Below are 41,230 nucleotides of genomic sequence, written 5' to 3'. Positions count from 1 at the left end.
TGCGCCTTCCGGGCGCAAGCAGGGAATAGTCCCTTATAGGGACAGAGCAAGCCACCCGCTAAGCGGGTGGTCTTGACTATTCACCTAAAAACCCAAGATCAATTTCCCCATCAAACACCGTAGTTGCCGGACCGGTCATGTAGACGAGGTTTTCGTCTCTTTCCCAGGAGATGTTTAAGTTTCCTCCCAGGAGCTGTACAGTAACCGGTTTGCTGCCGTCAACTTTGTCGTTGAGGATGGAAGCTACCGTAACCGCGCAGGCGCCGGTGCCGCAGGCGAGAGTCTCTCCGGAGCCGCGCTCCCAGACACGCATCTTAACGGTGTGGCGGTCGATCACCTGAACAAACTCGGTGTTGACCCTGTCAGGGAAGCATACGTGATTCTCAAAGGACGGGCCGATTTTTTCCAGGTCAAGGCTGTCCACATCATCTACGTAGATGATGGCATGAGGATTGCCCATGGAAACTGCAGTCATATGATACTCTTTTCCGTCAACGGTAATGGGAGCGTTGATCACCTGCTCGGTTTCGGCAACCACCGGGATCTCTTTTGCAGTGAGGATCGGGGAGCCCATGTTGACTTTTACCATGGAAGCTTTGCCGTCGCGGATGGTGAGGTCTACATATTTAATACCGCTTCTTGTGGCAATGCTTAAAGATGTTTTGTCCACAATGCCGTGGTCGTAGACATATTTGGCAACGCAGCGGATACCATTTCCGCACATGGCGCCCTGGGAACCATCCAGGTTGTACATATCCATCTCGCAGTCCGCGATCTCAGACGGGCGGATCAGGATCAGGCCGTCGGAACCGATGCCAAAGTGGCGGTCGCTGACAAATTTCGCCACTGCGGCAGGATCTTTGACAGTCTCCTCAAAACAGTTTACATATACATAATCGTTTCCAATGCCGTGCATTTTCGTGAATTTCATAATAATAACCTCCTTATTCCTGAATATTATACTTGCTTTTTCCGGAGGAACACAAGCCCCTGCCGGAAAAATATACCAGTTTCTTCCTCAGGTATTATAGTATACTGGATAATTGTTATCGAAAAGTGAATTTTCCCGCAGATTGACAGAAAAAATACCGGGATTTATAATATTTTTATAAAGCTTATGAGAAGGAGGAAAGTACATGAGAAGAAAAAATATCTGGCTGAAAAAGGTTCTGGCAGTTTCCGTATGCGCGGCAATGGCGTTTCAGCCTGCTGTAACATTTGCGGAAGATTTTCCGGAAGAAAGTGTTCAGGAAGCCACCGGGGAAGTGGATGAAGAAACCGAGATCGGAGATGCAGCGGTAAAAGAACCGGAAGTTACGGAGGAACCGGCAGAGGAAATGCCGGAGGAACCAGCAGAAAATACCGAAATTCCGGACGCTGTGGAGGAACTTCCGGAAAACGAAGATTCACAGGTGGAGGATCTGGAGCCTGATGCAGCTGCAGAAAGTGATATGGACGATGAGGATGATCTTTTTTCCGACGGAGAAACTCCGGATGGAGAAGAAAAACAGGGTACCTGTGGAAAAGGTGTAAACTGGACATTGAAAGATGGAATCCTCACGATTTCCGGAAATGGGGAGATGGATGATTTTTATGTTGTTGCGGATTTTTTTACCGGTGAAATAACAGAAGAAAATTTGCCTGGCTGGAATGATTATAAAGATGAGATAACAGAAGTTTATGTAGAAGATGGTGTTACCTATATTGGAACGGAAGCGTTTATGAATTGTCCCAATCTGAAAAAAGCAGTGGTGGGAAATACGGTAAAAACAATTGAGAGAGATGCTTTTTCCGATGATCCATTGTTAACGGATCTTGCTCTTGGAAATTCACTGGAAAAAATTGGAGAAGAAGTATTCTGGGGAGCCGGACTGACAAAACTGGTATTGCCTGCAAGTATAAAAGAGCTGGATGGTTCAAGCCTGTCAGGGCTGAGGAGTTTGCAGTCTTTCGAAATGGAAGAAAATAGTATTTATAGCGTCAGAGATGGAATTCTTTATAAGGACAATGGAAAAACGTTACTTTCTTTTCCGGGAGGCCGTGTGGGAGAATACAGAATTCCGGAAGATGTGACCAGTATTGCAGAGAAAGCGTTTGCTTATACAAGCCTTACAAAAGTAACCATTCCAGGTACAGTGAAGAAAATGGGAGCATATCTGTTTCTCTGTGCAGAAAAGATAACGACTCTGATTTTTGAAAAGGGAATAAAAGAAATTCCGGATGGATGCTGTTACAGAGACTCTGTGCTGGAAAAAGTTGTAATTCCGGAAGGAGTTACGAGTATTGGAAATGGTGCTTTTGTGAGATGTCCGGCTTTGAAAGAGATTATGCTTCCATCTACTGTTGCGAAAATAGATGACAGTTTTGACAGCACTACAAAAATTAAATCCGCAGGTGGTGGTTTTTATACAATTGAGGATGGAACTTACATCAGCAGTGTAAAAGTAAACGTGCGTGCAAAGGAATGTTATGCAAAAGCTTTCGAAGTATTGAACCTGGTAAATAAGGAAAGAAAAAAATGTGGTCTGAAGGCACTGACCATGGATAAAAGTCTTCTTGAAACCGCAATGATGCGGGGATTTGAGAATGTACTATACTATTCGCATACAAGACCCTGTGGAAAAGACTGTTATACTGCCAATTCAAAAATGTACGGAGAAAACATCGCAGCCGGTACGACTACTGCATCTGCTGTAATGAATATGTGGATGAATTCCGAAGGCCATAAGGCAAACATTCTGGGAGAAGATTACCAGAGTATCGGAATCGGATGTGTATGCTACAATGGTTACTATTACTGGGTACAGTGCTTCAGCTATGACGGAGCAGATAAGGCAACATCATCTTCCTATAAAGATAAAACAAACGACCGCAAAATCGTCGTAAGCAAAGACAAAGAATACTACAGAGCTTCTCTGAACGTTTCCGCAACTTCCCTTAAAAAAGGCCAGACAGCAACCGCAACTGTTCTGTGGGATGGTATGCCGATGAAAAATACGGGAGTTGTGATGAAATCTTCCAATACATCCGTATGCACCGTGAAGGGGGGAAAGATCACAGCTGTAGGTGCAGGAACTGCAACCATCAAGATGTATTTTGCAGGATATGAAAACGGAGCTTCCACCAGAAAAATCACAGTAACTGATCCATCGGTTGCCAGATTGACGTTTAATCCAAACGGTGGCACAGTAACCACAAAAACCAAGAATGTCAAAGTAAAGGCAAAAGCAGGAACACTGCCGTCTCCGTCAAGAAAAGGCTATACCTTCACAGGCTGGTACACAGCAAAAAGCGGAGGCACAAAAGTAACAGCCGAAACAAAAATATCCAAAAGCCAGACCCTGTATGCACACTGGACAAAGACAACGGTTTCAAAGGCCGTGATCAGCAAGCTGACAAACACAGCCGGACAGAAACTGAATGTATCCGTAAATACAATCAAAGGCGTTCGTGGTTATCAGTTCATATATGCAGAAAAGAGTGATTTCAGCGGATATAAAAAAGTAAATTCCGCGAAAACGTCCGTAACACTTTCCAATCTGAAGAAAAATAAAACCTATTATGTAAAAGTCCGTGGATTCAAAAAAGATTCCGCAGGAAATTACGTATATGGAACATACAGTACTGTGAAAAAAATCACGGTAAGAAAATAGGAAAATCATGGTTATGAAGTTTCTGTGCTTGCATTTTATGAAAAACATGGTATCATAAAACAAGGCAATATGCATAATTATGTATAATTATTCCTGTACATTACGAATAGGGCTGACGGAAACCGGAGAGACATAACGTAAAGTACACAGAAACAGGAGGAAAAAAGAAATGAAAAGAAAACTTATGGCACTTGCACTGGCGGCAGCTATGACAGTATCCATGACATCCGCTGTTTTTGCAGCAGATGAGATCAAGAGCGCAGATGATCTGGAAGGAAAGAAGATCGGTGTTCAGCTTGGAACCACCGGTGATACCATTGCTACAGATATCAAGGACGCAACTGTAGAGAGATATAATAAAGGTAACGATGCAGTAATGGCTCTGAAGCAGGGCAAGATTGACTGTGTGGTGATTGACAGTGAGCCGGCCAAGAAATTTGTTGAGAAAAATGACGATCTTCAGCTTATCGACAATGTATTTGATAAAGAGGAGTATGCGATCTGTATTTCCAAGGACAACACAGATCTTACCAAAGAATTCAATGATGCGCTGAAAGAGCTTGAGGATGAGGGAACTCTGGATTCCATCAGAGATAACTACATCGGTGATGATGCAGGTAAAACTCCGTATGAGACTCCGAAGGATGCAGATCATTCCAAGGGAACTCTGACAATGGCTACCAATGCAACATTCCAGCCATATGAATATTATGACGGAGATAATATTGTAGGTATCGATGTTGATATCGCAAAGGCAATCTGCGACAAGCTTGGATACGACCTGAAAGTTGAGGATATGGAGTTTGATGCCATCGTAAATGCGGTAAAATCCGGAAAAGCTGACTTTGGTGCTGCAGGAATGACTGTAACAGAGGATCGTAAGAAGAGTATTGATTTCACAGATCCATATACAACTGCAGAGCAGGTTATCATTGTACAGAAATAAGTCTTTCTGATGAAAAATTATAAGAACTGAATTCAGGTTCCGGATATCCGGGAGTATACTTCCGGAATTCGGAACCTGTAGTTTGGGAAAGGGTGGAAATTTTGAGTCTTATTGAACAGTTTCAGTTTAATTTTCTGGACGACAGCCGCTGGCAGTTCATTGTATCCGGTCTGAAAAATACCATCATTATTACATTCTTTGCGGTATTGCTTGGTATTTTTCTTGGCTTTGTTATTGCCATTGTTCGTTCCACACATGATAAGACAGGCAAACTTAAGATCCTCAATGTGATCTGCAGAGTTTACCTGACTGTGATCCGTGGGACACCAACCATGGTACAGCTGCTGATCGTATACTATGTTATTTTTGCAACCGTAGATCCGGGAAAGATCGTAGTTGCGATCATTGCTTTTGGTATGAACTCTGCCGCATACGTGGCTGAGATTGTCCGTTCCGGTATCATGTCTATTGACCAGGGACAGTTTGAGGCTGGCCGAAGCCTGGGCCTTAATTACACACAGACCATGACGAAGATCATTCTTCCTCAGGCTGTCAAAAACATTCTTCCGGCTCTTGGAAACGAGTTGATTGTACTTTTGAAAGAGACATCTATCAGTGGTTATATTGGACTTATGGATCTGACCCGTGGCGGTGATATTATCCGAAGCCAGACCTACAGTGCGCTGTTCCCACTGCTTGCAGTAGCTGCAATCTATCTTATAATTGTTTGTTTCCTCACCTATCTGGTAGGAAGACTTGAGAGGAGGCTGAGAACCAATGAGCGTAAGTAATGAAGTACTTCTGGATGTGCAGGGCCTTCAGAAAGCCTATGGCAGCAATCAGGTCCTCAACGGAATTACCACACAGATCCGCCGTGGCGAAGTGGTGGCCATTATCGGACCATCCGGCTGTGGCAAATCTACATTCCTCCGTTCCCTGAACCTTCTTGAGGAACCAACCGGAGGAAAAATTCTCTTTGAGGGAACCGACATTACAGATCCGAAGGTGGATATCAACCGTCACCGTCAGAAGATCGGAATGGTATTCCAGCAGTTTAACCTGTTTCCGCATAAGACTGTAAAAGAGAACATCATGCTTGCACCGGTAACCCTGAAGCTGATGAGTAAAGAAGAAGCAGAGAAAACCGCTCTGGAGCTTCTCAAACGTGTCGGTCTTCCGGACAAAGCGGATTCCTATCCGGATATGCTTTCCGGTGGCCAGAAGCAGCGTATTGCCATTGCGAGATCTCTTGCCATGAATCCGGATGTGATGCTGTTTGATGAGCCCACATCCGCACTTGACCCGGAGATGGTCGGAGAGGTTCTGGAACTGATGCAGGAGCTTGCAAAATCCGGCATGACTATGGTTGTGGTAACCCATGAGATGGGATTTGCCCGCGAGGTGGCAACCAGAGTTCTTTTCATTGATGAGGGAAAGATACAGGAGGAGAATTCCCCGAAAGAATTTTTTGCAAATCCGAAGAATAAACGACTTCAGGAATTCCTTTCAAAAACATTATAAATCTGAATTATACTGAACTGATATTTTCCATATTCTGTACAAAAATGCAGGAGGAAAATATCAGTTTTTTTGTGGTATGACAGCTTCTGAAATGGAAAGTGTGTTATAATAATCAGAGAAAAAAGGGTTTTACAGCAAAAAACTAAGGGGGAAAAAACTATGACTATTTACACAGGAAAAGATTATCAGGATGTAAGCAGAAAAGCAGCCAATATCATGTCTGCACAGATTATTATGAAACCGGATGCGGTTCTCGGACTTGCTACCGGTTCCACACCGGTGGGCATGTATGCACAGCTGGTGGAGTGGTACAAAAAAGGAGATCTGGATTTTTCAAAAGTGACAAGTGTGAATCTGGATGAATATAAGGGACTTTCCGGTGACAATGACCAGAGTTACCGTTATTTTATGAATCAGAATCTCTTTGACCATGTAAATATTGACAAGGAGAGAACCTTTGTGCCTGACGGGCTGGAAGAGGACAGTGATAAGGCGTGTGCACAGTATAATGAAATCATCCGGAAAACCGGCGGTGTGGACATGCAGCTTCTTGGTATTGGCGGAAACGGTCACATCGGATTTAATGAACCGGGAGCGGCTTTTGAGAAAGAAACCCATTGTGTGGATCTGACGGAAAGTACAATCAAAGCCAACGCAAGATTTTTTGAAAGCATGGATGAGGTTCCGAAACAGGCCTACACTATGGGAATCAAGAACATTATGGCAGCAAAAAAAATCCTCCTTATGGCAACGGGAACTTCCAAGGCAGAAGCCCTGTACAATTCCCTGTACGGACCGATCACACCGAATGTTCCGGCATCTATTCTGCAGCTTCATCCGGATCTCACGGTTGTGGCAGATGAGGATGCACTGAGCCTGATCCGTGAAAAAGGACTTTTATAGAGGAAGCGCAGAGAGGGGCAAAAAAGTTATGATTATCCGAAATGGAAATGTTTTTCAGGAAGATGGCAGCTTCCGGAAAATGGATCTTTATGTGAAAGACGGGAAACTTGTATCCGGTGAGGCGGAAGTTTCTGATAAAGAAGAAATTGACGCTTCCGGACTGAAAATCTTGCCGGGACTTGTGGACATTCACAGCCATGGTGCGGTCGGACATGATTTTTCAGACGCAGATGCGGCCGGCCTGAAAAAAATTCTCCAGTATGAAAAAGTTCACGGAGTTACTTCCTACTGTCCTACATCTATGACACTTCCCATGGATGCGCTGATCCGGATTTTTGCGTCCGCAACAGAAGTGGAGCAGGATGAGAGTTGTGCCAGAATTGTGGGTCTGAATATGGAGGGACCGTTCCTAGATCCTGCAAAAAAGGGCGCACATGTGGAGGAATACATCCGCAAACCGGACATTGAATTTTTCCGGGAATGCCAGAACGCTTCCGGTGGAAGGATAAAGGTTGTGACTGTGGCTCCGAATATGGAAGGAGCAGAGGAGTTTATTGAAACGTTTAAAGATGATGTGGTGATTTCCATAGGCCATACAGGTGCGGATTATGATTGCGCCGCAAAAGCCATGGAAAAGGGTGCTCATCATGTAACCCATCTGTACAATGCCATGAATCCGCTGGGACACCGTGCGCCTGGAGTGATCGCAGCAGCGGCAGATGATCCGCTGTGTATGGTGGAGATGATCGGAGATGGAATTCATATTCATCCGGCAGTAGTAAGAAATACATTCCGGATGTTCGGGGAAGAACGGATTGTACTGATCAGCGATTCCATGATGGCGGCAGGAATGGAAAACGGTGTTTATGAGCTGGGCGGCCAGAAGGTGATTATGAATAACCGGAAGGCGGTTCTTGAGGATGGCACCATTGCCGGTTCCGCAACCAATCTCTATGAATGTATGCAGTGCGTGATCGCAATGGGTGTGCCGGAGCGTACGGCGATTTTTGCGGCCACCAGAAATCCTGCAAAGAGCATTGGCATCTATGGAGAGGTGGGCTCTCTTGTGCCTGGAAAACGGGCGGATATGGTACTTGCAGATGAGAAGCTGAATATTGTGAGGGTGATCTGATCGAATCAGATAAAGAAGGACAGAGAATAAGGCTCCGGTTCCCGGGAAAGCAGAATGAGAATATTCGCTTTATCCCGGGAACCGGAGCCTTGTTTTTGTTTTTTGGGGCTGGTAGCTGAGTTTATTCTTCAGCAGCGCCCTGTGCGGCTTTCATTTCGTTGTAACAGTATTTGATGATGGATTTTCTGGTTATGATTCCGATAAAGGCTCCCTGGTCATCCACAACTGGCACGAAGTTCTGATTGATGGCGCGGTCCAGGAGATCTTCCATATTGGAATCTGCGTGGACCGGTTTATAGGTGGCACGGCGTGGAATTGCCATGATGGGAACGCCCTCTGTTTCCTTGATATCGTGAATGTCTGCCCGGCGCATGCCCCAGAGAAGGTCGCCCTCTGAGATGGTGCCGAGATATTTGCCGTCCATGGTGAGAATGGGAATACAGGAGTACTTGCGGTGCTCCATTTTTTCAAGGGTCTGGCGAAGGGTCTCATCTTCGAAGATGTAGGCGACTTCGCTTTTGGGAATCAGAAAAAACAGAATGTTCACGTTATTACCTCATTTCCGCAAAAATTATAAATAAATCTGCAAGATGTTTTAGAGAAGCTGAAGTCCGTGTGCCTCTGCAGCATCTGTGATTTCTTTTGGCCAGAGAGATACATGTACTTCTCCGATGTGTGCTTTACGCAGGAAGAACATACAGATTCTGGACTGTCCGATACCGCCACCGATGGTGTACGGAAGTTCTTTGTTCAGGATGGCTTTCTGGAAAGGAAGCTCTCTTCTGTCATCGCAGCCTGCCTCGGTAAGCTGGCGGTCAAGTGCGTCCTCGTCAACACGGATTCCCATGGAGGAAAGTTCAAGTGCAATGTCAAGTACCGGATAGTACACAAGGATATCGCCGTTCAGTTCCCAGTCATCGTAGTCCGGGGCACGTCCGTCGTGGCGCTCTCCGTTTGTGAGGGTTTTTCCGACTTTCATAAGGAATACGGCACCTTTTTCACGGACGATCTTGTATTCACGTTCCTTCGGTGTGCAGTCCGGATACATGTCAAGAAGCTCCTGTGTTGTGATGAAGAAGATGTCTTTCGGAAGGATTTCTTCGATGTAGTCGTACTGTACAGCCATGTATTTCTCAGTTTTACGAAGGACACTGTAGATGGTGCGTACGGTCTCCTTGAGAGTCTCCATGGAGCGCTCTTCCTTGGAGATGATTTTTTCCCAGTCCCACTGGTCTACGTAAACAGAGTGGATATTGTCCAGATCTTCATCGCGGCGGATCGCTACCATATCTGTGTAGAGGCCTTCACCGTGAGAAAAACCGTATTTTTTCAGAGCGTAGCGTTTCCATTTCGCAAGGGAGTGTACGATCTCGGCGTTGCTGCCTTCGATAGCCTTGATATCAAAGCTTACCGGGCGCTCTACACCATTAAGGTTATCGTTAAGGCCGGATTCCGGTGCTACAAATGTTGGAGCGGATACTCGGAGAAGGTTGAGCTTCTGGGAGAGTGTCTGCTGGAAGAAATCTTTTACTGTTTTGATCGCAATCTGTGTGTCATGGAGGTTCAGGTCTGCATGATAGGTTGCGGGGATTGTGATTGTGTTCATTATCGCTTCCTCCTGATGATTTTTTGGCTTGTTGCTCTGTGGGGTATTATAGCAGAAAATGGCCAGGGTGGCAATATAAGGAGGTGTGAAGTCCGGGCCCTGGAGCGGGAAAAATACTGGGTATTGAGAGCATGATATGATATACTGAATGTAAATTGTGGAATGATCGCATTCAGGGACATGCAGCAGGACGAAATGGGAATGTCCGATTGATAAAAATAAATGTAAATGTCCGTTTTAACGGACAGAATGGAGGGAGTTTATGGCAGGTGAGAAGTGTCAGGTTTGTGGCGGCAGGGTTGTAAATGGCAGGTGTTCACTGTGCGGGATGCCTTACAGAAATGATGAAGTACTTTACCATCTTAATGAGCCCCGTGAGGTACATTACAGACATGCTTCCGCCAAAGTGCGGGATATGATGCGACAATATGGACAGACCGTTGATAAAACAGCACAGCGCAGCGGCCGGGTGAAGCAGAGTACGAATATGGGGCGGAATACGAATGCAGGCCGCAATATGAATACGGGACGGAATGCAGGAGTGAACCGGAATCCAGGCGGAAACCGAAATATAGGAAATACAGGAAATGCAGCTGCAACTGTGAAAAAGACCGCACCGGCAGGTAGTACCGTGTATAAAACAACGGCGAACAGAAATCGTACAGAAGTTTTAAATCAGGGGAAAAAGCAGCAGAACGAAGGCCGGAAAAGAAACAGTATAAGCTGGATCATATGGCTTATAGTGGCATTGGTCGCCCTGCTTCCCGAGATATGGGATTTCATCGCAGAATGGTTCCAAATGAATTTGTAAGAATATTTCCGCAGTGAGATCATGCAGTGCTAAAAGTCTGTATTTTTTTGTATACAGAAATATCCCTTTTCTTTTCCTCCCAGCTGTGGTATACTCATGCCTAGCACAATATATAGAGAAAAATCAAGATATAGGTAGAGATAGTACTATATATAGTATTTGGGAGAGATGAGCCATGTTATATGTAATTAAGAAAGACGGAACAAGAGAGGAGTTTAATCCTCAGAAAATCGTGGCTGCCGTGAACAAATCAGCAGAGCGTATTCTTTATACTTTTTCCGATGAGGAGAAGGATTTTATCTGCCGTTTTGCCCAGGAGCATGCGGATTCCCTTGGGAAAAATGAGATCGAGATCCAGGAGATGCACAACATCGTAGAGGGAGCGCTGGAGCGTGTAAATCCTGCAGTTGCCAAGAGCTACCGCGATTACCGGAATTACAAGCTGGATTTCATTCACATGATGGATGATGTTTACACCAAGAGCCAGGCTATCCGTTACATCGGTGATAAGAGCAATGCCAATACGGACAGTGCGCTTGTTGCAACCAAGAGAAGCTTGATCTTCAATGAGCTGAACAAAGAGCTTTACCGGAAGTTCTTTATGAACCGTAATGAACTTCAAGCATGTAAGGACGGTTACATTTACATTCATGATCAGTCTGCACGTCTGGATACTATGAACTGTTGTCTGTTTGATGTGGCAGCTGTTTTAAGCGGCGGTTTTGAGATGGGGAATGTCTGGTATAATGAGCCGAAGACCCTGGATACAGCCTTTGATGTGATGGGCGATATCATCCTCAGCACAGCAGCGCAGCAGTACGGTGGTTTTACCGTTCCTGAAGTTGATAAGATCCTGGCACCGTATGCGAAGAAGAGTTACGATAAATATATTTCCGAATTTCTGAAATACTCTGATGAGAGCTGGAGCGGCCGCGAGGAACGTGCGATCGAGTATGCCCTTGACAAAGTCCGCAGGGATTATGACCAGGGATGGCAGGGAATTGAATACAAGTTGAATACGGTTGGTTCTTCCAGAGGTGATTATCCGTTTGTTACAGTAACACTTGGTCTTGGAACCGAGCAGTTTGAGAAGATGTGTACGGTTTCTCTTCTTGAAGTGCATCAGGGAGGCCAGGGAAAAGCCGGACATAAAAAACCGGTACTGTTCCCGAAGATCGTATTCCTTTATGACAAAGAGATCCACGGCCCTGGAAAGTGCTGTGAGGATATTTTTGAGGCTGGTGTGGAGTGCTCCTCCAAGACCATGTATCCGGACTGGCTGTCCATGTCCGGCGCAGGCTATATCTCCAGCATGTACAAGAAATACAAAAAAGTCATCAGCCCGATGGGATGCCGTGCTTTCTTAAGCCCGTGGTATGAGCGTGGTGGCATGGAACCGGCAGATGAGAATGATACGCCTGTTTTTGTGGGCCGTTTTAACATCGGTGCGGTAAGCCTTCATCTTCCGATGATCCTTGCCAAGGCCAGAGCGGAGAGCAGAGATTTCTATGAAGTTCTGGATTTCTATCTGGAAATGATCCGTAATCTGCATATCCGTACGTATGAGTATCTGGGACAGATGCGTGCGTCTACCAACCCTCTTGCGTACTGTGAGGGTGGTTTCTACGGCGGACATCTGAAACCAAATGAAAAGATCGGCAAGATCCTGAAGCCGATGACTGCTTCCTTTGGTATCACAGCACTCAACGAGCTGCAGGAGCTTTACAATGGAAAATCCATTGCAGAGGATGGTGCTTTTGCCCTGGAAGTTCTGAAATATATCAATGACAAGGTAAATCAGTATAAGAAGGAAGACGGTTACCTTTACGCAATCTACGGAACGCCGGCAGAGAGTCTCTGTGGCCTGCAGGTAGAGCAGTTCCGTAAGATGTACGGAATTATTGAAGGGGTTTCTGACAGACCATATGTAAGCAACAGTTTCCACTGTCATGTAACAGAGGACGTAACCCCAATCGAGAAACAGGATCTGGAGGGACGTTTCTGGGAGCTTTGCAATGGTGGTAAGATCCAGTATGTACGTTATCCCATCGGCTACAATAAAGAAGCCATCCGTACACTGATCCGCAGAGCCATGGATCTGGGATATTATGAGGGCGTGAACCTTTCTCTTGCATACTGTGACGACTGTGGTCATGAGGAGCTGGAAATGGATGTGTGCCCGGTCTGCGGTTCCAGAAACCTGACGAAGATCGACCGTATGAACGGATATCTTTCCTACAGCCGTGTTCATGGGGACACCCGTCTGAATGAGGCGAAGATGGCGGAGATCGCTGAGCGAAAATCCATGTAAAATATAGGCCGGACAGATTGGCTGAGGTAGAGCTATTTACACAGATATGGCATTATGCTGTATCTGTGTTTTTTTGCGCCGATTTCCGGCATAAAAAATATCCCGCAGAACTGCCGGTAGATTCAGCAGTTTTCTGCGGGATATTGTTATGGGAAAGTGTATTATTTAATGATGGTTCCTGTCTTCTCACAGTATCCGTCTTTGGCGTGAGCCATATCGGTGATGATGGTACGGCGTCCGGTGCCTTTTTCAACGAAGGAAACACCTGCTTCAATCTTCGGAAGCATGGAGCCTGCCGCAAACTGATTGTCTGCGATGTATTTCTTCGCATCTTCTGTGGAGATGGTATCCAGATAAGATTCCTGATCGGTGTTGTGGTTAAGGCTTACCTTCTCAACACTTGTAAGAATCATCAGGGTATCTGCATTCAGTTCCTCTGCAAGAAGTCCTGCTGCACGGTCCTTTTCGATGATGGCGCTGGCACCGTTCAGCTGGGTACCCTGCTCAAGAACCGGGATTCCGCCACCGCCTGCTGCGATAACGATCTGCTCTGCCTGGGAAAGAACCTTCACGGTCTCGATCTCCACGATCTTCTGTGGCTTCGGTGCTGCAAGGATTCTTCTGTACTGTCCTTCCCCTACTTTTGTGACGAAGTTTCCTTTTTCTTCCTCGGCTTCTGCTTCTTCTGCATTCAGGACACGACCGATGATCTTCTCCGGTTCGGAAAATGCTTCATCATATGGATCAATGACAACCTGTGTGAGAATGGTGCTGACAGGTTTATAGATTCCTCTGGAAATAAGTTCCGCACGAATGGCGTTCTGAAGGTCATAGCCGATATAACCCTGGCTCATGGCAGAACATACGGACATTGGTGCAAATGTATAATCAGGATGTGCCTTGCCGAATTCATTCATTGCGGTGTGGATCATCCCTACCTGCGGACCGTTGCTGTGGGAGATTACCACGCGGGTTCCCTCTTCAACCAGGTCTGCGATTGCCTTGGCTGCAAGTCGGGCGGCTGTTTTCTGCTCAGGAAGTGTGGTACCAAGTGCTCGGTGGCCTAATGCAACTACTACGGTTTTTTCGCTCATAGGAAATACCTCATTTCTCTTTAAAATTGGTTACTGTTCAATAGTAACGAGTATTATATTTTATTATAAAAGACCTATGTTGGAAATGCAATAGAATTTTAGATGAATATGGTTTACAGATAGTTGTCAGGCCGTGAATTTTCAGACAAGGAAAAACCGCCTGATTCGGTCAGGCGGTTCATTTCCTACTATTTTTTGAGGGGGGAGATAGAGAGTGGTTTTTCATCTATCCAAGACCTATTATATAGAGGAAATATGTTTAAATTATGTCGGCAATCTAAAAGAAATCGAAAATTTATAAAGAAAGTTTAAACAAACTTTATAATTTTTATATCTGGTTGCGCCCATTTGAGGAATGTGCTACATTGAAAGAGTCTAATTTCCGCGCTCTGCGGAATGTATTCACGCATCAGTTCGATGCAGAAATCCTTTTTTTATTGATAAATATTGTTTTTCTGACGGTTATGCACCGTTTTGCCGGGGAGGGATGCCTTTGTCTGTGGAAAAGTAAGCTTCTGTTAAATGTGAATGTGTAAAAGATAATGCCATAGCAGGCAGAAATGGAGAATTGTGATGAAAAACAGAATATGGAAACAGATAAGGAGAACTTCAATTGCAGCTGCAGCTGCGGGAACTGTACTGGTGGGAAATATTCAGCCGGGAACCGTTTTGGCATCTGCATTTCAGTCAGGGCCGAACCCGAAAGTGGAGCAGAGTTGTTTCTGGACAGACAGAGAGAAGGGAATGGCAGAGCTGGATATCCGGATCACGGGATTAAAGGACTGGATAATGGAAAGAAGGATTTCGGACGGCAATGAGAACCTGCCGGAAATAACAGAATCGGAAAATAAGCAGGAAATGGAGGAAGAAGATGAGTACATGGAGGAGCTGGCATCCGGGAAAACAGTATACGAAGAGAATGAAACGCAGGAGGAAGAGAGTGAGGGCTCACAGGAGGGAACGACGTCCGGAGGAGAAGATGTAGAGAATGAAAGCTCTGCCATGATACTGGAAAACGAAGAAGTCACGGAAGAGGATCAAAATCCGGAAGAAACGGAGGAAATGCCAGAAGAAGAATCGGAAGAGGAATCCGGGGAAAACAAAAATCCTGACGTGGAACCGGAACCAGTGACCTGCGTGGTGTATGTCTCGGAATATTTTTCCCCGGAAACAACATCACTTCCGGAAAATGTACAGACACAGCAGATACCGGTGAAAAATCAGAAAGGCGAAGATACGGAAATCACAAAACTGGTATATAAGATAGAAACGGAAAATTTCCATGAGGAATCTATTTTGCTGCAGATTCCGCTGTCTCTGCGGGAAGAATACAGATATCCGGTGGAAGAAACCAGTTATCTGCTGGTGCAGGATGAACCGCTGCAGAAAGACTGTGATGGTGCGGGAACAGCTCTTCTGGTGAAAGAAAACGGAAGTACTCAGATTCTTGCGGAAGGAATTTCTCCAATTCTTACTGTGGAAGCTGCAAAAGCAGATATGACACTTTCTGTAACTTCCGAGACAGAAGAAATGAAAGCCGGAAAAACCATCCGTTATCGGGTAGATCTTGCGAATACAGGGGCTCTGGATCTTGAGAATATCCGGATGACCAGCAGTTTTTCCTGCCCGAAGATTACGCAGCAGTGGGAAGAAGCACAGGGACTTACCGGAAAAGGCTCCAGGGCGGAAGTGACAGAGTTGAAAGCCGGTGAACAGAGGAGTTTTTATATTCTGGCACCGCTTTTAAATGAACAGGAAAAGGATCTGGAGCATAAAGTGGAAGCAGGGGCAAAAGTGAAAGGCCGTCCGGAGGAAACTATCTTTCGGAAGGCGGAGGTGGTCAGTCCGCTGCAGTCTTTGAAGGCGGATTTTTCCGTAAAGAAAACAGCAGACCGGGAAAGCGCAGCTCCAGGAGAAACCGTGACGTATCAGATCTGTATCATAAATACAGGGGAAAAAACACTGCATTCGGTTGTTGGAACAGAACGTTTTCAGGCAGAGGGAATTGAAGCACAGTTTGTGGAAAAGGAAGGCATTAGGTTAAACAGCACCAGAACCAAGGCACTGATCCCACAGATAGCGCCAGGAGAAGCCGTGTCACTTCAGGCAACGGTAAAGATTCCGGAAAAAACCGTAAACCAGAAACTTTTTAACCAGATCTCTGTGACAAGTAAGGAAACCGGTGAAAAACAGGTGACTGCATCCGCAGAGATTACTGTGGAAGGAAAAGCCACCCAAGCGCTGGAAACAGAGATGATCTCAGAAAATGGAGAGCCGGATTCCACATCTGTACAGGAAGGAATGGCAAGAGAGGCATCCACACATCCGAAAACAGGAGATGATACAGATACAGAACTGTTTGTTCTGCTTGCACTGACAGCTGCAATCACAGCTCTGGGGGCTTTCTGGCTGTACCGAAAATATGCCGGAATGCGAGAGAAAAAGTGATGTTTCAGGCGTTGGGCGCACCGTAAAGAAACGTTGAAAACAGGGGGCAGGTGTGCTATTCTATATGGTATGTACATAAAACAAGAATAGTATGCCTTCCCGTATTCTGGCCGCGAAGCGACAGCAGAGATACGGGGAAATGGAGGAGAAAAAATGAAACTTTTATCCTTATTGGAACATCTTGAATACAAATGTCTTCAGGGAAGTACAGACCAGGAAGTTTCTTCTGTTGTTTATGATTCCCGTAAAGTGGAAGAGGGAAGCCTTTTTATCTGCATCCGGGGCGCTGTAGTAGACGGACATAAATTTGTGCCGGATGTTGTGGCAAAGGGAGCCAGAACTCTTATTGTGGAGGAACCTGTAGAAGCTCCTTCTGATGTAACGGTAATTCAGGTGAAGGATACCCGTTATGCCATGGCGTTTATTTCCGTTGCATGGTTCGGACATCCGGCAGAGAAACTGAAAACCATCGGAATCACAGGAACAAAAGGAAAAACCACAACCACCTATATGGTAAAATCCATCCTTGAGAATGCTGGATACAAGGTAGGTCTTATCGGAACTATCGAGGCGATTATCGGAGAAAAACATATCCCGGCTGCCAATACCACACCGGAGTCCTACATGGTACAGAAATATTTTCATGATATGGTAGAGGCAGGATGTGACGCGGTAGTTATGGAGGTTTCCTCACAGGGACTGATGCTTCACAGAACCCAGGGCTTCATCTTTGATTTTGGTATCTTTACCAATATTGAACCGGATCATATCGGACCGAACGAGCATAAGGATTTTGACGATTATCTTCACTGCAAATCCATGCTTCTCAAACAGTGTAAAGTCGGTATCGTAAACCGTGACGATGAGCATTTTGACCGGATTGTGGAGGGACACACCTGTGCTCTTGAAACTTACGGATTTTCTGAAAAAGCGGATCTTCGTGCAGAAGATGCAAAACTTGTGGGAAGAAAAGGATATCTTGGAATTTCCTACCATGTGAAGGGACTTCTGGACTTCCCGGTTGAGATTGATATTCCGGGTAAATTCAGCATCTACAATTCCCTGACAGCCATTGCCATCTGCCGTCATTTCAAAGTATCAGAAGAGAACATCATCAAGGCTCTGAAAGTAGCCAAAGTCAAAGGACGTATTGAGATGATCAAGGTATCGGATGAATTTACACTGATGATCGATTACGCACATAACGCCATGGCACTGGAGAGCCTTCTTGGAACACTGAAGGAATACAACCCGCACAGACTGGTATGCCTGTTTGGATGTGGTGGAAACCGTTCCAAACTCCGCCGTTATGAGATGGGTGAGGTTTCCGGAAAAATGGCAGACCTGACCATCATCACATCCGATAACCCAAGAGATGAAGATCCGCAGGCTATCATTGACGATATTAAAATCGGAATGGCAAAAACAGATGGAAAATATGTGGAGATTCCGGATCGTAAGGAAGCGATTGCCTATGCGATTCATCATGGCGAACCAGGAGATATTATTGTTCTTGCAGGAAAAGGCCATGAGGATTACCAGGAAATCAAGGGCAAAAAATACCCAATGGATGAGCGTGTGCTGATTCAGGAAATCCTGGAAGAAGACCAGAAAGCGTAAACGGATGATTTATGCAGATGTGATCATTGACATTTCACATGAGAAGCTGGACCGGGATTTTCAGTACCGTGTTCCGGAAGAACTGGAGCAGTCCATAAAACCGGGCGTTGTGGTTACAGTGCCTTTCGGAAAGGGAAATACAGTCCGGAAGGGTTATGTAATCGGGATTTCCACAGAAGCCAAATACGATGCTTCCAGAACCAAGGAAATCCAGGGAGTATCCACAGATGGTGAGACAACAGAATCCAGGCTGATCGCACTTGCGGCATGGATGAAAGAGACGTATGGTTCTACCATGATTCAGGCACTGAAGACGGTTCTGCCTGTAAAAGATAAAGTCCGGGCCAAAGAAAAAAAACTGATTTTTTTTACCGGGGAGAAAGCGGCTGCCGAAGAATTGCTGAAAGAACTGGAGGGCAGCCGCTTTAAGGCACGTGAAAGATTTCTGCGGACAATTCTGGAGTCAAAAAGTCTGGATTACACCTACGCATCCAAAGAACTGGGGGCCAGCAGTTCTGTTCTTGATTTCTTCGAAAAAAAAGGTTTTATAAAAATCGAAAGTCAGGAAATGTACCGGATTCCGGAAAGTGAGGGGCTTGTAAAAGACGACAGAGAGCTGTGCCTGAATCAGGAACAGCAGGAAGCGGCAGAGCAGATTTTCCGGGAATGGCAGAATCCACATCCGAGACCAACGCTCCTGTTCGGAGTAACCGGAAGCGGAAAAACCCAGGTCTATATGCGGCTGATCCAGAAAGTTCTGGAGGAAGGAAAACAGGCCATTGTCCTGATTCCGGAGATTGCCCTTACGTACCAGACTGTCCGCCGCTTTTATGCCATGTTTGGGGATAAGGTTTCGGTTCTGAATTCCAGACTTTCTTTAGGAGAGCGTTATGATCAGTTTAAACGGGCAAAACGTGGAGAGGTGCAGGTGATGGTAGGCCCCAGATCTGCACTGTTTACACCGTTTTCCAATCTGGGACTGATTGTGATTGATGAAGAACATGAACCCACATACAAGAGCGAAAATACGCCCAGGTATCATGCGAGGGAAACTGCGATCCAACGTGCACAGATGGAACATGCACAGGTTGTGATGGGTTCCGCAACTCCGTCACTGGAAGCATACAGCCATGGGTGCAGCGGAGAATATCTGCTGGTGAGACTGCGTGCACGTTATGAGGAAAGACCTCTTCCACAGGTATCGATTGTGGATTTGAGGGAAGAATTAAAAAAAGGAAACCGTTCTGTGCTGAGCCGGGAACTTAAAACTCAGCTGGAACAGGTCCTTGAAAAACGGGAACAGGCCATGCTGTTTCTGAACCGGAGAGGTTATGCAGGGTTTGTCTCCTGCCGGGCCTGCGGCCATGTGATGAAATGTCCACACTGTGATGTATCTTTAAGTGAGCATAACGGAAATCGGCTGATCTGCCATTACTGTGGTTATGAAACAGCGAAGCCGGAAGTCTGTCCGTCCTGTGGTTCGCCTCATATTGGAGGATTTAAGGCAGGAACCCAGCAGATTGAGAGAGTTCTGGAAAAAGAATTTCCGGAAGCCAGGGTACTTCGGATGGATTTTGATACCACAAGGACCAAGGACAGCTATGAAAAAATTCTGGCATCTTTTGCAGGGCATGAGGCAGATATTCTGGTGGGAACCCAGATGATTGTCAAGGGACATGATTTTCCGGATGTAACTCTGGTCGGCGTGATTGCGGCAGATCTTTCCCTGAATATGGATGATTATCATTGTGGAGAGAGAACCTTTCAGCTTCTGACCCAGGCAGTGGGACGTTCCGGCAGAGGTGACCGGCCGGGACATGCGGTGATCCAGACGTATCAGCCGGAACATTACAGCATTCAGGCGGCAGCTATCCAGGATTATGAAAAATTTTATAAAGAAGAAATGGGTTACCGGATGCTTCTGGATTATCCACCGGCAGCCCATATGATGACCGTTTTTGGCGCCTGCCAGGATGAAGAATTTCTCAAAAAAGCCATGTATTATATAGAAGTTTTTATCCGCAGGGTAAGTCCGAAAGAGGAGCTTCACATGATCGGCCCTGCGTCTGCATCGGTAGGAAAAGTAAAAGATGTTTACCGCCAGGTGCTCCATCTGAAGCACACAGATATACGTTTTCTCACGGCAGTCAGAGAAAAGCTGGAGAAATATATAGAGATAAATTCCGGATTCCGGAAGATATACATTCAATTTGATATGAATTAAAGGAGAAGAAAAATGGCACTTAGAACAATTCGTGTACAGGGCGATTCTGTACTGACAAAAAAATCCCGCACAGTGGACAAAATGACACCAAGGATCGGAGAACTGATTACAGATATGCTGGATACCATGTATGATGCAATGGGCGTAGGCCTTGCGGCACCACAGGTGGGAATCCTGAAACGTATTGTTGTAATTGATGTAGGGGAAGGCCCGATTGTGCTGATCAATCCGGAGATCCTTGAGACCAGCGGTGAGCAGACCGGTGATGAGGGATGCTTAAGTGTTCCTGGAATGGCAGGACAGGTTACACGTCCGAACTACGTGAAAGTAAAAGCACTTGACGTCAACATGGAAGAGCAGATCCTTGAGGGTGAGGGACTTCTTGCGAGAGCGTTCTGCCACGAGATCGACCATCTTGACGGAAAAATGTATACAGAACTTGTGGAGGGAAAACTTCACAAGGTAACTTATGATGAGGAAGACTAAAGGCGGGATAATATGAAAATTGTTTATATGGGAACTCCGGACTTTGCGGTAGCACCTCTTGCGGCGCTGGTAGAGAACGGATATGAGGTGGAGGCTGTAATTACACAGCCGGATAAACCTAAGGGCAGAGGCAAGACCATGATGCCTACCCCTGTGAAAGAAGAAGCACTGAAACATGAAATTCCGGTTCTGCAGCCGGTGAAGGTAAGGGATCCGGAGTTTGTGGAGAAACTTAAATGTCTTGCACCGGATATTATTGTTGTAGCGGCATTTGGACAGATTATTCCGAAGAGTATTCTGGATATGCCGAAGTTCGGATGCATCAACATCCATGCATCTCTGCTTCCGAAGTACCGTGGAGCAGCGCCGATCCAGCAGGCAGTGATCGACGGAGAAAAAGAATCCGGCGTTACCATCATGCAGATGGGAACCGGACTGGATACCGGTGACATGATTTCAAGAATTGTGGTGCCACTTGCGAAGGATGAGACAGGAGGAAGCCTGTTTGCCAAACTTGCCCAGGCGGGCGCGGAACTTCTGATTCAGACATTGCCGTCCATTTTTGACGGAACTGCCACCCGCGAAAAACAGCCGGAAGAAAGTCCGACTCCATATGCGGCCATGATCTCCAAGAAAATGGGACTTCTGGATTTCAGCAAAAATGCAGAGGAACTGGAGCGACTGATAAGAGGCTTGAATCCATGGCCAAGCGCATTTACCTTTATCAATGGAAAAACAATGAAGGTATGGAAGAGTTCTGTACAGGAAAAACAGGCAGAAGAAGCGCCGGGAACTGTGATTTCCGCAGACAAAGAGGGAATCCGTGTAGCATGTGGAAAGAATGTGCTGGTGCTTCAGGAAGTACAGCTGGAAGGCAAAAAACGTATGGAAGCAGATGCCTTCCTCCGGGGATATCAGCTGAAACCAGGAGACATGTTTAAAGATTCCAGGGAGTGATGAGTTATGTACGGATATGGTTATTACGGATGGGGAATGGACCCTACCGTTCTTTTACTTGTAATCGGAATGCTTCTTTCTCTTGCAGCCTCCGCAAAGCTCCACAGTACCTTTGCGGTTTACAGAAAAGTCCGGAATCATTCCGGGATTACCGGCGCAGAAGCTGCACAGAGAATCTTAAGAGCCGCCGGAATTACGGATGTACAGGTGGTTCCGATCAGAGGAAGCCTTACGGATCACTATGACCCAAGAACAAAAACCGTGTCTCTTTCTGAAGATATTTATGGAAGAAATTCACTGGCAGCAGTAGGTGTGGCTGCACATGAATGTGGACATGCCATTCAGGACGCCATCAATTATGCGCCTCTGAATATCCGGTCTGCCATTGTGCCGGCTGCAAATATCGGGTCACAGTTATCATGGCCACTGTTTATTGCAGGACTGATTTTTTCGATCCGTCCCCTGGTAACTCTGGGAATTGTTCTGTTTTCACTGGCAGTTCTGTTTCAGCTGGTAACATTGCCGGTTGAGATCAATGCATCTTCCAGAGCCCTGAAGATGCTGGAGAGCACCGGTATTTTAGGCACAGATGAAAAAAAAGGAGCAAAAAAAGTACTGACAGCGGCAGCACTTACCTATGTGGCAGCGCTGGCGGCATCTATCTTACAGCTTCTGAGACTGATTATCCTTGCAGGAGGTAGAAATCGTGATTAACAGCGGAGTAAATGCAAGAGAACTGATCCTTGAGATCCTGCTGCAGATTGAGGAAGAAGGCGAGCACAGCCACATTGCCATCCGCAATGCTCTTTCCAAATATCAGTTCCTTCCCAAGCAGGAACGCAGTTTTATAACGAGAGTATGCGAGGGAACCCTGGAATACAGGATTTATATTGACTATGTGATTGATTCTTTTTCCAAAATATCCGTAAATAAGATGAAACCGCAGATTCGTGAGATTTTAAGAAGTGCGGTATATCAGCTGAAATTTATGGACAGTGTGCCGGACAGTGCTGTATGTAATGAGGCGGTGAAGCTGGCACAGAAAAAAGGCTTCTATAATCTGAAACCTTTTGTCAACGGAGTGCTCCGTACCATTGCAAGGGAAATTGGAAATCTGGAACTTCCGTTAAGAGAAGAGAACGAAGTACGTTATCTTTCTGTGAAGTATTCCATGCCGGAATATCTTGTGGAAAAATGGAATGCTGCCTATGGTGTGAAGACAACCGAGAAAATTCTTGAAGATTTTCTCACAGAAAGACCGATTACAGTGCGGTGCCGGACACATAAAGCGTCTCGGAAGGAAATCGTTACCAGCCTGAAAGCACAGGGAGTAACGGTGGAACAGGCACCGTATCTTTCCTATGCACTGAAAATTTCTGATTACAACCATATCCTGACACTGGATGCATTCCTTCAGGGAAAAATCCTGGTGCAGGATATCAGCTCCATGCTGGTGGCAGAGGCGGCCAGCCCCAAAAAAGGGGATTACATCATTGATATGTGCGCGGCGCCAGGTGGCAAGAGTATTCACGTCGCAGATAAGATGGGCGATTACGGAAATGTGGATGCAAGGGATGTAAGCCAGTACAAAGCCGATCTGATTAAGGAAAACATTCAGAGAACCGGTGTGATCAATGTTGATGCAAAAGTTCAGGATGCAACCATTTATGATCCGGAGTCTGAACAGGCTGCAGATATTGTGATTGCGGATGTACCGTGTTCCGGGTATGGAGTTATCGGCAAGAAACCGGAGATTAAATACAGGGCAACGCCACAGAAACAGGAAGAAATCGTAATGCTTCAGAGGATGATCCTTGACAAGGCGGCGAAATACGTGAAACCGGATGGAACACTGATTTTCAGTACCTGTACCATTGCCCGTGAAGAAAACGAAGAAAATGTATTATGGTTTTTAAAGAACTATCCGTTCCGACTGGAAAGCCTTGACCCGTATATTCCGGAAGAACTTCACTGTAAATCCACCAAGCTTGGATATCTGCAGCTTCTGCCTGGAATACATAAGACAGACGGATTCTTTATTGCCAGATTCAGAAGGAAATAACAGAAAATGACAGATATAAAATCCATGACAATGGAGGAACTGAAAAATCTGATGACAGAGATCGGCGAGAAGCCCTTCCGTGCAAAACAGATCTATGCATGGCTTCATCAGCAACTGGTTACCTCCTGGGATGAAATGACAAATCTTTCCAAAAGCCTCCGTGAAAAGCTTTCGGTTTATCCGATTACAGCGCTCAGCCAGGCGGATGTGAGGATTTCAAAAATTGACGGAACCAGAAAATATCTTTTTCAGCTGGAAGACGGAAATGTAATTGAGAGTGTTCTTATGAGATATCATCACGGAAACTCCGTATGTATCTCCTCGCAGGTTGGTTGCCGTATGGGCTGCCGGTTCTGTGCCTCCACCATTGGAGGACTGACCAGATGCCTGAAACCTTCCGAGATGCTGGATCAGATTTACCGGATTCAGGCAGATACCGGAGAGCGTGTGGCCAATGTGGTTGTAATGGGAACCGGAGAGCCGATGGATAATTATGATAATCTTGTCCGCTTTATCCGGATTCTTACCGACGAGAACGGCCTTGGAATCAGCCAGAGAAATGTGACGGTTTCCACCTGTGGAATTGTGCCGAAGATGTATGAGCTGGCGGAAGAAAAACTTCAGATTACCCTGGCGCTTTCCCTTCATGCTCCAAATGATGAAAAGCGTCAGGAACTGATGCCTATTGCAAATAAGTATTCCATGGATGAGGTTTTGGATGCCTGCAGAAATTACTTTGACAAAACAGGTCGGAGGATTACGTTTGAGTACAGTCTTGTGGCCGGGGTCAATGACAGCGAGGAAGATGCAAAGCAGCTGGCAGGCCGTATCAGAGGAATTAACTGCCATGTAAATCTGATTCCGGTTAATCCGATTAAGGAACGTTCCTATGTGAGGTCTACTCGACAGGCTGTGGAGAATTTCAAAATAAAACTTGAAAAATACGGAATTAATGTTACTATTAGAAGGGAAATGGGCAGTGATATTGACGGTGCCTGTGGACAGCTAAGAAAAAGTTACATGGAAAAAACAGAAAGCGAGAAGTGACATGAGGATATACTCAGCTACTGATGTAGGGCAGAAGCGGAAGATGAATCAGGATTACGTGTTTGCGTCTGAAGGTCCGGTGGGAAATCTGCCTAATCTTTTCACAGTCGCGGACGGGATGGGTGGCCATAACGCCGGTGACTATGCATCCTCACATGCAGTACGGATCCTTGTGGATGAAATCCGTGAAGATGCGGATTACAATCCGGTGAAGGTCATTCGTCATGCCATTGAAACTGCAAACACGGAGATCAGAAACCGTGCACAGGAAGACGAAAACCTCCGGGGCATGGGAACCACTATGGTAGTGGCGACTATTGTAGATCAGTATGCCTATGTAGCCAATGTAGGTGACAGCCGTTTGTACGTGATTCAGGACGGGATCCACCAGATCACCAGAGACCATTCACTGGTCCAGGAAATGGTGAGAATGGGCGAGATCAGCCAGGAGGAAGCACGGAATCATCCGGACAAGAACATTATTACAAGGGCGCTTGGCGCGGAGAAAACGGTGGATGTGGATTTCTTTGATCTGAAACTTGAGGAAGGCTGTACCATTCTTATGTGTTCAGATGGCCTCAGCAATATGGTTGCAGATGAAAAGATTGCAGAAATCATATCCGATCCGGAAGCAGATATTGATCAGAAGGGCAGCGCGCTCCTTCGGGAAGCAAATCAGAATGGTGGTAAGGATAATATTGCAATCGTACTGGTAGAACCATTCACGAATGAGGTGGAAACATGTTGAAGACGGGAATGATCATAGCCGAGCGCTATGAGATCGTAGGAAAAATCGGAACTGGCGGAATGGCAGATGTCTATAAGGCTATGGACCACAAGCTGAACCGCTTTGTAGCAGTGAAAGTCCTGAAACCGGAATTTCGGGAGGATACCACATTTATCAAAAAGTTCAGAAGTGAGGCCCAGGCAGCAGCCGGTCTTACTCATCCGAACATTGTCAATGTATTTGACGTGGGAGATGACGGTGGTGTTTATTACATTGTTATGGAGCTGATTGAGGGAATTACCCTTAAGGAATATATTTCCAAAAAAGGCAAACTCTCCATCAAGGAAGCAACAAGCATTGCGATTCAGGTTTCCATGGGTCTGGAAGCAGCACACAGCCATGGAATTGTTCACAGAGATGTAAAACCGCAGAATATTATCATCTCCACAGATGGTAAAGTGAAGGTAACAGACTTTGGAATTGCCAGAGCTGCGTCATCCAATACCATCAGCTCCAATGTGATGGGATCGGTACATTACAGTTCTCCGGAACAGGTAAGAGGTGGATACAGCGATGAGAAGAGCGATATCTATTCTCTTGGTATCACACTGTATGAAATGGTAACAGGAAGAGTTCCTTTTGACGGAGATACAACCGTTGCCATTGCTATCAAGCATCTACAGGAAGAGATGGTTCCGCCAAGTGTGTATACACCGGATCTTCCGTACAGCCTGGAGCAGATCATCCTGAAATGTACCCAGAAGAGTGTGGATCGCCGCTATGGACGTATGGAGGATGTGATTGCAGATCTGAAGCATTCACTGATTGATCCTCAGGGAGATTTTGTGAAGCTTGCCACGGTAGATACAGACGCCAAGACTGTTGTGATCTCCGAGGAAGAACTGGGAGAAATCAAACATACACCGAAGCAGATTACCAAGCCGGAACCCACTGCTCTTGAGGAAGAAGAGTATGATGATAACGACTACGATGATGCTGAGGACGACTACGATGCAGGCGCCAGAAAGAAATCCGGAAAGAAAAAGAAAAAAGGTTCCGGCATGGGCCTGACAATTGCTGCATTAATCGGAGGGGCGGCCCTTCTGATTATCCTGGTGGTTGTTTTTGGACGTGCGGCAGGCCTTTTTGGAAACAGCAGTACAAACAGCGGAAAAACAGAGACCGAGCAGAAGACAGAAGAGTCAGCATCCAATATGGCAACTGTGCCAGATCTTGTAGGTAAGACAGAAGATGAGGCAAAGACACTTGCAAATGATGCACACCTTGGTGTACAGATGGCAGGTGAGGAATCTTCCAACCAGGAAAAAGGCAAGATTTCCCGTCAGGAAACCGCAGCGGGAACTCAGGTGGAAGAATATACAACTGTGAAGTACTGGGTAAGTACCGGAACTGCACAGGTTACCATTCCGGATCTGGATGGACGTACCGGAATTGACGCACAGCAGACTCTGGAGGATCTGGGACTTGAGGTAACTGTTCAGAAGGAGTACAGTGAGACCGATGATAACGGTTACGCACTGGTAGATCCGGGATATGTTTACAGCGTTGAGCCGGCAGCAGGCACTTCTGTGCAGGCTGGATCTTCGGTAACACTGACAGTCAGCCGTGGTGTTGATTATGGCGATAACGCAGAGGTTCCAAGTGTTGTTGGAATGAGCAAGGATGATGCGCTTACTACTTTGGGCAAGTTTATTGATATCCAGATTACAGAGCAGCAGAGTACAGAGGCTGCCGGAACTGTTATCGCACAGGAACCGGAAGCTTATGCGGCAGCGGATCCGGATCAGCCAATCTATCTGACGATCAGCTCCGGTGACCAGGCTCCGTCTACGGACAGCAGTGCATCCACAGACAGTACCGCGTCTACAGACAGCAGCGTGTCCACAGACAGCACAGCCGCCACAGACAGTACTGCATCTACAGACAGCACAGTGGCATCCGCAGGAAGCACAACAAGCGGTTCCGGCTGGAAATGTACACAGACACTGGATACTCCGTCCGGATATAACGGAGGAGCAATCCGTCTGGAACTGATTCAGGAAGTAAATGGTGAGCCGAAGGCTTCCACCATCCTTGACGGACAGAATGTAAACTTCCCGTATCAGCTTGATGTGACAGGTGCAGACGGTGTTACAACCGGAACCATTTACCTTTACGAGCAGGTAAATGGAGATTATCAGCAGCTTGGTACTTATACCGTTACCTTTAAGGAAGCCAACTGATTATGCAGGGAAAAATAATCAAAGGTATTGCCGGATTCTACTATGTATATGCAGAAGACGGCAATACATACGAATGCAGAGCAAAAGGCATTTTCCGAAAAGATAAATTCAAGCCCCTGGTAGGGGATAATGTAGACATTGCAGTTCTGGATGAAAAAGAGCTGGAAGGCAGTGTGACAGAGATTCATAAGCGGAAGAATTCTCTGATCCGCCCGGCAGTAGCCAACGTAGATCAGGCGCTTGTAATCTTTGCCATGGATAACCCCAAACCTAATTTCATGCTTCTGGACCGTTTCCTCATTATGATGGAACGGGAAGATGTTCCGGCGGTTATCTGTTTCAACAAAAAAGACCTGGCAACGGAAGAAGAGCTGGAGTTTCTCTGTGAAACTTACCAGAGCTGTGGTTATCAGGTAATTCTGTCAAGTGCCCTGAAAGGGGAAGGCCTTGGCGAGATTGAGGAAGTGCTTCAGGGCAAAACAACGGTTGTTGCAGGTCCTTCCGGTGTTGGGAAATCTTCCCTTACCAATTCCCTTCAGGAAGAGGTAGAGATGGAGACCGGTGAGATCAGCCGTAAGCTGAAGCGTGGAAAACATACTACCCGCCATGCACAGATTATACCGGTAGCGCAGGATACGTTTCTTGTGGATACGCCAGGATTTTCCTCCTTATATATTGAAAATATGGAGGAACAGGAACTGAAGGATTATTTTCCGGAGTTCCGGAAATATGAAGGACAGTGCCGTTTCCAGGGCTGCCGTCATATACATGAACCGGGCTGCGCCGTTAAGGAAGCCCTTGAGAACAATGAGATCAGCAGACTCCGTTATGAAGACTATCTGGAGCTGCATCAGGAATTAAAAGAGAAAAGGAGATACTGAGTCATGGAATACCGATTGTGCCCGTCGATTTTATCAGCAGATTTTAACCGACTGGGAGAACAGATTAAAATTCTCGAAAGAGAAGGTGTTGAATATCTGCATATTGATGTTATGGATGGAGATTTTGTTCCGAGTATTTCGTTTGGAATGCCGGTGATCAAATCAATCCGGAAAGAATCCAACATGTTTTTCGACGTACATTTGATGGTAACAGAACCGGAAAGATATATTCGCGATTTTGTAGAGTGTGGAGCAGATTCCATTACCGTACATGCGGAGGCATGTGAGGATCTGGAGCGTACGCTGGAGCAGATTAAAGCTTCCGGTGTAAAAGCGGCAGTTTCCATTAAACCATCCACACCGGTAAATGACATCAGCCATCTTCTCGAAGATGTGGATATGGTGCTCGTGATGACCGTTCAGCCGGGCTTTGGCGGACAGAAATATATGGATGAGTGTACAGAGAAGATTCAGGAGCTCCGTGAACTGATCGATGAGGAAGATCTGGATGTTGACATTCAGGTAGACGGTGGCATCAATGATGATACCCTGGAAACCGTTATGCGTGCAGGAGCCAATTTTATGGTAGCCGGTTCCTGGGTATTTAAGGGAGATGTGGCAGCCAATGTAAGACATATCACAGAGCGGATTCACGATATCAAAGAAAAGCTGGACTGAAAATGATTGATACAGTAATAATTAGCGGGGGCAATATCCAGGATGGTTTTGCCCTCGGTTTTTTGAAAAAAAGAATAGAAGAAGGCCAAAGAGAAAGCCTTGCCCTTGTTGCCGCAGATAAAGGCATGGAATGGTTCATGAGAAACCGGGAATTTACTCCGGATCTTGCAGTGGGAGATTTTGACAGTCTTTCTGAAGAAGGGGAAGCCTACATGGAAAGCCTGAAGGATCTTGAGATTGTCAGGCTGAAGCCGGAAAAAGATGATTCCGATACACAGTCTGCCGTGAATCATATGATCCGTGAAGGGGCAAAAGAAATCCTGATTTTTGGTGCCACCGGAACAAGGCTAGATCATGTACTGGCCAATCTTGGACTACTTTCCATGGGAAAAGAACAGGGAGTACAGATTGTTCTTGCAGATCAGTGGAATTATATTACTCTGGTTGAAAGTGGAACCGTGCTGAAAAAAGAGGAGCAGTTTGGAAAATATGTTTCTTTTTTCTCTGTAGGAGGAGATGTAGCCGGATTGTCCCTGAAAGGATTTAAGTATCCGTTGAACCGGTATCATCTCACCGTTGCGGACAGTGGACTGACTGTCAGCAATGAGATTACAGAGGAAACGGCTGAAATTACCTATGACAGTGGTCAGCTTCTGATGATTATGTCCAGGGATTAAAGCATTGGCTGTTACGGCACAGAGAATCCGGTGGGCGGCAGTCCCGGGTTGCGGATTCCGGTTGTGTGTGGTAAGATGGGAACAGCAAAATGGCTGAAAATGCTGTGAAATCAATACATTTAAAGGAGAAATATAGAGAAATGAAACTTGGAATTGTAGGTCTTCCTAATGTGGGAAAAAGTACATTATTTAATTCACTGACAAAGGCCGGCGCAGAGTCAGCAAACTATCCGTTCTGTACCATTGATCCGAACGTAGGCGTTGTAACCGTACCGGACGAGAGACTGAATCTTCTCGGTGATTTTTACAAATCAAAAAAAGTAACACCTGCAGTGATTGAATTTGTGGATATTGCAGGTCTTGTAAAGGGTGCATCCAAAGGTGAGGGACTTGGAAACCAGTTTCTCGCAAATATCCGTGAGGTAGATGCCATTGTTCATGTAGTACGTTGTTTTGAGGATTCCAATGTTGTCCATGTAGATGGAAACATTGATCCGCTTCGTGATATTGAGACCATTAACCTGGAGCTTGTTTTCTCAGATCTTGAGATCCTTGAGAGAAGAATTGCAAAGGTTACCAAGACTGCACGTATGGATAAGGAAGCAGCCAAAGAGCTTACATTCCTCGAAAAAGTAAAGGCACATCTGGAAGACGGCCAGCTTGCAATTACTCTTGAGACAGAGAATGAGGATGAGGATGCATGGCTTGCAACTTACAATCTTCTTACTGCTAAGCCGGTTATTTATGCTGCCAATGTTGCGGAAGACGATATTGCAGATGACGGTGCAAATAATGCACATGTACAGGCTGTACGTGAGTATGCGTCCAAACAGAACAGTGAGGTATTTGTAATCTGTGCACAGATCGAGGAAGAGATTTCCGAGCTGGACGAGGATGAGAGAAAGATGTTCCTGGAAGACCTGGGACTGACAGAATCCGGTCTTGAGAAGCTGGTACGTGCAAGTTATCATCTTCTTGGCCTTATGAGTTTCCTGACAGCAGGAGAGGACGAGACAAGAGCATGGACGATCAAGATCGGAACCAAGGCACCTCAGGCAGCCGGTAAGATCCACACAGACTTTGAACGTGGCTTTATCAAGGCAGAGGTTGTAAACTATCAGGATCTTCTGGACTGCGGTTCCTATGCAGGCGCCAGAGAGAAAGGTCTTGTAAGAATGGAAGGAAAAGATTACGTTGTACAGGATGGAGATGTGATCTTATTCCGCTTTAATGTATAACAGGTGATTTTATGGATATGTCAATTCGCTTTCCCGGATTGAAACTGATATTGGATTATGTTCCGAAATCCTTTGAAATCTTTGGATTCGAGATCACGATTTATGGTGTTCTGATTGCGGTCGGAATGCTTCTTGGAATCTTTTTTGTGGTACTGGAAGCAAGGAGAAATCATGAAGAGCCGGATGCTTATCTGGATCTGGCTATCATAACACTGATTACAGGGGTGATCGGAGCAAGGCTTCTGTATGCTGCTTTTTCGTGGAGCCTTTATAAGAATGATCCCGGACAGATTCTGAATGTGCGCTCAGGAGGCATGCTTTTTTATGGCGGTCTTCTCGGCGGAGTGCTGGGTGGTATCGTCTATTGCAGGATACGTAAAAAATCATTCTGGAAAATGGCAGATCTTGCCTGTATGGGAATTCTGATCGGGCAGATCATAGGAAAGTGGGGAAGCTTTTTTAACAGAGAGTCCTTTGGGGAATATGTGGATAATATTCTTTCCATGCAGCTTCCACTGACTGCGGTAAGGGCCGGAGAAGTGACGACCACAATGCGTGAGAATCTCCAGATGGTAGATGGAGTATCCTGCATTCTGGTGCAGCCGCTGTTTCTTTATGAAAGTCTCTGGTGTCTTCTGGTGCTTATGCTGCTTATGATGCACCTTCGCAGGAGAGTATTTCAGGGAGAAATTTTTCTGAGATATCTTGCTGGTTACGGACTTGGAAGATTTGTGATCCAGTGGATGCGTACAGATAAAGTATTTTTTCCGGGAACGGAGATTGATGTTTCATTAGTGATTTCAGGTGTGCTTTTTGTCCTGTGTACAGTGATTGTTACTGTAAAGATTGTGATGGCGAAGAAGCGTGCCCGGGTACGAAAGAGAAGAATCGAAAAAGATTACCAGGCAGAGCAACAGGCCGCAGAACAAAGAAAAAATGCAACAGAGAATCTGGAAACAGAAACTGTACAGGGAGAAAAATATGAGTCAGAACAAAATACAAATACAGCAGAACCAGGAGACTCTCCGGAAAGCATCCCTTCTGCAGCAATTGCAGGAGGAACGGAAGAATCTGGACAGCCAGATCAGAAGCAGGAGCGATCTTCTGAAGAATCTGGAAGCCAGTCAGAGAGTTGACCGCATTCTGGAGTTATATTATCAGTGCTGAGGATATAGCTGAAAAAATAAACACGGATCTGTGTGAAAACCTGAAGGTTCAGGGGCATACAGATCCGTGTTTTTTTAGTACATTTTCCGGAAGTCCAGAGGTGTTGTGCCGGTAATTTTTCGGAACATGGCAATAAAATGGCTGGAATCGGAAAAGCCGGAGGCGCAGGCAACATCCTGAATTTTCATATCCGGTTTGGAAAGAAGCAGCTCCCTGGCACGGCTGATGCGGTACATGGTAACGTATTCATAGACAGAACAGCCAAGAAAACGCTGGAACAGACGGGAAAGATACTGCGTGGATACAAAGACACTCTGACTGAGTTCGGCAGCGGTGATGTCCTGCTGATAACGGGTTTCAATTTCTTTTATTACGGGAACAACATATCTCTGGTAAAGAGGGTTATCCTGAATTTTCGGAGAAGCGGCGCAGTCCATAAAATTCATGAGAAGATTATAGCAGTCCGAGGAGAGCGATTTCATATTCGGGGTTGGTTCGTGGTATTTTCGAAGGGAATAAGAAATCAGTTTCCGGATATTTAAGCCCTGCTCTTTCGGGATGAGGATGACGTCCTGATTATCGGTCATGGATGGGATGCTGCCGGCGAGAGTTCCGGTAAATGTGGCAAACATGGTAATCCATGAAGTAGATTCCCGGTGATAGGAGTGGGGAACGGAAGGTGCAATGAGGATGCCTTCGTTGGCACCCAGAGTGTAGTGCTTTCCATTTACTTCGATGCGGCCGGTTCCTTTTTCTGTCTGAAGATAATGATAGTATGGGTATCCGTCCGGCCGGTTTATGGTATCCTGGTTCCAGTGATTTCCGAGAGATTCGAACATAAACGGAGCACTGACAGGAGTATTTCTGAAATAAATTGACATATGCTTCACCTGTTTCTAAATGTTATATATTTTGGCGAAACATATTATACCATAATCTGTAAGTTTATACTATAATAATGTACAGACAGAAACGAAGTTACGAAAATACAACTGTAAAACACAGCATTTCAGGAAATTCAGACAATATTTACCGGGATACAAAAGCCGGACAGGAGGAAAACATGAAAAAATTTGATTATTCTCTGGTGAAAGACCCACAGTATTTCTGTGACGGAAGAATGGAAGCACATTCTGACCATATGTATTATCGCAGTGAGGAAGAACGGGAAGATGAGGAAACTTCCTATCGCCACAGCCTCAACGGACTTTGGAAATTCCACTATGCGAGAAATTATGCAAGTACAGTTGCAGGATTTGAGGAGGACTCATATTCCTGCAAAGACTGGGAAGATATTTATGTGCCGGCCCATATCCAGATGGAAGGATATGATGCACCACAGTATGCCAATGTCCAGTATCCATGGGAAGGTCACGAGGAACTTCACCCGGGACAGATCCCGGAGCGTTTTAACCCGGTGGGAAGCTATGTGAAATATTTCCATGTGCCGGAAAACATGAAAGGAAAAAGAGTATTTATCTCCTTCCAGGGAGCAGAAAGCGGACTGGCTTTGTGGCTCAACGGAACTTTTGTGGGATACAGTGAAGATTCTTTTACCCCTTCAGAATTTGAGCTTACAGAGTATCTGAAAGAGGGCGAGAACAAACTGGCAGCCCAGGTATTCAAATGGACAGCCAGCAGCTGGTGCGAAGATCAGGACTTTTTCCGTTTTTCAGGAATTTACAGAGATGTTTATCTTTATACCGTGCCGGAGGTTCATGTCTATGACCTGCAGATCCGTTCAATCCCGGATGAGACCCTCAAAAAAGCAAGCCTTGAGATTGTGACAAAAACCTGGGGAAAAGTAAAAATGAAACTTACACTTTCCAGAAAAGGCGAGATCCTTTTGCAGGATGAAAAAGCTCTGGACGGTGAAGATACCTGTACATGGGAAATTTTGAATCCTCTGCTCTGGAGTGCGGAAGAACCGAATCTTTATGACCTTGACATGGAAGTGTATGATGAGAACGGAATGCTCCAGGAGATTATTCCGGAAAAAGTTGGTTTCCGCCGCTTTGAAATGAAAGACGGCATTATGACCCTCAACGGAAAACGTATTGTGTTCAAAGGTGTGAACCGTCACGAGTTCAGTTCCGTCACAGGAAGACACGTATCCCGTGAGGAACTGATCCAGGATATTGTGACTATGAAGCAGAACAACATCAATGCCATCCGTACCTGCCATTATCCGGATGCCTCTCCGATCTACCGCCTCTGTGATGAGTACGGCCTTTATATGATCGCGGAAAACAATCTGGAATCCCATGGTTCCTGGGATGTGGCCGAACTTACCGGAGATTACACAGATATTGTTCCTCACAATAAACCGGAATGGCTTGGTATGATGCTGGATCGTGTAAATTCCATGTACCAGCGTGACAAAAACCACCCGGCAATCCTGATCTGGTCCTGTGGAAATGAGTCCTTTGGTGGAAAAGATATCTTTGAGATGTCCGAATTTTACCGCAAGAATGATCCTACAAGACTTGTGCATTATGAGGGACTTTTCCATGACAGAAGCTACAATGCCACCAGCGACATGGAAAGTCAGATGTATCCGTCTGTAGAAGCAATTAAGGATTTCCTTGCAAAAGATGACAGTAAGCCGTTTATCTGCTGCGAGTACACCCATGCAATGGGAAATTCCTGTGGCGCAATGCATAAATATACAGATCTTACTGACGCAGAACCGAAATATCAGGGTGGTTTCATCTGGGATTACATTGACCAGTCCATTTACAAAAAAGACCGCTACGGAAAAGAATTCCAGGCATACGGCGGTGATTTCGGTGAGCGTCCGACGGACTATAATTTCAGTGGAAACGGTATTGCATACGGCGGCGACAGAACTCCGTCCCCGAAGATGCAGGAGGTCAAATTCAATTACCAGAATATCACTGCAGAAGTAACAGAAGATGCTGTAAAAGTTATCAACAAAAATCTGTTTGTAAATACCGATACGCTCCGATGCGAAGTGACTCTTGCAAAGAATGGACATGTCCTCCGTACAGAGACACTGGAGACATCCGTAGAACCGTTAAGCGAAAAAACATACCCACTTCCTTTTGGAAAACAGCAGCGTCCAGGCGAATATACAGTGACCGTATCCTTCCTTCTCAGAGAAAAAACACTCTGGGCAGAGGCTGGACATGAGGTTGCGTTTGGACAGTATGTTTACAGTGTAGAAGGAGCGGAAAAAGCTCCGGTTTCCGGTGTGGAGATTGTGAGAAGCCTTCATAACATCGGCGTTCGCGGAGAGAATTTTGAGGTGATGTTCTCTGTTCTCAATGGTGGCCTGGTTTCGTATAAATATGCAGGAAGAGAAATGCTCGAGGCAATTCCGAAGCCGAATTTCTGGAGAGCACCTACAGATAATGACTGTGGAAATCAGATGCCAATGCGTTATGCACAGTGGAAAATTGCCAGCATGTACGCAAGCCACAAAGAGTTCCGCAAGGGAATGTATGGTCCGTCCAACGCTCCGGAGACAACTGTTCATGACAACAGCGTGGAGGTCGCTTTTACCTACATCATGCCGACTACGCCGGTCAGTGAGTGCCGTCTTGCCTACGAAGTATTCGGAGACGGAAGAGTAAAAACTACCCTGACCTATGATCCGGTAAAAGAACTGGGGGATATGCCGGAGTTTGGTGTACTCTTTAAATTCAACGCAGATTATGACCATGTGAAGTGGTATGGACTTGGACCTGTGGAAACTTATGCTGACCGCAAACATGGTGCAAAACTTGGCATCTATGAGAATCTGGTAACAGACAATCTGGCACGTTACCTGGTACCGCAGGAATGTGGCAGCAAAGAAGGCGTACGCTGGGCAAAAATCACAGACAGAAAGGGCAGGGGAATGCTCTTTGAGATGGACGAGAAAAACGGCCCGATGATGTTCTCAGCACTTCCATATACCCCTCATGAAATGGAAAATGCCATGCATCCGTATGAACTTCCGGAAATTCATTATACCGTTGTCCGTGCTGCAAAAGCACAGATGGGTGTGGGAGGAGATGACAGCTGGGGCTCCTATACTCACCCGGAATATCTTCTTGACACCAATGAAAAAATGGAATTTTCCTTTGTATTCAAAGGTCTTTAAAATGTCATAAAAAGACACTGCAGAAACCAGAAAAAAGCTTCCGGAATTTTCCCGGAAGCTTTTTTATTTCATAATAATGCACAGAAAATATACATGTTGAAAAAAAACCTGTGGATATTTCATGAAAAGAAAAAAAACTTGGATATGCACTTGTTTTTTCATGGTAAATAGTTTAGAATGATTACATAAGTGGTAGAAAGTGGTGAATAGTGGTAGCGAATGGGGCTGAGTGGCAGAACACACCATTTGCACCCTGGAAACACGAAGGGGAGAATCGTGTTTCACGAGAGTAGGTGGGTTTCATGTTCATGGGCGAGTATAATCATACGATCGACGCGAAGGGGCGTCTGATCATCCCATCCAGGTTCAGGGATCTCTTAGGGGAAGAGTTCGTACTGACCAGAGGGCTCGATGGTTGCCTTTCCATTTATCCTATGGATGAATGGGCTGCCTTTGAAGAGAAACTCCGAGCATTACCACTTACAAATAAAGACGCAAGAACCTTTTCACGTTTCTTTGTAGCCGGAGCTACAACATGCCAACTGGATAAGCAGGGGAGAATTCTGGTGCCGCAGACGCTGCGCCAATTCGCTGGTCTGGAGAAGGATGTGGTGCTTACGGGTAATCTGAACCGGATTGAGGTCTGGAGCAAGGAGAAGTGGAGCGAGAACTGCAATTATGATGACATGGACAGCATTGCGGAGAGCATGCAGAACATTGGAATCGTCATTTGAGCATAGCGCAGGTAGAAATCCCACAGGAGATGGATATGGAATTTAAACATAAATCTGTATTACTCGATGAGACCATTGACGGCTTAAGGGTAAAGCCGGATGGAATCTATGTGGATGGCACTTTAGGAGGAGCGGGACACGCCACAGAGGTGTGTAAGAAACTTTCTGCCAAGGGGAGATTTATTGGCATAGATCAAGACCAGGATGCGATAATTGCTGCGAGTGAACGGCTGTCAGCCTTTAATCAGGTGACAATCATTCGCAGCAATTATTGTTACATGGCAGATGAGTTAAGATCCCGTGGCATTGAAAAAGTGGACGGGATCCTGCTGGATTTAGGAGTGTCATCTTATCAGCTGGATAATGAAGAGAGAGGTTTTTCCTACAGGTATGATTCTCCTCTGGACATGCGAATGGACAGAAGGCAGAGCCGTACAGCCGGAGATATTGTCAACGGTTATGAAGAACGGGAACTTTATCGGATTATCCGCGATTACGGCGAGGATAAATTCGCCAAGAATATAGCGAAGCACATCGTGGCTGCCAGAGCGCAGGCACCAATTCAGACAACCGGGGAACTGACAGAAATTATAAGGGGAGCGATCCCCATGAAAGTACAGGCTACAGGAGGACATCCGGCCAAGAGGACTTTTCAGGCGATACGTATTGAGCTGAACAGAGAGCTTGACGTACTCCGTGATTCTCTGGACGGAATGATCGATCTTCTGGATGACGGAGGAAGGATCTGTATTATCACATTCCATTCTCTGGAAGACAGAATCGTAAAAACGATTTTCCGCAAAAATGAAAATCCATGTACCTGTCCGCCGGATTTTCCGGTTTGTGTATGCGGAAAGAAATCAAAAGGTAAAGTGATCACAAGGAAACCCATCCTTCCCAGTGAACAGGAGATGGAAGAGAATCCGAGATCAAAAAGTGCGAAGCTTCGTATTTTTGAACGTAAGCTGTAAAAGAGTTTTTTTAGATGGAAGGTAGGCAAATGGCGAAGACAGGAAGAGGGACTACAGCCAGAAGAAATCGGAATACCGTCAGGAACAGCAGAGAAATGTATGTTCAGGGAAATGCGGTAAAAAGGTTACAGGAAGTTCCTCGGAGAACTGATCTGCACGATGTACAGGAAAGGCGTCGGCTGGCCCAGGAGAGAAAACAGAAATCCGCAGTTCCGGTGACACCTGCGAAGCAGGCTGTGAACAGGAGGACACAGCGGAACAGAGAGAAAGCGATGGCCATGAATAAAGGTTTCGTTCTGTTTCTCACTGCGGTTTCCATTGCAGTATTATTTACCTGTATCAATTATCTGCAGGTAAAATCAGAAATCACGGCGAGTATGAAAAATGTTGCAAATCTGGAATCTGAGCTTGCACAGCTGAGGGAAGATAACGATGCATATTACAGTCAGGTTACTTCTGATGTTGATATCAGCGAGATCAAGAAAAAGGCAATCGGTGAGCTTGGGATGAAATATCCTTCTGAGGATCAGATACAGACATATGTTACCGAGGGTAACAGCTATGTGAGACAGTATCAGGATGTAGATTCGCACAAGTAACAGATGTACAGTTTTTTGAGCAGGTGATCGATTGAGTACAAGAAGGCGCAGGCCGGTAAAAAAAATTAATAAGAATATGAAAAAAAAGCTGGCAGTACTATTTTCTTTAGTGGTGTTGGCTTTAGTTGGTTTGGTGGCAAGAATTACCTATATTAATGCCACAAGCGGAAGCAAATACAGAAAACAGGTGCTGAGTCAGGCACAGCAGAAATATGAAAATCAGACACTCCCCGCCAAAAGGGGAGATATTTATGACCGGAATGGAAATATTCTGGCAACAAGCAACAAGGTCTATAATGTAATTCTTGACTGTCTGGAAGTCAACAAGGATGAGGACTCTGTGGAGCCGACCATCAAGGCTCTTGTGGAAGTACTTGGCCTGGATGAGGAGGAGATGCGTAAGCTTCTCAACGATGACAGCACAAAGAGCAGTCAGTATCAGATTGTCAAGAAACAGATCTCCATGGATGATAAGAAAGCCTTTGAGAGCTATGAGAATCCGGGGGATGACAGTGAGCTGAGCGCCGCTCAGAAGAAAGAGCGTTCCAAGGTCACAGGAGTATGGTTTGAGGAGGATTACTTAAGATCTTATCCGTTCAACGAAACAGCCTGTGACACCATTGGTTTTACACTTTCCAGAGATGTGGCAGATGCAGGTCTGGAGGGCTATTACAATGCAACGCTTGCCGGTGTTGACGGAAGACAGTATGGATACATCAACAACAATTCTGATGTGGAGCAGACGATCATAGAGCCCACCGACGGAAAAAGCATAGAAACTTCCCTTGACCTGGGGCTTCAGCAGATTGTGGAGAAGTATGTAAATACTTTTGAAGAAAAAATGGGAGCCAAGAATGTCGGTGTCATTATCGAAGATCCAAAAACAGGAGAAATTCTGGCCATGGATGGTGGTGACCGTTACGATCTGAATAATCCGAGAGACCTTTCCAACGTTTATTCCGAGAGTGAGATTGCGGCCATGAACGATGAGGAAACCGTAGATGCCCTGAACGGAATGTGGAGTAATTTCTGTGTGACAGACGCATACGAACCGGGATCAGTAGTAAAGCCCATTGTTATGAGTTCTGCTCTTGAGATGGGAGCCATTTCCGAGACAGATAATTTTGTCTGCGACGGAGGACAGTCCTTTGGTGCGGAAGGAGCTACGACATTTATTAAATGCGCGGTATGGCCCGATGCCCATGGAACAGAAACACTTTCCGATGTTATTGCCAATTCCTGTAACGATGGTATGATGCAGATCGCGGCGAAAATGGGAAAAGATAATTTCCTCAAAACGCAGAGTACGTTCAACTTCGGAACAAGAACCGGTATTGACCTTCCGAATGAGGGAAGCGGTGTAATCCACACCAGCGAGACCATGGGAGAGACAGAGCTTGCATGTTCCGCATTTGGACAGGGATATACGCTGACGATGATCCAGGAGATCAACGCCATGTGTTCCGTTATCAATGGTGGATATTATTATCAGCCACATCTGGTAACCAGGATCAAAGACAGCAGTGGTGGAATTGCGAAGACGATTTCTCCGACTCTGATGAAACAGACCATTTCCGAGAAGATATCCGCAGATATCCGCTCCTATATGGCAGCCAGTGTAGATCACGGTACCAGCCGTACTTCTAAGGTTCAGGGCTACAGCTCCGGTGGTAAAACCGGTACAGCCGAGAAGCTTCCGCGAGGCAATGGCAAATATCTGGTATCTTTTATCGGCTTCGCGCCGGTGGATGATCCGGCTCTTGTAATTTACGTAGTTGTAGATGAGCCGAATGTAGAGGATCAGGCAAGCAGTACTTATGCACAGTATATTGCCCAGGGAATCCTTTCTGAAGCGCTTCCGTATCTGAATGTACAGCCGGATGAGGCTGAGGACGGTGAAGTTCCGACGACAGAACTGTGGGATATCTTTAAGGGTATCAGTGATTCCGCAACAGGATCTGCCACAGACGGACAGAAGGAAGCAATCTCCAATGAGGATGTTCCAAGTCCGCCGGAAGATGATTCTGAGGACGAAGATACCGAAGACAACAATGATATGCAGAGTGATGGCCTTACCAATGAAGAGGCCGGCCTGGAATAAGATTTCGAATACCCTCTCAGGGAAATGTCATATATTACAATGACAATCTCTGAGGGGGATTTTTTTATGATCCGGACCATGGTTTATCACAGGAAAAAAATCTGGGTGGTTTTTATAGTCTGTGCGGCGCTTCTTCTGGGACTTGTGGGGAGACTTCTGTACCTTATGGGAGCACAGTCTGAATATTATTCAAAAAAAGCAGACGACCTTCATGAGCGGGAACGTGACATCAAAGCTGCCAGGGGAAAAATTCTGGATATCAATGGAAATATTCTGGCAGATAAC

At 45.8% G+C, this 41,230-nt stretch carries 34 protein-coding genes (1 of these 34 only partly in view); 29 read left to right on the top strand and 5 right to left on the bottom strand.

The window, feature by feature from the left end:
• Positions 1-76 precede the first annotated feature (76 nt).
• A complete protein-coding gene (dapF, locus tag GPK88_RS04155) occupies positions 77-931 on the bottom strand; it encodes a diaminopimelate epimerase (protein ID WP_148448496.1) in 855 nt (284 codons plus the stop codon).
• A gap of 205 nt (positions 932-1,136) precedes the next feature.
• Here dapF and GPK88_RS04150 point away from each other — a divergent pair, with 205 nt between their 5' ends.
• The 6 genes from GPK88_RS04150 to nagA all read left to right on the top strand — a co-directional run bounded on the left by GPK88_RS04150 (position 1,137) and on the right by nagA (position 8,155).
• The gene (locus GPK88_RS04150) at positions 1,137-3,653 is read left to right on the top strand and encodes a leucine-rich repeat protein (RefSeq protein ID WP_173771784.1); all 2,517 of its coding nucleotides are present in this window, start codon (positions 1,137-1,139) and stop codon (positions 3,651-3,653) included.
• A 169-nt stretch (positions 3,654-3,822) separates the two neighbouring features.
• Positions 3,823-4,599 (top strand): transporter substrate-binding domain-containing protein, encoded by a 777-nt coding sequence (locus tag GPK88_RS04145; protein ID WP_148448499.1) that lies wholly within the window; start codon positions 3,823-3,825, stop codon positions 4,597-4,599.
• A 101-nt stretch (positions 4,600-4,700) separates the two neighbouring features.
• Complete coding sequence (locus GPK88_RS04140; RefSeq protein ID WP_180215131.1) at positions 4,701-5,390, top strand: amino acid ABC transporter permease; 690 nt, start codon at positions 4,701-4,703, stop codon at positions 5,388-5,390.
• Positions 5,377-6,120, top strand: coding sequence for an amino acid ABC transporter ATP-binding protein (locus GPK88_RS04135; protein ID WP_148448501.1), 744 nt, complete (start codon positions 5,377-5,379; stop codon positions 6,118-6,120). Before GPK88_RS04140 ends, GPK88_RS04135 begins: the two co-directional genes overlap by 14 nt.
• A 159-nt stretch (positions 6,121-6,279) precedes the next feature.
• A complete protein-coding gene (gene nagB, locus GPK88_RS04130; RefSeq protein ID WP_148448503.1) occupies positions 6,280-7,023 on the top strand; it encodes a glucosamine-6-phosphate deaminase in 744 nt (247 codons plus the stop codon).
• Between the two features lie 28 nt (positions 7,024-7,051).
• Positions 7,052-8,155, top strand: coding sequence for an N-acetylglucosamine-6-phosphate deacetylase (nagA, locus tag GPK88_RS04125; RefSeq protein ID WP_173771786.1), 1,104 nt, complete (start codon positions 7,052-7,054; stop codon positions 8,153-8,155).
• 121 nt (positions 8,156-8,276) lie between these two features.
• Here nagA and GPK88_RS04120 read toward each other — a convergent pair whose 3' ends face one another.
• Positions 8,277-8,702, bottom strand: coding sequence for a CBS domain-containing protein (locus GPK88_RS04120; RefSeq protein ID WP_021977908.1), 426 nt, complete (start codon positions 8,700-8,702; stop codon positions 8,277-8,279).
• Between the two features lie 48 nt (positions 8,703-8,750).
• The gene (gene asnA, locus GPK88_RS04115; protein ID WP_148448506.1) at positions 8,751-9,761 is read right to left on the bottom strand and encodes an aspartate--ammonia ligase; all 1,011 of its coding nucleotides are present in this window, start codon (positions 9,759-9,761) and stop codon (positions 8,751-8,753) included.
• A 262-nt stretch (positions 9,762-10,023) separates the two neighbouring features.
• Here asnA and GPK88_RS04110 point away from each other — a divergent pair, with 262 nt between their 5' ends.
• A complete protein-coding gene (locus tag GPK88_RS04110; protein ID WP_173762422.1) occupies positions 10,024-10,572 on the top strand; it encodes a hypothetical protein in 549 nt (182 codons plus the stop codon).
• 175 nt (positions 10,573-10,747) lie between these two features.
• The gene (gene nrdD / locus GPK88_RS04105; protein ID WP_021977905.1) at positions 10,748-12,883 is read left to right on the top strand and encodes an anaerobic ribonucleoside-triphosphate reductase; all 2,136 of its coding nucleotides are present in this window, start codon (positions 10,748-10,750) and stop codon (positions 12,881-12,883) included.
• A 161-nt stretch (positions 12,884-13,044) separates the two neighbouring features.
• On the opposite strand, the gene GPK88_RS04100 is transcribed toward nrdD, so the two are convergent.
• A complete protein-coding gene (locus GPK88_RS04100) occupies positions 13,045-13,977 on the bottom strand; it encodes a carbamate kinase (RefSeq protein ID WP_173762423.1) in 933 nt (310 codons plus the stop codon).
• A 573-nt stretch (positions 13,978-14,550) separates the two neighbouring features.
• Here GPK88_RS04100 and GPK88_RS04095 point away from each other — a divergent pair.
• The 15 genes from GPK88_RS04095 (at position 14,551) to lgt (ending at position 32,401) form a co-directional block, all read left to right on the top strand.
• The gene (locus GPK88_RS04095; protein WP_173762424.1) at positions 14,551-16,425 is read left to right on the top strand and encodes a COG1470 family protein; all 1,875 of its coding nucleotides are present in this window, start codon (positions 14,551-14,553) and stop codon (positions 16,423-16,425) included.
• 153 nt (positions 16,426-16,578) lie between these two features.
• Positions 16,579-18,045 (top strand): UDP-N-acetylmuramoyl-L-alanyl-D-glutamate--2,6-diaminopimelate ligase, encoded by a 1,467-nt coding sequence (locus GPK88_RS04090; protein WP_215707547.1) that lies wholly within the window; start codon positions 16,579-16,581, stop codon positions 18,043-18,045.
• Between the two features lie 4 nt (positions 18,046-18,049).
• Positions 18,050-20,269 carry a replication restart helicase PriA gene (gene priA, locus GPK88_RS04085; RefSeq protein WP_173762425.1) on the top strand — a complete coding sequence of 740 codons (2,220 nt, stop codon included), beginning with the start codon at positions 18,050-18,052 and terminating at the stop codon, positions 20,267-20,269.
• A gap of 12 nt (positions 20,270-20,281) precedes the next feature.
• A complete protein-coding gene (gene def, locus GPK88_RS04080; RefSeq protein WP_173762426.1) occupies positions 20,282-20,755 on the top strand; it encodes a peptide deformylase in 474 nt (157 codons plus the stop codon).
• A 12-nt stretch (positions 20,756-20,767) separates the two neighbouring features.
• Positions 20,768-21,712: a methionyl-tRNA formyltransferase gene (fmt, locus tag GPK88_RS04075; RefSeq protein ID WP_173762427.1), complete on the top strand. Its 945-nt coding sequence runs from the start codon at positions 20,768-20,770 to the stop codon at positions 21,710-21,712.
• 6 nt (positions 21,713-21,718) lie between these two features.
• Positions 21,719-22,426, top strand: a complete 708-nt coding sequence (locus GPK88_RS04070; RefSeq protein WP_148448520.1) for a zinc metallopeptidase — start codon at positions 21,719-21,721, stop codon at positions 22,424-22,426.
• Positions 22,422-23,774: a 16S rRNA (cytosine(967)-C(5))-methyltransferase RsmB gene (rsmB, locus tag GPK88_RS04065; protein WP_148448577.1), complete on the top strand. Its 1,353-nt coding sequence runs from the start codon at positions 22,422-22,424 to the stop codon at positions 23,772-23,774. The genes GPK88_RS04070 and rsmB overlap by 5 nt, the downstream gene beginning before the upstream one ends.
• Before the next feature lie 6 nt (positions 23,775-23,780).
• Entirely contained in the window at positions 23,781-24,821 is a 1,041-nt protein-coding gene (rlmN, locus tag GPK88_RS04060) for a dual-specificity RNA methyltransferase RlmN (protein WP_173762428.1), read from the top strand.
• A gap of 1 nt (position 24,822) precedes the next feature.
• The gene (locus GPK88_RS04055; protein ID WP_148448523.1) at positions 24,823-25,569 is read left to right on the top strand and encodes a Stp1/IreP family PP2C-type Ser/Thr phosphatase; all 747 of its coding nucleotides are present in this window, start codon (positions 24,823-24,825) and stop codon (positions 25,567-25,569) included.
• On the top strand, positions 25,563-27,791 hold the full coding sequence (gene pknB, locus GPK88_RS04050) for a Stk1 family PASTA domain-containing Ser/Thr kinase (protein ID WP_148448525.1): 2,229 nt from the start codon (positions 25,563-25,565) through the stop codon (positions 27,789-27,791). The genes GPK88_RS04055 and pknB overlap by 7 nt, the downstream gene beginning before the upstream one ends.
• A gap of 2 nt (positions 27,792-27,793) precedes the next feature.
• On the top strand, positions 27,794-28,672 hold the full coding sequence (gene rsgA / locus GPK88_RS04045; RefSeq protein WP_148448527.1) for a ribosome small subunit-dependent GTPase A: 879 nt from the start codon (positions 27,794-27,796) through the stop codon (positions 28,670-28,672).
• 3 nt (positions 28,673-28,675) lie between these two features.
• Entirely contained in the window at positions 28,676-29,350 is a 675-nt protein-coding gene (gene rpe, locus GPK88_RS04040; protein WP_173762429.1) for a ribulose-phosphate 3-epimerase, read from the top strand.
• A gap of 62 nt (positions 29,351-29,412) precedes the next feature.
• Entirely contained in the window at positions 29,413-30,027 is a 615-nt protein-coding gene (locus GPK88_RS04035) for a thiamine diphosphokinase (RefSeq protein WP_252197676.1), read from the top strand.
• A gap of 140 nt (positions 30,028-30,167) precedes the next feature.
• Positions 30,168-31,265: a redox-regulated ATPase YchF gene (gene ychF, locus GPK88_RS04030; RefSeq protein ID WP_021977889.1), complete on the top strand. Its 1,098-nt coding sequence runs from the start codon at positions 30,168-30,170 to the stop codon at positions 31,263-31,265.
• Between the two features lie 11 nt (positions 31,266-31,276).
• Positions 31,277-32,401, top strand: coding sequence for a prolipoprotein diacylglyceryl transferase (lgt, locus tag GPK88_RS04025; RefSeq protein ID WP_148448533.1), 1,125 nt, complete (start codon positions 31,277-31,279; stop codon positions 32,399-32,401).
• 105 nt (positions 32,402-32,506) lie between these two features.
• On the opposite strand, the gene GPK88_RS04020 is transcribed toward lgt, so the two are convergent.
• Entirely contained in the window at positions 32,507-33,313 is an 807-nt protein-coding gene (locus GPK88_RS04020) for a helix-turn-helix domain-containing protein (RefSeq protein WP_148448534.1), read from the bottom strand.
• Between the two features lie 182 nt (positions 33,314-33,495).
• Between GPK88_RS04020 and lacZ the strand changes: the two genes are divergently transcribed.
• From lacZ to GPK88_RS03990, 6 genes are all read left to right on the top strand, one after another.
• Positions 33,496-36,540 carry a beta-galactosidase, LacZ type gene (lacZ, locus tag GPK88_RS04015; RefSeq protein ID WP_195567466.1) on the top strand — a complete coding sequence of 1,015 codons (3,045 nt, stop codon included), beginning with the start codon at positions 33,496-33,498 and terminating at the stop codon, positions 36,538-36,540.
• A 302-nt stretch (positions 36,541-36,842) separates the two neighbouring features.
• Positions 36,843-37,274 (top strand): division/cell wall cluster transcriptional repressor MraZ, encoded by a 432-nt coding sequence (gene mraZ / locus GPK88_RS04010; protein ID WP_148448538.1) that lies wholly within the window; start codon positions 36,843-36,845, stop codon positions 37,272-37,274.
• A gap of 35 nt (positions 37,275-37,309) precedes the next feature.
• Positions 37,310-38,245 (top strand): 16S rRNA (cytosine(1402)-N(4))-methyltransferase RsmH, encoded by a 936-nt coding sequence (gene rsmH, locus GPK88_RS04005; protein ID WP_148448540.1) that lies wholly within the window; start codon positions 37,310-37,312, stop codon positions 38,243-38,245.
• Between the two features lie 29 nt (positions 38,246-38,274).
• Positions 38,275-38,844 (top strand): hypothetical protein, encoded by a 570-nt coding sequence (locus GPK88_RS04000; RefSeq protein WP_173762432.1) that lies wholly within the window; start codon positions 38,275-38,277, stop codon positions 38,842-38,844.
• A gap of 112 nt (positions 38,845-38,956) precedes the next feature.
• Complete coding sequence (locus tag GPK88_RS03995) at positions 38,957-40,945, top strand: peptidoglycan D,D-transpeptidase FtsI family protein (RefSeq protein ID WP_334300482.1); 1,989 nt, start codon at positions 38,957-38,959, stop codon at positions 40,943-40,945.
• Between the two features lie 66 nt (positions 40,946-41,011).
• A protein-coding gene (locus GPK88_RS03990; RefSeq protein ID WP_215707546.1) for a peptidoglycan D,D-transpeptidase FtsI family protein crosses the window boundary here: on the top strand, positions 41,012-41,230 show its beginning. It continues 1,557 nt past the right edge of the window; the window shows 219 of its 1,776 coding nt (coding positions 1-219); its start codon is at positions 41,012-41,014; its stop codon lies off the right edge, out of view.

Origin of the sequence: Blautia sp. MCC269, from assembly GCF_018785655.1 — a bacterium.
In the GTDB taxonomy this organism is placed as follows: domain Bacteria; phylum Bacillota; class Clostridia; order Lachnospirales; family Lachnospiraceae; genus Blautia_A.
Note: the sequence above shows the minus strand (reverse complement) of the source record. Positions and strands in the feature narration are given on the sequence as shown.

Coding starts and splice junctions, on each gene's coding strand:
- dapF (WP_148448496.1), bottom strand. CDS start 931: ATGAAATTCACGAAAATGCACGGCATTGGAAACGATTATGTATATGTA.
- GPK88_RS04150 (WP_173771784.1), top strand. CDS start 1,137: ATGAGAAGAAAAAATATCTGGCTGAAAAAGGTTCTGGCAGTTTCCGTA.
- GPK88_RS04145 (WP_148448499.1), top strand. CDS start 3,823: ATGAAAAGAAAACTTATGGCACTTGCACTGGCGGCAGCTATGACAGTA.
- GPK88_RS04135 (WP_148448501.1), top strand. CDS start 5,377: ATGAGCGTAAGTAATGAAGTACTTCTGGATGTGCAGGGCCTTCAGAAA.
- nagB (WP_148448503.1), top strand. CDS start 6,280: ATGACTATTTACACAGGAAAAGATTATCAGGATGTAAGCAGAAAAGCA.
- nagA (WP_173771786.1), top strand. CDS start 7,052: ATGATTATCCGAAATGGAAATGTTTTTCAGGAAGATGGCAGCTTCCGG.
- asnA (WP_148448506.1), bottom strand. CDS start 9,761: ATGAACACAATCACAATCCCCGCAACCTATCATGCAGACCTGAACCTC.
- GPK88_RS04110 (WP_173762422.1), top strand. CDS start 10,024: ATGGCAGGTGAGAAGTGTCAGGTTTGTGGCGGCAGGGTTGTAAATGGC.
- nrdD (WP_021977905.1), top strand. CDS start 10,748: ATGTTATATGTAATTAAGAAAGACGGAACAAGAGAGGAGTTTAATCCT.
- GPK88_RS04100 (WP_173762423.1), bottom strand. CDS start 13,977: ATGAGCGAAAAAACCGTAGTAGTTGCATTAGGCCACCGAGCACTTGGT.
- GPK88_RS04095 (WP_173762424.1), top strand. CDS start 14,551: ATGAAAAACAGAATATGGAAACAGATAAGGAGAACTTCAATTGCAGCT.
- GPK88_RS04090 (WP_215707547.1), top strand. CDS start 16,579: ATGAAACTTTTATCCTTATTGGAACATCTTGAATACAAATGTCTTCAG.
- priA (WP_173762425.1), top strand. CDS start 18,050: ATGATTTATGCAGATGTGATCATTGACATTTCACATGAGAAGCTGGAC.
- def (WP_173762426.1), top strand. CDS start 20,282: ATGGCACTTAGAACAATTCGTGTACAGGGCGATTCTGTACTGACAAAA.
- fmt (WP_173762427.1), top strand. CDS start 20,768: ATGAAAATTGTTTATATGGGAACTCCGGACTTTGCGGTAGCACCTCTT.
- GPK88_RS04070 (WP_148448520.1), top strand. CDS start 21,719: ATGTACGGATATGGTTATTACGGATGGGGAATGGACCCTACCGTTCTT.
- rlmN (WP_173762428.1), top strand. CDS start 23,781: ATGACAGATATAAAATCCATGACAATGGAGGAACTGAAAAATCTGATG.
- GPK88_RS04055 (WP_148448523.1), top strand. CDS start 24,823: ATGAGGATATACTCAGCTACTGATGTAGGGCAGAAGCGGAAGATGAAT.
- pknB (WP_148448525.1), top strand. CDS start 25,563: ATGTTGAAGACGGGAATGATCATAGCCGAGCGCTATGAGATCGTAGGA.
- rsgA (WP_148448527.1), top strand. CDS start 27,794: ATGCAGGGAAAAATAATCAAAGGTATTGCCGGATTCTACTATGTATAT.
- rpe (WP_173762429.1), top strand. CDS start 28,676: ATGGAATACCGATTGTGCCCGTCGATTTTATCAGCAGATTTTAACCGA.
- ychF (WP_021977889.1), top strand. CDS start 30,168: ATGAAACTTGGAATTGTAGGTCTTCCTAATGTGGGAAAAAGTACATTA.
- lgt (WP_148448533.1), top strand. CDS start 31,277: ATGGATATGTCAATTCGCTTTCCCGGATTGAAACTGATATTGGATTAT.
- GPK88_RS04020 (WP_148448534.1), bottom strand. CDS start 33,313: ATGTCAATTTATTTCAGAAATACTCCTGTCAGTGCTCCGTTTATGTTC.
- lacZ (WP_195567466.1), top strand. CDS start 33,496: ATGAAAAAATTTGATTATTCTCTGGTGAAAGACCCACAGTATTTCTGT.
- mraZ (WP_148448538.1), top strand. CDS start 36,843: ATGTTCATGGGCGAGTATAATCATACGATCGACGCGAAGGGGCGTCTG.
- rsmH (WP_148448540.1), top strand. CDS start 37,310: ATGGAATTTAAACATAAATCTGTATTACTCGATGAGACCATTGACGGC.
- GPK88_RS04000 (WP_173762432.1), top strand. CDS start 38,275: ATGGCGAAGACAGGAAGAGGGACTACAGCCAGAAGAAATCGGAATACC.